At 71.0% G+C, this 55,041-nt stretch carries 58 protein-coding genes (2 of these 58 only partly in view); 33 read left to right on the top strand and 25 right to left on the bottom strand.

Features of this window, described 5'->3' with window-relative positions:
- From F1734_RS00555 to F1734_RS00520, 8 genes are all read right to left on the bottom strand, one after another.
- Nucleotides 1-915: the 5' portion of an MBL fold metallo-hydrolase gene (locus F1734_RS00555; RefSeq protein WP_010594105.1), read on the bottom strand. 144 nt of this gene lie to the left of the window's left edge; the window shows 915 of its 1,059 coding nt (coding positions 1-915); it begins with the start codon at nucleotides 913-915; its stop codon lies beyond the left edge, outside the window.
- The gene (locus F1734_RS00550) at nucleotides 912-2,474 is read right to left on the bottom strand and encodes a long-chain-fatty-acid--CoA ligase (protein WP_203011224.1); all 1,563 of its coding nucleotides are present in this window, start codon (nucleotides 2,472-2,474) and stop codon (nucleotides 912-914) included. Before F1734_RS00550 ends, F1734_RS00555 begins: the two co-directional genes overlap by 4 nt.
- A gap of 273 nt (nucleotides 2,475-2,747) precedes the next feature.
- A complete protein-coding gene (locus F1734_RS00545) occupies nucleotides 2,748-4,031 on the bottom strand; it encodes a TerD family protein (protein WP_040269938.1) in 1,284 nt (427 codons plus the stop codon).
- A 17-nt stretch (nucleotides 4,032-4,048) separates the two neighbouring features.
- The gene (locus F1734_RS00540) at nucleotides 4,049-4,906 is read right to left on the bottom strand and encodes an HAD family hydrolase (RefSeq protein WP_225222737.1); all 858 of its coding nucleotides are present in this window, start codon (nucleotides 4,904-4,906) and stop codon (nucleotides 4,049-4,051) included.
- Between the two features lie 35 nt (nucleotides 4,907-4,941).
- Entirely contained in the window at nucleotides 4,942-6,048 is a 1,107-nt protein-coding gene (locus F1734_RS00535) for a cysteine protease StiP family protein (RefSeq protein ID WP_064066797.1), read from the bottom strand.
- Nucleotides 6,045-7,316 carry a phosphoribosyltransferase family protein gene (locus tag F1734_RS00530; protein ID WP_203011223.1) on the bottom strand — a complete coding sequence of 424 codons (1,272 nt, stop codon included), beginning with the start codon at nucleotides 7,314-7,316 and terminating at the stop codon, nucleotides 6,045-6,047. The genes F1734_RS00535 and F1734_RS00530 overlap by 4 nt, the downstream gene beginning before the upstream one ends.
- Nucleotides 7,313-8,503, bottom strand: a complete 1,191-nt coding sequence (locus F1734_RS00525; protein WP_238424069.1) for an HpcH/HpaI aldolase/citrate lyase family protein — start codon at nucleotides 8,501-8,503, stop codon at nucleotides 7,313-7,315. Before F1734_RS00525 ends, F1734_RS00530 begins: the two co-directional genes overlap by 4 nt.
- Entirely contained in the window at nucleotides 8,500-9,621 is a 1,122-nt protein-coding gene (locus F1734_RS00520) for a hypothetical protein (RefSeq protein WP_026137611.1), read from the bottom strand. Before F1734_RS00520 ends, F1734_RS00525 begins: the two co-directional genes overlap by 4 nt.
- A gap of 233 nt (nucleotides 9,622-9,854) precedes the next feature.
- Between F1734_RS00520 and F1734_RS00515 the strand changes: the two genes are divergently transcribed.
- From F1734_RS00515 to F1734_RS00505, 3 genes are all read left to right on the top strand, one after another.
- A complete protein-coding gene (locus tag F1734_RS00515; RefSeq protein ID WP_017680109.1) occupies nucleotides 9,855-10,430 on the top strand; it encodes a TerD family protein in 576 nt (191 codons plus the stop codon).
- Nucleotides 10,431-10,554: 124 nt separating this feature from the next.
- Nucleotides 10,555-11,643: a DUF475 domain-containing protein gene (locus tag F1734_RS00510; protein WP_203011222.1), complete on the top strand. Its 1,089-nt coding sequence runs from the start codon at nucleotides 10,555-10,557 to the stop codon at nucleotides 11,641-11,643.
- Nucleotides 11,644-11,724: 81 nt separating this feature from the next.
- Nucleotides 11,725-12,405, top strand: a complete 681-nt coding sequence (locus F1734_RS00505) for a TerD family protein (protein ID WP_010594096.1) — start codon at nucleotides 11,725-11,727, stop codon at nucleotides 12,403-12,405.
- 45 nt (nucleotides 12,406-12,450) lie between these two features.
- Here F1734_RS00505 and F1734_RS00500 read toward each other — a convergent pair whose 3' ends face one another.
- A complete protein-coding gene (locus tag F1734_RS00500; protein WP_203011760.1) occupies nucleotides 12,451-13,452 on the bottom strand; it encodes an MBL fold metallo-hydrolase in 1,002 nt (333 codons plus the stop codon).
- A 125-nt stretch (nucleotides 13,453-13,577) separates the two neighbouring features.
- Here F1734_RS00500 and F1734_RS00495 point away from each other — a divergent pair, with 125 nt between their 5' ends.
- The gene (locus tag F1734_RS00495; RefSeq protein ID WP_064065633.1) at nucleotides 13,578-14,582 is read left to right on the top strand and encodes an NAD-dependent epimerase/dehydratase family protein; all 1,005 of its coding nucleotides are present in this window, start codon (nucleotides 13,578-13,580) and stop codon (nucleotides 14,580-14,582) included.
- Between the two features lie 6 nt (nucleotides 14,583-14,588).
- Here F1734_RS00495 and F1734_RS00490 read toward each other — a convergent pair whose 3' ends face one another.
- From F1734_RS00490 to F1734_RS00470, 5 genes are all read right to left on the bottom strand, one after another.
- Nucleotides 14,589-16,418 (bottom strand): sugar phosphate isomerase/epimerase and 4-hydroxyphenylpyruvate domain-containing protein, encoded by a 1,830-nt coding sequence (locus F1734_RS00490; RefSeq protein WP_048771380.1) that lies wholly within the window; start codon nucleotides 16,416-16,418, stop codon nucleotides 14,589-14,591.
- A gap of 141 nt (nucleotides 16,419-16,559) precedes the next feature.
- Nucleotides 16,560-17,018 carry a type II 3-dehydroquinate dehydratase gene (gene aroQ, locus F1734_RS00485; protein WP_003938779.1) on the bottom strand — a complete coding sequence of 153 codons (459 nt, stop codon included), beginning with the start codon at nucleotides 17,016-17,018 and terminating at the stop codon, nucleotides 16,560-16,562.
- 55 nt (nucleotides 17,019-17,073) lie between these two features.
- The gene (locus F1734_RS00480) at nucleotides 17,074-18,069 is read right to left on the bottom strand and encodes a LacI family DNA-binding transcriptional regulator (RefSeq protein WP_010594091.1); all 996 of its coding nucleotides are present in this window, start codon (nucleotides 18,067-18,069) and stop codon (nucleotides 17,074-17,076) included.
- A gap of 127 nt (nucleotides 18,070-18,196) precedes the next feature.
- Nucleotides 18,197-19,138, bottom strand: a complete 942-nt coding sequence (locus F1734_RS00475; RefSeq protein ID WP_230831592.1) for an aldo/keto reductase — start codon at nucleotides 19,136-19,138, stop codon at nucleotides 18,197-18,199.
- A gap of 112 nt (nucleotides 19,139-19,250) precedes the next feature.
- Nucleotides 19,251-19,673 (bottom strand): MerR family transcriptional regulator, encoded by a 423-nt coding sequence (locus F1734_RS00470; protein ID WP_010594089.1) that lies wholly within the window; start codon nucleotides 19,671-19,673, stop codon nucleotides 19,251-19,253.
- A 144-nt stretch (nucleotides 19,674-19,817) separates the two neighbouring features.
- Here F1734_RS00470 and F1734_RS00465 point away from each other — a divergent pair, with 144 nt between their 5' ends.
- The 4 genes from F1734_RS00465 to F1734_RS00450 all read left to right on the top strand — a co-directional run bounded on the left by F1734_RS00465 (nucleotide 19,818) and on the right by F1734_RS00450 (nucleotide 21,186).
- On the top strand, nucleotides 19,818-19,958 hold the full coding sequence (locus F1734_RS00465; RefSeq protein WP_156525143.1) for a hypothetical protein: 141 nt from the start codon (nucleotides 19,818-19,820) through the stop codon (nucleotides 19,956-19,958).
- 81 nt (nucleotides 19,959-20,039) lie between these two features.
- Nucleotides 20,040-20,222 (top strand): hypothetical protein, encoded by a 183-nt coding sequence (locus tag F1734_RS00460; protein ID WP_003938777.1) that lies wholly within the window; start codon nucleotides 20,040-20,042, stop codon nucleotides 20,220-20,222.
- Nucleotides 20,223-20,307: 85 nt separating this feature from the next.
- The gene (locus F1734_RS00455) at nucleotides 20,308-20,838 is read left to right on the top strand and encodes a DinB family protein (protein ID WP_010594088.1); all 531 of its coding nucleotides are present in this window, start codon (nucleotides 20,308-20,310) and stop codon (nucleotides 20,836-20,838) included.
- A 159-nt stretch (nucleotides 20,839-20,997) separates the two neighbouring features.
- Nucleotides 20,998-21,186: a hypothetical protein gene (locus tag F1734_RS00450; RefSeq protein WP_003938775.1), complete on the top strand. Its 189-nt coding sequence runs from the start codon at nucleotides 20,998-21,000 to the stop codon at nucleotides 21,184-21,186.
- 50 nt (nucleotides 21,187-21,236) lie between these two features.
- Here F1734_RS00450 and F1734_RS00445 read toward each other — a convergent pair whose 3' ends face one another.
- The 3 genes from F1734_RS00445 to F1734_RS00435 are packed head-to-tail and all read right to left on the bottom strand — an operon-like array spanning nucleotide 21,237 to nucleotide 23,676.
- Complete coding sequence (locus tag F1734_RS00445; protein WP_017680100.1) at nucleotides 21,237-22,853, bottom strand: solute symporter family protein; 1,617 nt, start codon at nucleotides 22,851-22,853, stop codon at nucleotides 21,237-21,239.
- Entirely contained in the window at nucleotides 22,850-23,185 is a 336-nt protein-coding gene (locus tag F1734_RS00440; protein ID WP_017680099.1) for a DUF485 domain-containing protein, read from the bottom strand. Before F1734_RS00440 ends, F1734_RS00445 begins: the two co-directional genes overlap by 4 nt.
- The gene (locus F1734_RS00435; protein WP_017680098.1) at nucleotides 23,182-23,676 is read right to left on the bottom strand and encodes a nuclear transport factor 2 family protein; all 495 of its coding nucleotides are present in this window, start codon (nucleotides 23,674-23,676) and stop codon (nucleotides 23,182-23,184) included. Before F1734_RS00435 ends, F1734_RS00440 begins: the two co-directional genes overlap by 4 nt.
- 122 nt (nucleotides 23,677-23,798) lie before the next feature.
- Between F1734_RS00435 and F1734_RS00430 the strand changes: the two genes are divergently transcribed.
- The 7 genes from F1734_RS00430 (at nucleotide 23,799) to F1734_RS00400 (ending at nucleotide 31,400) form a co-directional block, all read left to right on the top strand.
- Entirely contained in the window at nucleotides 23,799-24,401 is a 603-nt protein-coding gene (locus F1734_RS00430) for a TetR/AcrR family transcriptional regulator (RefSeq protein WP_026137610.1), read from the top strand.
- A gap of 87 nt (nucleotides 24,402-24,488) precedes the next feature.
- Complete coding sequence (locus F1734_RS00425; RefSeq protein WP_010594083.1) at nucleotides 24,489-25,685, top strand: acyl-CoA dehydrogenase family protein; 1,197 nt, start codon at nucleotides 24,489-24,491, stop codon at nucleotides 25,683-25,685.
- Nucleotides 25,682-26,425 carry a hypothetical protein gene (locus F1734_RS00420; RefSeq protein WP_140189020.1) on the top strand — a complete coding sequence of 248 codons (744 nt, stop codon included), beginning with the start codon at nucleotides 25,682-25,684 and terminating at the stop codon, nucleotides 26,423-26,425. Before F1734_RS00425 ends, F1734_RS00420 begins: the two co-directional genes overlap by 4 nt.
- A complete protein-coding gene (locus tag F1734_RS00415) occupies nucleotides 26,422-27,279 on the top strand; it encodes an alpha/beta fold hydrolase (protein WP_040269896.1) in 858 nt (285 codons plus the stop codon). The genes F1734_RS00420 and F1734_RS00415 overlap by 4 nt, the downstream gene beginning before the upstream one ends.
- Complete coding sequence (locus tag F1734_RS00410) at nucleotides 27,276-28,976, top strand: AMP-binding protein (protein ID WP_064065637.1); 1,701 nt, start codon at nucleotides 27,276-27,278, stop codon at nucleotides 28,974-28,976. The genes F1734_RS00415 and F1734_RS00410 overlap by 4 nt, the downstream gene beginning before the upstream one ends.
- Nucleotides 28,963-30,198, top strand: coding sequence for an acetyl-CoA C-acetyltransferase (locus F1734_RS00405; protein ID WP_064065638.1), 1,236 nt, complete (start codon nucleotides 28,963-28,965; stop codon nucleotides 30,196-30,198). The genes F1734_RS00410 and F1734_RS00405 overlap by 14 nt, the downstream gene beginning before the upstream one ends.
- A complete protein-coding gene (locus tag F1734_RS00400; protein WP_203011221.1) occupies nucleotides 30,195-31,400 on the top strand; it encodes a CoA transferase in 1,206 nt (401 codons plus the stop codon). Before F1734_RS00405 ends, F1734_RS00400 begins: the two co-directional genes overlap by 4 nt.
- A gap of 22 nt (nucleotides 31,401-31,422) precedes the next feature.
- On the opposite strand, the gene F1734_RS00395 is transcribed toward F1734_RS00400, so the two are convergent.
- Nucleotides 31,423-32,001 carry a TetR/AcrR family transcriptional regulator gene (locus F1734_RS00395; protein WP_010594076.1) on the bottom strand — a complete coding sequence of 193 codons (579 nt, stop codon included), beginning with the start codon at nucleotides 31,999-32,001 and terminating at the stop codon, nucleotides 31,423-31,425.
- A 140-nt stretch (nucleotides 32,002-32,141) separates the two neighbouring features.
- On the opposite strand from F1734_RS00395, the gene F1734_RS00390 reads away from it, so the two are divergent.
- The 10 genes from F1734_RS00390 to F1734_RS00345 all read left to right on the top strand — a co-directional run bounded on the left by F1734_RS00390 (nucleotide 32,142) and on the right by F1734_RS00345 (nucleotide 42,477).
- Nucleotides 32,142-32,705 (top strand): FAS1-like dehydratase domain-containing protein, encoded by a 564-nt coding sequence (locus tag F1734_RS00390; protein ID WP_010594075.1) that lies wholly within the window; start codon nucleotides 32,142-32,144, stop codon nucleotides 32,703-32,705.
- Nucleotides 32,705-33,115, top strand: a complete 411-nt coding sequence (locus F1734_RS00385) for a Zn-ribbon domain-containing OB-fold protein (protein ID WP_017680089.1) — start codon at nucleotides 32,705-32,707, stop codon at nucleotides 33,113-33,115. Before F1734_RS00390 ends, F1734_RS00385 begins: the two co-directional genes overlap by 1 nt.
- Nucleotides 33,112-33,522 (top strand): MaoC/PaaZ C-terminal domain-containing protein, encoded by a 411-nt coding sequence (locus tag F1734_RS00380; RefSeq protein WP_040269882.1) that lies wholly within the window; start codon nucleotides 33,112-33,114, stop codon nucleotides 33,520-33,522. Before F1734_RS00385 ends, F1734_RS00380 begins: the two co-directional genes overlap by 4 nt.
- The gene (locus tag F1734_RS00375) at nucleotides 33,519-34,718 is read left to right on the top strand and encodes a lipid-transfer protein (RefSeq protein WP_010594072.1); all 1,200 of its coding nucleotides are present in this window, start codon (nucleotides 33,519-33,521) and stop codon (nucleotides 34,716-34,718) included. Before F1734_RS00380 ends, F1734_RS00375 begins: the two co-directional genes overlap by 4 nt.
- Before the next feature lie 29 nt (nucleotides 34,719-34,747).
- Nucleotides 34,748-35,953 carry a DegT/DnrJ/EryC1/StrS family aminotransferase gene (locus tag F1734_RS00370; RefSeq protein WP_203011220.1) on the top strand — a complete coding sequence of 402 codons (1,206 nt, stop codon included), beginning with the start codon at nucleotides 34,748-34,750 and terminating at the stop codon, nucleotides 35,951-35,953.
- Nucleotides 35,954-36,071: 118 nt separating this feature from the next.
- Nucleotides 36,072-37,208, top strand: coding sequence for a steroid 3-ketoacyl-CoA thiolase (locus tag F1734_RS00365; protein ID WP_203011219.1), 1,137 nt, complete (start codon nucleotides 36,072-36,074; stop codon nucleotides 37,206-37,208).
- Between the two features lie 3 nt (nucleotides 37,209-37,211).
- The gene (locus F1734_RS00360; RefSeq protein ID WP_203011218.1) at nucleotides 37,212-39,413 is read left to right on the top strand and encodes an acyl-CoA dehydrogenase family protein; all 2,202 of its coding nucleotides are present in this window, start codon (nucleotides 37,212-37,214) and stop codon (nucleotides 39,411-39,413) included.
- 32 nt (nucleotides 39,414-39,445) lie between these two features.
- Nucleotides 39,446-40,654 carry an acyl-CoA dehydrogenase family protein gene (locus F1734_RS00355; RefSeq protein ID WP_003938756.1) on the top strand — a complete coding sequence of 403 codons (1,209 nt, stop codon included), beginning with the start codon at nucleotides 39,446-39,448 and terminating at the stop codon, nucleotides 40,652-40,654.
- A 1-nt stretch (nucleotide 40,655) separates the two neighbouring features.
- Nucleotides 40,656-41,783 (top strand): acyl-CoA dehydrogenase family protein, encoded by a 1,128-nt coding sequence (locus F1734_RS00350; RefSeq protein ID WP_203011217.1) that lies wholly within the window; start codon nucleotides 40,656-40,658, stop codon nucleotides 41,781-41,783.
- An 88-nt stretch (nucleotides 41,784-41,871) separates the two neighbouring features.
- Nucleotides 41,872-42,477: a PaaI family thioesterase gene (locus F1734_RS00345; RefSeq protein WP_040269870.1), complete on the top strand. Its 606-nt coding sequence runs from the start codon at nucleotides 41,872-41,874 to the stop codon at nucleotides 42,475-42,477.
- Nucleotides 42,478-42,557: 80 nt separating this feature from the next.
- Here the strand turns inward: F1734_RS00345 and F1734_RS00340 are convergent, their stop codons facing one another.
- Together F1734_RS00340 and F1734_RS00335 are read right to left on the bottom strand one after the other, a co-directional pair.
- Nucleotides 42,558-43,382, bottom strand: a complete 825-nt coding sequence (locus F1734_RS00340; RefSeq protein WP_203011758.1) for an IclR family transcriptional regulator — start codon at nucleotides 43,380-43,382, stop codon at nucleotides 42,558-42,560.
- Nucleotides 43,383-43,480: 98 nt separating this feature from the next.
- Nucleotides 43,481-44,404, bottom strand: a complete 924-nt coding sequence (locus F1734_RS00335; RefSeq protein WP_017680079.1) for an SDR family NAD(P)-dependent oxidoreductase — start codon at nucleotides 44,402-44,404, stop codon at nucleotides 43,481-43,483.
- A 547-nt stretch (nucleotides 44,405-44,951) separates the two neighbouring features.
- Here F1734_RS00335 and F1734_RS00330 point away from each other — a divergent pair.
- Nucleotides 44,952-45,545, top strand: a complete 594-nt coding sequence (locus F1734_RS00330; protein ID WP_082061191.1) for a TetR family transcriptional regulator — start codon at nucleotides 44,952-44,954, stop codon at nucleotides 45,543-45,545.
- A gap of 60 nt (nucleotides 45,546-45,605) precedes the next feature.
- On the opposite strand, the gene F1734_RS00325 is transcribed toward F1734_RS00330, so the two are convergent.
- Nucleotides 45,606-46,850 (bottom strand): MFS transporter, encoded by a 1,245-nt coding sequence (locus F1734_RS00325; RefSeq protein WP_203011216.1) that lies wholly within the window; start codon nucleotides 46,848-46,850, stop codon nucleotides 45,606-45,608.
- Nucleotides 46,851-46,926: 76 nt separating this feature from the next.
- On the opposite strand from F1734_RS00325, the gene F1734_RS00320 reads away from it, so the two are divergent.
- Entirely contained in the window at nucleotides 46,927-47,790 is an 864-nt protein-coding gene (locus tag F1734_RS00320) for a LysR family transcriptional regulator (RefSeq protein WP_203011215.1), read from the top strand.
- 147 nt (nucleotides 47,791-47,937) lie between these two features.
- Here the strand turns inward: F1734_RS00320 and F1734_RS00315 are convergent, their stop codons facing one another.
- Complete coding sequence (locus F1734_RS00315; RefSeq protein WP_010594059.1) at nucleotides 47,938-48,258, bottom strand: GYD domain-containing protein; 321 nt, start codon at nucleotides 48,256-48,258, stop codon at nucleotides 47,938-47,940.
- A gap of 155 nt (nucleotides 48,259-48,413) precedes the next feature.
- Between F1734_RS00315 and F1734_RS00310 the strand changes: the two genes are divergently transcribed.
- Nucleotides 48,414-48,824, top strand: coding sequence for a TIGR03618 family F420-dependent PPOX class oxidoreductase (locus tag F1734_RS00310; protein ID WP_203011214.1), 411 nt, complete (start codon nucleotides 48,414-48,416; stop codon nucleotides 48,822-48,824).
- 30 nt (nucleotides 48,825-48,854) lie between these two features.
- On the opposite strand, the gene F1734_RS00305 is transcribed toward F1734_RS00310, so the two are convergent.
- Complete coding sequence (locus F1734_RS00305; protein WP_010594057.1) at nucleotides 48,855-49,448, bottom strand: HdeD family acid-resistance protein; 594 nt, start codon at nucleotides 49,446-49,448, stop codon at nucleotides 48,855-48,857.
- A gap of 108 nt (nucleotides 49,449-49,556) precedes the next feature.
- Between F1734_RS00305 and F1734_RS00300 the strand changes: the two genes are divergently transcribed.
- Together F1734_RS00300 and F1734_RS00295 are read left to right on the top strand one after the other, a co-directional pair.
- Nucleotides 49,557-50,372, top strand: a complete 816-nt coding sequence (locus tag F1734_RS00300) for a DUF72 domain-containing protein (RefSeq protein WP_203011213.1) — start codon at nucleotides 49,557-49,559, stop codon at nucleotides 50,370-50,372.
- A 75-nt stretch (nucleotides 50,373-50,447) separates the two neighbouring features.
- On the top strand, nucleotides 50,448-50,924 hold the full coding sequence (locus F1734_RS00295) for a hypothetical protein (protein WP_119700150.1): 477 nt from the start codon (nucleotides 50,448-50,450) through the stop codon (nucleotides 50,922-50,924).
- Between the two features lie 93 nt (nucleotides 50,925-51,017).
- Here the strand turns inward: F1734_RS00295 and F1734_RS00290 are convergent, their stop codons facing one another.
- Entirely contained in the window at nucleotides 51,018-51,530 is a 513-nt protein-coding gene (locus F1734_RS00290) for a MarR family winged helix-turn-helix transcriptional regulator (RefSeq protein WP_140189013.1), read from the bottom strand.
- A gap of 72 nt (nucleotides 51,531-51,602) precedes the next feature.
- Between F1734_RS00290 and F1734_RS00285 the strand changes: the two genes are divergently transcribed.
- On the top strand, nucleotides 51,603-53,018 hold the full coding sequence (locus F1734_RS00285) for an FUSC family protein (RefSeq protein ID WP_010594052.1): 1,416 nt from the start codon (nucleotides 51,603-51,605) through the stop codon (nucleotides 53,016-53,018).
- Nucleotides 53,019-53,117: 99 nt separating this feature from the next.
- The gene (locus F1734_RS00280) at nucleotides 53,118-53,768 is read left to right on the top strand and encodes a cyclase family protein (RefSeq protein ID WP_010594051.1); all 651 of its coding nucleotides are present in this window, start codon (nucleotides 53,118-53,120) and stop codon (nucleotides 53,766-53,768) included.
- Here the strand turns inward: F1734_RS00280 and F1734_RS00275 are convergent, their stop codons facing one another.
- The gene (locus tag F1734_RS00275; RefSeq protein ID WP_010594050.1) at nucleotides 53,769-54,527 is read right to left on the bottom strand and encodes a M50 family metallopeptidase; all 759 of its coding nucleotides are present in this window, start codon (nucleotides 54,525-54,527) and stop codon (nucleotides 53,769-53,771) included.
- Between the two features lie 113 nt (nucleotides 54,528-54,640).
- On the opposite strand from F1734_RS00275, the gene F1734_RS00270 reads away from it, so the two are divergent.
- Nucleotides 54,641-55,041 carry the beginning of an MFS transporter gene (locus F1734_RS00270; protein WP_230831579.1) on the top strand. It continues 808 nt past the right edge of the window, so only the first 401 of its 1,209 coding nucleotides appear in the window; it begins with the start codon at nucleotides 54,641-54,643; its stop codon lies off the right edge, out of view.

The following is a 55,041-nucleotide window of genomic DNA, read 5'->3' as shown; positions in this document are numbered from 1 at the left end:
GAACGGCCGGGACCACGAGATCCGGGTGGAGACCTCCCATGCCGTGGATCCGGGATGCCGGGAGACGACGTCGGCGATCTCGTCCAGCCGTTCCTCGTGGTGGCCGAGCAGCGCCTGCGCCCGGGAAGCGACACCGCGGAAACGGTATTCGTGCGCGGGGAAGACCTCACCGTCGGGCAGGCCGACGGTGGCGTGCAGCGACAGCAGGTAGCGGTGCAACGGATTCGGCAGCTCACCCGGGATGGTGGAGATGTTGGGGCTGATGCGGGGGAGCATGTGGTCGCCGCTGAACACCAGTTCGTGGGTGTCGTCGACGAAGCACAGGTGACCGGGGGTGTGGCCGGGCGTCCACACGGCGCGCAGATCCCAGCCGGGCAGGTCGAGGGGGGTGCCGTCGTCGAGTACGACGTCGAGCGATTCGCACGGCCCGAAGCGGACCAGTTCCATGACCTCGCCCGATCGGACCTCCTCGGGCGCTCCGAGCCGGGCCAGCTGCCGGGCCCACGACGCGGCGTACCCTTCCCGGTCCGTCGCGGTGTGGTGGCCGAGCAGCGACGCGTCGGCGGCGTGCATCGCCAGCGCGGCACCGCTGACCTCGCGCAGCCGCGGCGCCAGACCGAAATGGTCGGGGTGCAGATGGGTGATCGCCGCGAACCGGACCTCGGTGACGTCGTGCCCGGTCTGCCGGATCCCGTCGACCAGGGCCTGCCAGGACTGTTCCGAGTCCCAGCCGACGTCGATCAGGGCCAGGCCGTCGGGCAGGGCCAGGGCGTAGACCAGCACGTAGCGCAGCGGATTGTTCGGCATGGGCACGGGAATCGACCACAGCCCGGGCCGGACCTGCTCGACCGGCGGCAGCTCACCGCGCCGCCACGCCTCCTGCTGCACGACGCCGACGACCTCGACCGCCGTCATGACACGTCCTCCGCGAGGCTGTCGCGCAGCGTGCGTTTGAGGATCTTGCCGCCGGCGTTGCGCGGCAGCTCGCTCACGAAGTGGATGCGCTGCGGCTTCTTGTAGGAGGCGAGCCGGCCGATGGTGAACGCGACCAGTTCGCTCGCGTCCGGCGCGGCGGTACCGTCGGCCACCCGCACGACGGCGGTGACGGCCTCGCCCCACTTGCGGTCGGGCACCCCGATCACGGCGACCTCGGCGACGGCGGGATGCTCGGCGAGCACCGACTCCACCTCGATCGGGTAGATGTTCTCGCCGCCGGTGATGATCATGTCCTTCACCCGGTCGGTGACGAACAGGAAGCCGTCCTCGTCGAGGTGGCCGGCGTCGCCGGTGCGCAGGAACCCGTCGTCGGTGAACAGCGCCGCGGTCTCCTCCGGGCGCCGCCAGTAGCCGGACGTGTTGTGCCGGGAGCGGCACACGATCTCGCCGGACTGTCCGACCGGCAGGTCCTCCCCGGTCACGACGTCGCGGATGGCGATCTCCACCCCGGGCATCGGGCGGCCCGCCGAGCGCAGCAGGTAGGAGCGCGGACCGGTCGGGTCGTGGTCCTCGACGCGCAGTGCGGTGACGGACCCGCTCGTCTCCGTCATCCCGTAACGCTGGACGAAGCCGCAGCCGAGGGTGCGCACGGCGCGCCGCAGCATCGTCGGGGTGACCGGGGAGGCGCCGTAGAAGATCAGCTGCAGGCTCGACAGGTCGAACGAGTCCAGGTCGGTCAGGTCGAGCAGCATCTGCACGGTCGCGGGCACCAGGAACGCGTGGGTGATGCCATGCTGCTCGACGAGCGAGGCGACGGTGCGCGGATGGAACTCGCCGAGCAGGACGGCGTGCACCCCGGCGGACAGGCAGGTGCTCAGCCAGCCGGCGCCGGCGATGTGGAACAGCGGCATCGCGTTCAGCGCCACCGACTCGGGCTGCCAGTGGTAGATGCGCTGCCCCTCCTCGTCGTTGTGGAGGTTGCGGTGCGTGATGAGCACGCCCTTCGGCGTGCCGGTGGTGCCGGAGGTGTAGAGCTGCAACAGGACCGCGTCGGGATCGTCGCCGCGGCCGGGATCGTCGTCCGTGCCGCTACCGGCGAGTCGTTGCCACGTCCACGCCCCCGGCAGCAGCTCGTCGCCGGGTTCGGCGTCGACGAGGACGACGGGCAGGCCGGGCAGCGCGGCACGGATCGCCTCCGCTGCCGCGGCGAACCCGGATTCGACGACGAGCACGTCGAGTTCCGCGTCCTCGGCGATGCGGGCGGCCTCCGCCGGGGTGAGCCGCCAGTTCAGGGGGACGAACACCAGCCCCGCCTTCCCGCAGGCGACGAACGTCTCGGCGGCCTCGAGGCGCATGCGCAGCAGGGCCCCGATCCGCCCGCCGCGCCGGGCCAGCCCGTTCAGGGCGGTCGCGACCCGGTTGGTGCGCCCGTCGAGCTCGGCGAAGGTGACGGTGGTGTCGCCGCAGGTCAGTGCGAGTGCGTCCGGCCGTTCCGCCGCGTGCTGCCGGACCCGCTGCGGAAGGTGCAGACCGCTCACATCACACTCCTCGTTCCGTTCGGCGAGCGCCTCGATGCCGGGCCCGCCGTGCCCGATCAGTCGACCACCGCCGCGTCGAGGGGACAAAGTCCAAGATCCACAGCGACCGATAGCGAGTGCCTATGTCGGGGGTCGGGCAGTGGGCGACTGTCCCTGCGCGTAGAAGTGCTTCTTGCGCGGGTACGGACGCGCGCAAGGAGCACAACCCCGCGCGGATGTCCGGTTCGACCCCGGGCTCAGCGCCCCAGCGCCGTGAATCTCCCCGTCACGGCGTCAGGACACCAGGAACCGGCCGAGTTGCGGCGCGGCCTCACCGGGATGCTTGGCCTGGATCCCCTCGCCGATGGCCTGGAGCTTCCAGTCCTGCCCCTGCCGGTACACCTTGGCCATCACCATGCCGGTGAACGGCATGCCGCCCTGCAGGGTGTAGCGGGCCAGCTCGGCGTTGTTGGTGCCGTCCACCAGCCGGCAGAACGCGTTCGCGACCTGCTCGAAGGTGTGGCCCTTGTACGAGGTGACGATGAACATGACGGTCGTGATGTGGGCGGGTACGCGGGTGAGGTCGACGAGCACGACCTCGTCGTCGCCGGCGCCCTCGCCGGTGAGGTTGTCGCCCTGGTGCTGGATCGAGCCGTCCTTGGAGCGCAGCTGCCCGTAGTACGCGACGTCGACGAGATTCTGGTCGGCGAACAGCACAGCCGACGCGTCGAGGTCGATGTCGGCGGCACGATTGCCGAACAGGCCCCGCTTCGCGACCGGGTCCCAGCCCAGCCCCATGCGCAGGTAGGTCAGGGCCACGCCGCCCTCCTTGCGGAGGGTGACCTTCTGGCCCTTGACGAGGCTGACGGGCCGGCTCTTGGTGAGGCTGACCTCGGGCTGGGCGTCCGGCGCCGGTTGCGGCGCGGAGGCCTGCACGTACGGCTGCGGCGGGGCCGGCTGCGGGTAGGGCTGCGGGGCGGTCGCCGGCGGGGTGGCGTAGGCCGGCGGGACGGGCGGCGCTGCCGGGGGTGCAGGCGGGACGGGCTGCGCCGGTTGCGGGGCGGCGGCCGGCGCGTCGTCGACGCTCACGCCGTGGTCGGTCACGAGGGCGGCGAATCCGCCCGCGTAGCCCTGGCCGACGGCTCGGACCTTCCAGGTGCCCTGCCGCCGGTACAGCTCGAGGGCGATCACGATCGACTCGCTGCTCAGGCCGTCGATCCGGTACTCGTAGAGGACGGTGCCCGCGGTGTCGGCGACCCGCGCGGTCGGCGGGGCGAAGCGGCCGAAGCTGCTCGACGCGTCGTCGAGGGTGATGACCGCGCGCACCTGGTCGATGTCCGCCGGCACCTGGTTCAGCGACACGGCCAGCGAGGCGGCCTGTCCGGGAGCGCCCGGCACGAGCCGCACCCCCGGCCCGGTGGGCTGGTTGAAGAAGACGAAGTCGGCGTCGGAGCGCACCTTGCCGTCGGGCTTGACCAACAGGGCAGACAGGTCGGCCGGGGTGGTCAGCTCGAGCGAGACGACGACGTCGGTGGCGGTGAGGGGGCCGTTCTGACCCTTGGCGAGAGATACGGGCACGGGTGGGGTCCTCACTGTTACTGGAAACTCGGTCTCGGGAAACTCGGTCTCGGGAAATGCGGGGCGTCATTGTCACTGTACGAAGCCGCGCCGATCCGGGCGGATCGGGCGAACCAGGCGAGGATCTCCTCGCCGGCCCGGATCCCCGCCTGCCGGGTCACCGTCAGTGTCGGGTGCCGCCAGTCCAGCGCCTCGAGTTCGCCGTGGCGCGGCCGGATCGCGGCGTCGGCGGCGGTCAGCATCTCGGCGTCGAGCGCGCCGTCCCCGGCGGCGAGTACGACGGCGTCCGGGACGAGCGTGCCGTCGTCGACCAGACGTCGGCGGACCTCGGCGACCGCGCGGCTCTTGCACACCGCCGACGGCATCGTGTACAGCTTGCGGCCCTGCTGAGACGCGTTCCATCCGCGGCGCCGGCACCAGTGGTCCCATTCGTCGAGGAAGCCGACGGGCTGCGCGGCGACGTCGATCACGAGATAGCAGAACAGTTCGTCGGCGACCCGGAACTTGTGCACCCAGTCGTCGGAGATGCGGCGGCGCAGTTCGGCGGTGACCTCGTCGAGTCCGGCGCCCTCGGTGCGCACGGCCGTGTCCACTGCCTGCCGCCAACCGGCGTCCGGTACCCCGTCGGCGAGGATCATGCCGCCGTTGCTGGTGATCGCGTACCGCCACGGCGCACCGGGCAGGTCGATGCGCCGGAACTGTTCCGGGGTGCGCGTGGTGGTCGGCACCACCACCGCCGCGGCGGCCAGGTCGCGCAGGCCCTGCGCGGACGTGACGGTCAAGTACGACAGGGGCGCGCCGTCGTAGTGCTCGACGCACACCAGATCGCCGTCCGGGACGGGCGATTCGCCCATCGCGGCGCGCGAGTAGATCATCGTGCGGTCGAGGTCGGTGGCGACGAGGGTGGTGGTCACGGCAGATCCTTGATCAGGCCCATGCACGAATACGCCAGGTCGGGAACGACATCCACCGGCACGTCGCGGGCTGCGGCGAGCATCCGGATGTGCGCGTGCTCCTCGGCGTCGGCCTCGCGGACCAGCACCCGCCACGGCACGCGCCGCAGCAGCACCCGGGTGGTCTCGCCGACACCGGGTTTGACGTGGTTGACGGTGGAGATGCCGTACTCGGCCCGCACTTTCTCCACCGACTCCCAGCCCGCCCACGTGGGGGTGCGATCGGAGCGCAGGATGTTCCCGGCGGCGGTGACCGCGGCGTCCCGGTCGCCGAACTCGGCCGCGACGGTGTCGAGGAGGACGGCCGAGACGTCCTCGCCGGCGAGTTCGGCGTAGAACTTCGCGCCGTGGAACTCGCCCGGACCGATCAGGGTGTCGTTGAGGACGGTGCGTGAAACCAGTCCGGACACGGTGGAATTCAGGCATGCCGAGGCGATGAGGAAGTCGTCGCGGGTGCCGTAGGTCCGCACGCAGTACCCGGGGTCGGCGAGCACGGCGAGGTCGTCGGAAAGCTCCGGGCCGCCCGCGGCCCGGTACTCGGCCAGTGCCGCCGTGAGTTCCCGGGCGATGGCGCCCTTGCCGGTCCAGCCGTCGACGAACACCACCGAGGCCGGATCGTGTCGTGCCGTCACATGGTCGAGGGCGGCGAAGTCGATACCACGGCCCCGCACGATCGACACCGCGTAGTGCGGCAGGTTCAGCCCGTGGTGCCGCTGCGCCCAGCGACGGATCAGGATCCCGACGGGAGTGCCTGCGCGGGCCAGCGATACGAGCGTCAGGTCCCGGCCCCGTTCGGCGAGCAGCAGTTCGGTCACGGTACCGACGGCGTGCGCGAGGCGCCCCGCCGTCGCGGCGAGCACCTTGTCGAACAGCTCGCGGTAGGCGGCATCGGGTTGGTATTCGATCGGCAGCGACTCGGCGTAGTGGGCGAGGCCCGCCTGGATGCGGCGCTCGCGTTCGGCGACGTCGGCCTCGAGTGCGACGTGTGAGAGGTCCTTGAGGAGCCAGCTCACCTCGTCCGGGGCGTAGGAGCCGAAGCCGGGCCCGGTCAACGGGGTCGTCATCGTTCCTCCCGGTCGGCGCGCAGCACGGCGGGATCGGTGGCGGGCACGACGGCCACGACGACGTCCTCCCCGGCGGCTGTCAGCACGTCGAGCAGCCCCCCGTCGGCGCGCAGACGGTCGGTGTCGGCGGGAGCGTCCACCACGAGCAGCAGCTGTGCGCGTTCCCCCTCCGGCCACCGCGCGTTGTAGAGGTAGCGCGGGACGTCGTCCGGTTCGGGTGCGGTGAAGGTGAATCCGCGGCGCAGGGGGTAGCCGGGTACGTCCCGTACGTATGCGGGGGAGCGGGTGGTGGTCTGGAATCGTGTGGCGACGCCCCTGCGGGCGAGCGCGTCGGCGAGGCGCAGCGGCAGGTACATCAGCTCCTCGTGGCCCACGACGACGACCGGCCTCCCCGGCGACAAGGCGGCGGTCACGGCGTCGGTGGCGCGGTCGATCGCGGTGTCGAAGGCCGCGGTGTCGGTGCGCAGGAACCCGTGCCGACCGCCGTCGGGCACGACCGCCGGCCACGGCAGCGTGACGAAGGTGTACGTTCCACGTTCCGGTGCAACCGGATTCAGGTCCGGGTCCGGTAGCGCGCCCACCCGCTCGGTGAGTCCGTCGGGAAGAACGGTGTGCCCCGTCGCAAGGCTCACGTGGTCGATGCGGACACCGAGCCCGGTGGCCGCTTCGGCGACGGCGCGACGGTGTTCGGCGGTGCGCATGTCCACCAGCGACGCGACGACGTACCGGGCGCGGGGACTGTGCCGGTGCAGGGCCCGGATGGCATCGACCGCAGTTGCCCCGGTGGAGATCTCGTCGTCCACCAGGACCAGCGGCGCGTCGTTGGCGAACAGCCCCGGCGACGTCGGCTGGAGCAGGTGCGACGTGGCGTGCGAGTGGCCCTCCTCGAATCCGGCGAAGGTGCCGGCACCGGGCACGTCGCGGCGGGTGGAGTGCAGGTAGCAGCGTGCCCGCAGCCGGCTCGCCACGCAATGGCCCAGTCCCGTTGCGGTTTCCGCGAAGCCGAGGACCACCGCATCGGACGCGGCGGAGCCGAGCAGGTCCGCGACGAGATCGCCGAGCCGGTCGCCCGCGCCGATCACCGCGGCCGGTTCGGTGGGGATGTGCTTGCCGAGGACGGTGGAGACCAGCAGGTGCGCGCGACGAGGATTGCGGCGCAGTCCCGGCACGACGAGGTCCGGCACGGTGTCGCCGGTGGCCGACGCGAGGTGTTGCAGCTCGAGCCCGAACTGTTCCGTCGCCCAAGGCGACCGCACTCCGGTGATCACCGGTCCACCAGTGCCGTCAGCAGGTCCACGAAAGTCACTCCCTTGTTGGTGACGCCGAACACCGACGCGCGCAGCAACGTCTGCTCCGCCCAGGTGCGGTGCGGGCGCCGCTCGTTCATCTTGTTGCGGTATCCGGAGGCCTGTACGCCGCCCGCGTCACCGCCGAGGATGTCGATCGCGTCGTGGTACTCCTCGTGCGTCACGGCGGACAGCGCGTGCACGGCCGCCACGTGCGAGGGGTGGATCACGGTCTTGCCCTGGATGCCGTTCGCCCGGTCCAGGGCGATCTCCCGCAGCAGGCCGTCGAGATCCCGGCTGACGAGCTGCTGCCGGAACAGCACCGCGTCGTGCTCGGCGAACGGCGTGGCCCGCAGCATCGGGCGGAACATGCGCTCGTGATCGGCGAAGTACTCCCAGACCGGACCGGTGATGACGAATCCGGTGCCGTCGGTGCGGCCCAGGTAGTTGACGACGTCGGCGATGACGTCGACCACGACCCGCACGTCGTAGATGGTCAGGTCGCGGTCGCGGCGGATGCCGAAGGTGCCGCACATGTCGGTGGCGCCGATCCGCACGGCCAGCACGCGGTCGCGGTGCCCGGCGAGGAGCGCGGCGATCTGCTGGAGTTCGCCGTCGCGGGTCTGCCGGTGCACCAGCTCGGCGGATTCGAGCACCGGCATCGCGTACAGCGGCTTGCCCAGCCGTTCCGAGGCCGCAGCCACGGCGTCGAGGAACGCCGGACCCGACGCCGCGGTGAACTTGGGCAGGACGAATCCGGTCAGCGCGGCGACGCCCGGTCCCAGGGTGTCGGCGATGCGGTCGACACCGTCGGGGGTGCGCACCCGGACGAACAGCAGCATCGTCGCGGCGGCGGTGCCGGCGAGTGCGTCGAGGGTGGCGACCGCGTTGCGCAGGCCGTCCTCGACCTCGTGATCGGCGACGGCGTCCTCGAGGTCGATCACCATCGAGGCGACGCCCTCCCCGCCGCGGCGCGCGACCGTGGCGGCGAGATCCGAGCGGGTGGCGGGCACGTACAGGGTCGCCCCGAGCGCGACGGCGAGCCGCTCACGCTCGTCGGCATCGGAGAACGGTTGCGGCGGATGCAGGAACAAGGTGTCCCGGGTCGCGCCGTCGAGGTGGTGGAAATGATGCATCGTGCGCATGTCGGTGAAGGTTCCCCCACTCATACCTCGTCCGTTCGTCCTCTCATTCGTTGCACCACACCGGCGATGAAGCGCGAAACGGCGTCGAGCTCCCGGACGTACGCCCAGTAGTCGGGGTGTACTCCGGTGAGCGAACCGACTGCCCTGTCGATCCGATCGAGCTGCGCGTCGAGCACCGAGCCCCATTCTGCGGTCAACCCCCTTTGGACCGCGAGTTGTTGCGCGTCGCGCAGACGGAACCGTACCTGCTCCACCTTCGCGGCCGGATCACGGCGGACCTCGCGGAGGACGGACAGCCGGTCGGTGACGGCGTCGACGTACCGTTCGGCCTGGGTGAGCGATGCCCGGGCCGCCGCGGTCAGCTCCAGCGCCTGTTCGGGCCGGTTCGCGGCCGCTGCCGTTCGCGCCGCGGACACGTCGGCGTCGGCCCGGTCGAGGAACTCGCGGGCGGCGCGTTCGTTGCCGGCCAGGTCAGCCGAGCTGGCGGCGTTGAACTCGCGCAGCAGCGCCGAGAACGCCGGCGCCAGGCTCTCGGCACGGGTGCGGACCGCCGACAGCCGGGTGGTGACCGATGCCACAGCCTTCCGGGCGGACTCGGCTCGGTCCGGTGCCTGCGCGAGGGCGCGGCGCAGGGCGGTCGCCGCCTCCTCGGCTCGTCGTGCCGCGGTTCGGACCGCCCCGGTTCCCACGGCCGAATCGAGCGCCCGGATCTCCGCGTCGAGCGTGTCCGCCGCGGCCCGCACGGACGGGTAGTCGGCGTATGCCGCATGCTCGGGTGCGGTCACCAGTGCCGCCGCGGCCTGCGCCTCGGTACGGACCTGCCGGGCGAGCTGCGGCACGGTCCGGGCCACCGCGACCGAGTGCTCGAGGTGCGCGCGGTGGCGGTCGTAGAACTCGTCGAGGGTGCGGGTGGCGAGACCGATCTGCTGCAGGGCCTGTTCGTAGGCCGGAGCGGGGGCGAGCGGATCGGACGGTTCGGTGCGGGAGAGGTGCAGGTACGTCTCGGCCGCGCGGTAGCACGCTTCGCGGACGGGTTCCCATTCCCGCCGCAGGCCGCGCTGCGGGGCGAGTTCGTGCGAGGCCGTGACTCCGGCCTCGGCGACGGATTGGCGCCGGTCCATGTCGAGGAACGCGGCGACCATCGCGTCGTAGGCGCGCAGCGCCAGCGGATCGTCGGTGCTCCCACCGCCGAAGAGGCGGCGCGTCCATCGGCTCGCCACGCCCCGAATGGTACTGGTCCGCGCCCTTCGGTCCCGTGTGCATGCGGAGCGCGGGGGCGTGGGCGCGCATCAGCTATTAGGGTGGTGGGACACGCGCAAATCGGGCGTGCCCGCCCGGGCACCTCGTCCGGACCGACAGATCGAAAGGACCCCGCATGGGCGTCAGCTTGACCAAGGGCGGCAACGTTTCCCTCACCAAGGAAGCGCCGAACCTCACCGCCGTGGCCGTCGGCCTCGGCTGGGACATCCGCAGCACCACCGGTGCCGACTTCGACCTCGACGCCAGCGCGATCGCGACCGGCGCCGACAAGAAGGTGGTCTCGGACCAGCACTTCGTCTTCTTCAACAACCTCAAGTCCCCGGACGGCTCGATCGAGCACATCGGCGACAACCGCACGGGCGAGGGCGAGGGCGACGACGAGGTCGTCAACGTCGACCTGACCGCCGTGCCGGCGAACATCGAGAGCATCTTCTTCCCGGTCTCGATCTACGACGCCGACTCCCGTAGCCAGTCGTTCGGTCAGGTCCGCAACGCCTACATCCGCGTCGTCGACCGCGCCAACGGCAACGAACTGGCCCGCTACGACCTGTCGGAGGACGCGTCCACCGAGACCGCCATGGTCTTCGGTGAGCTGTACCGGCACGGTGCGGAGTGGAAGTTCCGCGCCATCGGCCAGGGCTACGCGTCCGGCCTGGCGGGCATCGCCCGTGACTACGGCGTCAACGTCTGACGTTCCTCCGGACCCCGGATCCGGCCCCCGGCTTCGTCGCCGGGGGCCGCTTTCCTTGGGTCACCGATAGTTTGCTGCAGTAACCACCCTGCACCGCCCGATCCAGACAGAAAGGCCACGCTTCGTGGTTCTGCGCATTTTCGGCATATCGTTCGCCGTCACCGTCGTGTCCCTGGTGGTCGCCTTCCTCTACGGCGGACCCCAGGCACTGTTCCTCGCCGCGATCCTCGGCGTCCTCGAGGTCTCGCTCTCGTTCGACAACGCGGTCATCAACGCCACCGTGCTGCAGCGGATGAGCGAGTTCTGGCAGAAGATCTTCCTCACCATCGGCATCCTCATCGCCGTGTTCGGTATGCGGCTGATCTTCCCGCTGCTCATCGTGTGGATCGCCTCCGGCCTCGGTCCGGTCGAGGCACTCGACCTCGCCCTGAACCCACCGCCGAACGACGCCGCGTACTTCCCTGACGGAAGCCCCAGCTACGAGACGATCATCACCGAGGCACACCCGCAGATCGCCGGCTTCGGTGGCATGTTCCTGCTGATGCTGTTCCTGAACTTCATCTTCGAGGAACGTGAGATCAAGTGGCTCGCGTGGCTCGAGCGTCCGCTCGCGCGGGCCGGCAAGCTCGACCAGCTCGAGGTCGTCGTCGCGTCGGTGCTGCTCGTGCTGACCGCCACGATCCTCGCCCCCGAGGACAAGGTCTCCACGGTGATGATCGCCGGCGTACTCGGCATGATCACCTACATCGCCGTCAACGGCCTCGGCGAGATGTTCCACATCCCCGAGGAGGGTGAGGAAGAAACCGCCGGCGGGCCCAGCCAGCTGGCCAAGGCCACCGGCAAGGCGGGCTTCTTCCTGTTCCTCTACCTCGAGGTGCTCGACGCGTCGTTCTCCTTCGACGGCGTGATCGGCGCATTCGCGATCACCTCCGATCCGATCATCATCGCGCTGGGCCTCGGTTTCATCGGCGCGATGTTCGTCCGCTCGATCACGGTGTTCCTCGTCCGCAAGGGCACCCTGTCGGAGTACCGCTACCTCGAGCACGGCGCGCACTGGGCGATCGGTGCGCTCGCGTTCATCCTGCTGTACTCGATCGGCCATCACGTGAACGAGATCATCACGGGTCTGGTGGGGGTCGCGCTCATCGGCGCCGCATTCGCCAGCAGCATCCGGCGCAATCGTCAGGAGATGAAGGCGCCGGTCGCCGCCTGACCGCACGACATCGATGGGAACCTGCGATCGGTTCGAGCGATCGCGGGTTCCCATCTTCGTATCCAGGGAAAGGTTCCATCCATGGCAATCGACTACACCCGGCCCCCGAAGAACCCCGGCGACAGCACGGGCGGAGTCGACCCGAGCAAGATCAGCCTCACCAAGGCAGCCCCGACGGTCGATCTCGCCAAGTCCGGAAGCGGGATCACCCTGGTGAACCTGAACTGGTCACAGACCGGATCCCCGACCCCACCGAAGAAGGGATTCCTCGCCAAGCTCACCGGCGGCGCGGCGGGCCGCGGCGTCGACCTCGACCTCGGCTGCCTCTACGAGCTCGCCGACGGCTCGAAGGGTGTCGTCCAGGCCCTCGGCAACAGCTTCGGTGCGCTGCAGAAACCTCCGTTCATCGCGCTGGACGGCGACGACCGCACCGGCGCCGTCTCCGCCGGTGAGACCATGCGCATCGACCTGGGACAACCCGAACGATTCCGCCGGATCCTGATCTTCGCGATGATCTACGAGGGCGCCCCGAACTGGGCGGCAGTGGACGGCGTCGTCACCCTCACGCCGCCCTCCGGGCCGCAGATCGAGGTGCGCCTCGACTCGCCGAACAACGGTGCACGGATCTGTGCCATCGCGATGCTGCAGAACACCGGCCGCGAGATCAGCGTCTCGCGGCTCGTCGAATACGTCGACGGCAGCCAGTCCGACCTCGATCGTGCCTACGGCTGGGGCATGAACTGGGCGCCGGGCCGCAAGTAGCCACGTCTGCACACAACTCCGGCGTCCGTGCCGATCACGCGATCCTCACCGCGTGACGGACAACTCGCGTAGCAGCGTCTCGGCGTCGGCGAATGCCCCGGCCCGTCGCGCGACGGTGGGCGGCGCCGGGGGATGCCCGCCCCACCCGTGGAACAGCGTGCTCAGACTCAGGACGATCCGCTCCGGATGGATCCAGTCGTCCCACCGGACGAATTCGGGATCGCGCACCAACTGCCGGGCCGCCTCGAGCGGCCCGGCGCCGCGCGCGTACTGTTCCCGGCCGGCCTGCTCGAGCCACACCCAGTAGGCGCGCAACTCGCGGATCTCGTCCGGTCCGCACAGCGGCCCGTGGCCCGGCACGTAGACGTCGGCGTCCAGGGCCAGCAGCCGATCGATCGCGGCGATCCAGTTCTCCAGCGGTCCGTGCCACAGAATCGGCGTCGAGCCGATGAACAGCAGGTCACCGGCGAAGACCACGCCGGCGTCCGGCACGTGCACGATCGCGTCTCCGGCGGTGTGGCACGGCCCGAGACGCTCCAGCATCACCGGACGTTGTCCCACCTCGAGCCGCAGATCGGTGTCGAAGGTGTGGTCGGGCAGCCGGGGCGACCGCCACGGCAGGTGGGCGCCGCCCGGCACCCGGCGCATGTAGGCGGCCGCGGCGCCGATCCGGCCGGGCACCGCGCCCAGCCACCGGCCCGCCGTCGCCAGCGCCGCCACCGCGGCCGGCGGCAGATCCTCGCGCATGCCGCGCAGCGCGGCCGCACTGGTCGTGATGCGGGTCGCCGCCGGCAGCGTGTCGTTGCCCCACCAGTGGTCGCCGTCCGAGTGGGTATTGACGGCCTCGGTGATCGGTGCCCGCGCCACCAGCGGCTGCTGCGCCTCCGCGATCCGGCCCGCCAGACGGGTGTCCCACGCGGTGTCCACCACCAGTGACGCCGTGCCCGCATCGACGACGAGCCCGGTGTTCGCCTCGCCCCAGCCGCCCGGCGCCCGCACGAACGCCCACACCCCGTCGCCGATCTGCGTCGATCCACCGTCGTCCACGATTCGCCCCCTGTCCACGGTCGCGGAGAGTCTAATGGCAGGCGCCGGACCGGAGGTTTGCTCCTCGACCGGCCCGGGAACGCGGTACGGGTCGCACGGACGACGGCACGAGCGAGGGGATTCTCATGGGCACGACAGTTGCGGTCACCGGACCTACCGGCGAGATCGGCAGAGCCGCCGTCGCGGCCCTCGAACAGGATCCGCGCATCGACCGGATCCTCGGCATGGCACGAAGCCCGTTCGACCCGGCCGCACACGGGTGGACCAAGACCGAGTACCGGCAGGGTGACATCCTCGACCGCAGCGCCGTCGACGCCCTCGTCGCGGAGGCCGACGTCGTCGTGCATTTGGCGTTCGTCATCATGGGTTCGCGCACCGAGAGTCACCGGATCAACATCGCGGGCACCCGCAACGTCTTCGAAGCCACGGTCGCCGCGGCCCGGCCGCGACGCCTCGTGTACACCTCGTCCGTCGCCGCGTACGGCTATCACCCCGACAATCCGACCCCGCTCTCGGAGGACGTGCCCACCCGCGGCTCGCACGAGCACTACTACTCCGAACAGAAGGCCGAACTCGAGCGCGTCCTCGGCGAGGTCACCCGCGGATCGGATCTCGAGGTGTTCGTGCTGCGGCCGTGCATCGTCGCGGGACCGAACGCGACCGCCCTGGCCGACGCCATGCCGTGGCGGCAGCTCGCCGAGCACGTGCCCGAGACCGTCCGCCACGCCGTCGGTGCCCTGCCCCTCCCGCGCCCGGTGTTCCCCGACCCCGGCCATCCGCTCCAGCTCGTGCACCACGACGACGTGGCGAGCGCCGTGGTCGCGGCGGTGACGTCCGACGGGCCGCCCGGCGCGTACAACATCGCCGGGGAGGGGGTGGTGTCGCTGTCGGAGGTGGCGACCGCGCTCGGCGCCCAGCCGATCCGCGTCCCCGCCGCGGTCGCGACGGCGGCGTCGGCCGTGGTGGCGCGGCTGCCGTTCATGCCCTCGATGATCGAGTGGATCCACACCGGCCGCACGTCCGTCGTGATGGACACGACGAAGGCCCGGACGCAGCTCGGCTGGCAGCCGCGCTACACGGGTGCCCAGACCCTCGCGGCACTCGCGCAGGCGGTGGGTGAGGCCCGGTAGCGGCGGTCAGCGTCGCGCGGCCGCATGCGCGGCCATGCGGATCGGGGCGTTGACGGTGCCGTGACCCCGGTAGCCGCCGCGCCGCTGCACCAGTTCGAAGAACACCCGGGCGCTGACGACCTTGGTGAACACCTGGAACAGCTCGCCGCCGTCCTCGTCCCGGTCGTAGAGCACGTTGTATTCCCGAAGGGCGGCAAGTAGTTCCGGATCCGGGGCCAGGCGCGCATCCAGATCGTCGTAGTAGTTGCGGGGGATCTCGAGCACCGGCGCTCCCGAATCGCGCAGGGCGCGGGCAGATTCCACTGCATCGTCGACGCCGAACGCGATGTGCTGGGGGTGCCGCACGCCCGGCGCCCATTCCCCGCGCCGGAGGACGGGGGCGACCAGGCCGACCTCGAAGCCGTCCGCGGCGAGGACGCGGCTGCGCACCAGGCCGAACGGCCCCGCGTATTCGGCGGACTCGGCGTCGGTCAGGCCCAGCACCGAGCGGTAGAACAGCGTGGCCTCGTCGAAGCGGTCGTAGGCCTGGGTCAGCTCGACGTACTCGGTGCACCGCACGCCCACCGCCGTCGACGGCGTCGTACCGGTGGGACGGAAGTCGTTGCGCCAATCGGCGGTACCGTGGTCTCCGGACGACAGGAACAGGGCGGTGCCGTCCGGGGAGACCACCGCGGACAGCGGTGCCTCTCCGGGGCCGACGACCCGTGCCAGCTGCGGTGCCAGCAGCTCGTGGGCGTGCCGGGTGACGGCGCCGACGTCCGCGACCTCGATCCCCAGAGCCGTGACGGCCGCGCCCTCGGCCGCGCTGTGGGCGGGGTTCGAGGTGTTCACCAGCACCCGCGCGTCCCCCTGCTCCCACAGCTCCACCGGCTTGCTGTGATGCCGGCCCGAGTGGGTGAAGCCGAGCGAGGCGAGAGCCGCACGGACCGGCTCCGCGGCGGTGGGCGGGGTGCCGATCTCCGTGAACGCGTGCCCACGCACCTGCACCGGGTCGGGGTCACCGTCGAGACGCAGTTCCAGATCGAGCAGCGAGCGCATCGCGTCGGTCGCCGTCGGCACCGGCGCCGACTGGCGGAACACGTCGTTGAACACCTCGAGCGAGAGCGGACCGGTGTAACCGGCCGCGAGGACGTGCCCGACGAGCCCGGCGAGATCGAACTCGCCCTCGCCCGGGAACACCCGGTAGTGGCGACTCCACTGCAGGACGTTCATGTCCATCTCCGGTGCGTCGGAGAGTTGCAGGAAGAAGATCTTCTCGCCCGGGATGTCCGCGATGCCGGCGACGTCCTTGGTGCGGGAGAAGATGTGGAAGCTGTCGAGACACAGGCCGAGGGCCGGATGGTCGGCCCGGCGCACGATCTCCCACGAGCGCTGCCAGGTGTTCACGTGGCGGCCCCACGCCAGGGCCTCGAAGGCGATCCGCAAACCGCGCTGCGCCGCCGCATCCGCCAGTTCCCGCAGCTGCGCGGCGGCGAGGTCGACGTCGTCGACGGTGTGCGGCGAGACCGACGAGCACACCAGCACGAGGTCGGTGCCGAGTTGTTCCATCACGTCGAACTTGTGCCGCGCGCGGCGCATGTTGCGGGCGTGGATCTCGGCCGGGACGGCCTCGAAGTCGCGGAAGGGCTGATACAGCGGGATGCTCAACCCGAGCTCGGCGCAGCGCTCGCGCACTCCCGCGGGCGTGAGCGGGGAGCCGAGCAGGTCGGGTTCGAACAGTTCGATGCCGTCGAAGCCGGCGTGGGCGGCGGCGACGAGCTTGTCCTCGAGGGTGCCGGACAGGCACACCGTGGCAATTGCCTTGGCGCGCTTGGTTCCAGGACGGGGATGGGTCATGGTCGGGCTCCTCCACGACGGCCGCCTGGGCGGGCGACCGCGGAATCGGGGACCGGTACGCCGGGGCGGGTTCGCCGCGGCGGTATCGGTTCGGACGGCTCGCTGCGGGTCACGCGCGCGAGGGGTCGGTGACGGCGCCGGTTACGCCTGCGTCGTGCGCTGGGCGACGAGTGCGCGCAGCGCCCATTCGTAGCCGGCGACGCCGAGGCCGACGATGATCCCGGAGGCGACCGGGGAGATGTAGGAGTGGTGGCGGAACTCCTCGCGGGCATGGACGTTGGAGATGTGCACTTCGATGAGCGGCACGTGCGCGCCCTTGATCGCATCGTGCAGGGCCACCGAGGTGTGCGTGTAGGCACCCGCGTTGAACACCACGCCCAGGGATTCCCCGCGGGCGACCGCGGCGCCCGCGTCGTGGAGCGCATCGATCAGGACGCCTTCGTGGTTGGACTGCCGGAAGTCGATGTCGACGCCGAGTTCCTTGCCGACGTTGCGGCACAGGGTCTCCACGTCCTCGAGGGTCTGCGCGCCGTACACACCGGGCTCGCGGGTGCCGAGCAGATTGAGGTTGGGGCCGTTGAGTACGAGCACCGAGGTCATGAACGAATCTCCTTCGCTTTCTTCGAATTCCGAGGCAGTGCCCCGAAACGGTCTGTCAGCCGACGGGCAGGCCGGCGGTCACGGTGCTCGAACGCACGACGAGGTGGGTGCCGAGTTCCACGGGTCCGGCGTCCGGTGTGGTCTTTCCGTCGAGTACGTCGCACAGCAGATCGATGGCCGCCACACCGGCCTCGTCGAATGCCAGATGCACGGTGGTCAGCGGCGGCGAGGTCATCTCGCAGAGCCACGAGTCGTCGAATCCGACGACCGAGTAGTCGCGGCCCGCGCGCAGTCCGTGCTCGGCGAAGCCCTGCATGAGGCCGACGGCGGCCTGGTCGTTGTACGCGACGACGGCCGTCGTGCCGGCGTCGACCAGTTCGTCGGCCGCGTTCCGGCCCGCGGCGACGAAGTCGGGCTCGAGGGGGCCGAGCACCGTGCCGGTGATGCCCCGGGCGGCGCAGGCCGTGGTGAAGGCGGTCAGGCGCCGCCGCTGGGCGAGCCAGTAGTCGGGACCGCCGAGGTATGTGACGGCGGTGTGCCCGGCGTCGGCGAGGTGGTCCACCGCCTGGGACATGCCGTCGTCGGAGGTCAGCAACACGGCGGGCAGCTGCCCGCAGGTGTGGTTGACCAGCACGACGGGGGTGACCCGTGCGAGATCCTCGAGGTCGGCGTCGGACATGCGGGGGGCGATGAGCACCAGTCCGTCGACCTGCCGGGCGATCGCCCGGACGAGGTCGAGTTCGTCGGCGGACCGGCCTTCGCCCGCCGCGACGAAGAGGGAGTAGCCGCGCTTGCGCGCCCGGTCCTGCGCGGTTTCGACGGCGGGACCGAACACGGGATTGCGGATGTCGGGGACGAGGAAGCCCAGGTTGTGGGTGCGGCCGAGGGCGAGCGAGCGGGCGGTGGGATTCGGGGTGAAGGACAGTGCCTCTGCCGCGGCGAACACCTTCGCGCGGGTGTCGGGACTGACCGCTTCCGGCCGGGAGAACACACGGGAGACCGTGGCGGTCGAGACGCCGGCGCGCGCCGCGACCTCGCGAAGCGTCGCCATGGGTCCTCCTCCGGGGTGGGGTCCCCCCACTGTGCAAGCGGTTACATCGCTTTGTCAAGGGTGGATGTAATCGCTTGCACGGAGGATCGGCGTGGGCGTCGCCCGTCCCCGGCGGGCGACGCGTCGCTCACGCGTCGATGCTGGACATGTCCCCGTAGCGCGCCCCGGCGACCGCCTCCCGGGGCACCGCCGACTCGATCGCGCCCAGCACCTCCGCGGTGAGCGACACGTCCACGGCCGCGATGTTCTCCTCGAGGAAACGCACCCGCTTCGTCCCGGGGATGGGGACCACGTCGTCACCCTGAGCGAGGACCCATGCCAGTGCCAGCTGACCAGGGGTGCAGTTCTCGGACCGGGCCAGGCGGCGGACGGCGGCCACGAGCGCCAGGTTCGCCTCCAGCGCCGCACCCTGGAATCGCGGGAAATAGGCGGTGCGGCGAGAATCCGAGCTCTCGAGATCGGACGGTGCCGTGATCGCGCCCGTCAGGATGCCGCGCCCGAGCGGCGAATACGGCACGAGCCCGATGCCGAGGTCACGCAGAGTCGGCAGGATCTCGTCCTCGATGTCGCGGGTGAACAGCGAATACTCGGTCTGCAACGCGGTGATCGGGTGGACGGCGTGGGCCCGGCGGATCGTCTCCGCGGATGCCTCCGACAGACCCAGATGGCGGACCTTCCCGGCCTGCACCAGTTCGGCCATCGCGCCGACGGTGTCCTCGATCGGCACGGTCCTGTCCACACGGTGCTGGTAGTAGAGATCGATGTGGTCGACGCCGAGGCGGCGGAGCGACGCGTCGCAGGCCGTGCGGACGTACTCGGGCCGGCCGTTGACGCCGAGGCGGGTGCCGTCCTCGGCGCGCTCGTTGCCGAACTTGGTCGCGAGGACCACGCGGTCGCGGCGATCCGCGACGGCGCGGCCGACGAGCTTCTCGTTGGTGAACGGGCCGTACATGTCGGCGGTGTCGAGCAACGTCACGCCGAGTTCGAGGGCCCGGTGAATCGTGGCGACGGCATCGGCCTCGTCCCCGGCGCCGTAGAACTCGGACATGCCCATGCATCCGAGCCCCATCGCCGAGACCGTCAGCGGCGACGCGGTGCCGAGCGTGCGGGTGCCGAGTGGGGGCCGAGAGGTGTTGTTCGTGGTCATGGCGTCGAGTCAAGACCTTCGAGCGCGCTCGAAGTCAAGCGCGAGCGCTCTCGCACGGTCCGTCGTCGAGGCCGCTCGTCCGGGAGCGATAGATGTCGATCTTGCCGTCGATCGCGGCGAGGTGCTCGGTCACCTGATCGAGCTGGGTGAGCACCCGTGCCCGGTGCGCGCGGAGCAGCGCGAGGCGGTCCTGTTCGTTGCCGCTGCCGGCCCGGCAGAGGGCCGCGTACTCGCGGATCTCGCGGATCGGCATGCCCGTCGCCCGCAGCCGGGTCAGCAACACCACCCAGGCGAGGTCGTCCTCGGTGTAGAGCCGGTGGCCGGAGGAGGAACGGCCGATCTCGCGGAGCATGAGGCCGTCGCGCTCGTAATAGCGGAGGGTGTGGGTGGTCAGACCGGTGCGCTCGGCGGCCTCGGCGATGGTCGCAACGGTCGTCGCGGAAGGGGCGGTCGTCATGGCTTCATGATCCGCCTCGGGGTGGTCCTGCGCTCCGCAGGCGATCCGGGGTGGCCGCATCGGCACCACAGGGTGCCTGTCGCGGCTCCGGACGGCGGCCGACGATGGGCGAACCCCGTCCCGCACCATCGTCAGGAGACTGCCATGAAGACCCGGATCCGCACCACCGTCGCGGTCGTCGCGACCTTGTTCGCCGTCGTCGTCGGTACCGCAGGCGCCGCGAACGCCGCCACTGCGAGCCCGTCCGTCAGATGCGGCCACGTGACCATCCACTGCCCGGGCTGAGCGCGGCCGGCGTCGGGGACGTCGCCGTCCCCGGCGCCGCCCCCGTCGGCGCCGGGGACGGCCCTCCGCGATGATGAGCAGATGATCGAGACACCTGTGATCGTGGGCATCGTGTCCATCTGCATCGGATTCGTGCTCTTCGTGCTCGCCGCGAGCGGAACCCGCGGCGGATGGAACCGGAAGCTGACGATCACGCTGTTCGTCCTGTCGGTCCTGTTCCTGACCCTCGTCCCGGTGACCGGCGCGGTCTTCTTCGCCACCTGACTTCCGATCGAGGACCGAACTCGTCCGCATTCCCGCCTACCGTCGTCGTAGCAGGAGAATCGACCTCACGAAGGGCGGAAACGAGATGACCGAGCCGACCGGAGAACGCGCCGACATCCTCGACATCCTGGCCGAACAGCGGAAGACGTTCCTGATCACCCTCCGCGACCTCGACGACGAGCAGGCCCGCACCCGCAGCACCGTCAGCGAGCTGACCCTCGGTGGGCTGCTCAGGCACGTCGCGACCACCGAGCAGCACTGGATCGACACCATCCGCACACTCGACGACACCGCCGAGTTCGACATGGAGTCCGCGATGGAGCAGTACTTCATGCGCGACGACGACACGGTCGCCGGACTGCTCGAACGGTACGAGGCGATCGCGAAGGAGACGGAGGCGTTCGTCGCCGGCCTCGAGGACCTCGACCTGCCGGTGCCGCTGCCGACCGCGCCGTGGGCCCCGGAGCGGCAGTGGTGGAGCGCCCGGAAGGTGCTGCTGCACATCATCCGGGAGACCGCCCACCACAGCGGCCACGCCGACATCATCCGCGAATCCCTCGACGGCGCGAACACCACCAGGCAGCAGGGCGCCGACGCGGGGATGACCTTCGAGTAGCCGAGTCGTCGCTGCGCCGCGCGCCGCGGTGCTCGATGCGCGCGTGAGGACGCGCGCAGGAAGCACTTTCGGGCGCGAGGTCGCCGCCGAATCGCGGCGATCGGCGACACGCGGTCGGATGTCCTTGGTGCTCGCGGTTTCCGGGAGCAGTATCGGCCCATGTCGGCACTCTGGGACGAAGACGGCCGCGTCGCCTGGGAACTGCACGCGTCCGGGTGGGACTGGGAGCAGATCGGTCGCGAACTCGCGTGCCCCGAGCACATCGCCCGCGAGATGTGCGAGAGACACGGCGCGGTGCTCGCGGAGCAGGCGCAGCAGGACCATCCGACGCTGTTCGACCTGCCCTGACATGACGGGCACCCGCACTCGCATCGCCCGGGTGCGGGTGCCCGTCGTCGTCAGTGGGCGGTCGCGACCTCCGCCCCGATGCCGGTCTCGGCGCGCACGAGCATCTCCGCGAACTTCTCGTCCTCGTGTGCGGAGCGTCCGCGCCGATTCTCGGCCACGAGTGAGCCGACGACGCACGCGGCCAGGCCGAGCGGCATGGTGACGATCACCGGCAGCTGGATCGTCAGGGGGGCCGGTCCGCTGCCGAGCCACAGCGCCTCGGTGAACATGAGACTGACGACGGTCGAGATCAGGCCGGTGAGGATTCCCCACACGGCGCCGGTGCTGTTGAAGCGCCGCCAGTTCAGGCTGAGCACCAGCGACGGCAGGTGGGCGCTGCCGGCCACCATGAACGCCATGCCCATGAAGTAGGTGATGTTGGTGTCGTCACCGATCAGCATGGTCAGCACTATTGCGACGACGCTGAATGCGACGGCACCGAACCGGGCGACGCGGGCCTGCGCGTTCTCCTCGCGTGTGCGCGCCGCGACGTCGAGTTCGTCCACCGGCGGCGTGCGGGTCAGCGCCGGCCAGATGTCGCGGGCGAAGGTGCCCGCGGCGGAGATCACCACGCCGGCGACGACGGCGACGATGCTCGCGAAGGCGACCGCCGCGACCATCGCGAGGGCGATCGAGCCGCCGATCGTGCCCACGCCGCCACCGAGTTCGGTGACGAGCACGGGCGCCGCGAGGTTGCCCCCGGCGCCGACCCGATCGGCGCCCTCGTCGCCCAGCAGGGCGGCGGCGCCGAAGCCCATGACGATGACGATGAGGTAGAACATGCTGCACAGCGCGACGGTCCAGCCCAGCGAGCGCCGGGCGGTGCTCGCCTCGGGGACGGTGAAGAAGCGGATCAGGATGTGCGCCATGCCCGCGGTGCCGAGCGCGAACGCCAGCGAGTACGACACGAGGTTCAGCGCGCTGGTCTGCCCGAAGATCAGGCCGGGGGACAGGACGGCTTCGCCCGCGACCGCGTGGTCGGTCGCGGTGTCGAGGACCTTCGGGAAGCTGAACCCGAACTGCGCGAGGATGCCCAGGCCGACCGCGACGGCGAGGACCGACAGGATCGTGGACTTGATGACCTGCACCCACGTGGTGGCGAGCATGCCGCCGACGAAGACGTAGATGCCCATGAGGGTGCCGGCGACGATGACGGACAGCCAGAACGGGATGCCGGAGACCGACTCGAGCAGCACCCCGGCCGCGACGAGTTGCGCGAGCAACACGAAGGTGCCGGTGGCGATGGTGCTCAGTGCCACGACGATTCGCACACTGCGTGCCTCGGTGCGGAACACGAGCACATCGGCGAGGGTGTACTTGCCCACGTTGCGCATCTTCTCCGCGAGCAGGAACAGCACGGGCAGGAACGAGACCACCGAGGTGCAGAGGATGACCGCACCGTCGACGCCCTTGTAGAAGATCAGGCCGGTGGTGCCGAGAAAGCTTCCGGCCGAGATGAATTCACCGGCGATCGCGAAACCGTTCTGCCAGCTCGAGATCGAGCGGCCGGCGGCGAAGAACCCGTCGGCGCTGCGGGCCCGCCGGGACACGGCGAACGTGACCCACAGGGTCAGCGAGATCACCGCCGCGCAGATCGCGATGGCGAGGTAGTCGGCGTCGCCGGTCATGCCGCACGCTCCTGGTTCTCGAGGACGGCCGCGACGGCGGCGTCGGCGGCGGGCTGGATGTAGGTGCGGGTGAGCCGGAAGTAGGCGTAGACGAGCACCCACGTCCCGGCGAACTGGGAGAACACGACCCACAGCGAGAGGGGCACGCCGAGCAGTTCGGTCTCGCCGAGGAAGCCGGGGAAGTAGGCGAAGCCGACGAGGAAGGACGCGAAGAGGACGATCGCGAGGCCGCCGAGGGAGTTGGTCACGGTGCGCCGACGGCGGCGCAGTTCGACGACCTCGGGCAGGGCGAGCATCGCGCTCCAGGTCGGTTGCGTGCGCAGTTCGGTCACGGTCGCACCGCCGCGCGCCGCGCCGTCTCGAGCGCGAACAGGTTCTCGTCCCAGCCCTGTTCGAGCGGGCCGAAGAAGTGGAAGCGGACCTGTTTGACCCGGTAGCGCCAGCGGCCGTCGACCTTGACGACCTCGTCGGTGTAGCGGCCGGCGGCGATCGCGGGGGCGCCGTCGGTGACGCAGGGCTGCCACAGGAACGACCGCACGGTGGCGCGGTCGCGGTCGAGGTCGATCTCCATGTTCGTGATGAAGTGCCAGAACGTCGTCAGTCCGCCGGCGGCGAGGCCGGCGAAGAACTCGCGCATCTCGGCCTTGCCGCGGGGACGGGACAGGCCGTCGAACTCGCCGTCGTCGGTGAACAGGTCCATCAGGGCGTCCCAGTCGCCGTCGTCGAGATGGCGGCAGTAGCGGGCGTCGAGCGAACGGATCGCCTCGAGGTCCTCGAGGCGGGCGATCCGCTCGGCGAGCGTGAGATCGGGGAGGGTGGTCACAGTGCGTCCTTCGACGAAGTGGTTAACGCATGTTCATGTGAGGTGGACCATAAACGGAGCGCAATGGACACGTCAAGACGGCCTTCTTGCTGGTCGCGACCCGGACCTCTACCCTGCACCTCATGAACACTCGATCGGGCACGGCCCTGGTGGGCGTCCGCGAACGGATCCTCGACGCGGCGCTCGACGAGTTCTTCGCGGCCGGTTTCCACGGCGCCACGATGCGCACGATCGCCAACCGTGCTGGTTGCAGCGCCGCGAACGTCTACAACCACTTCGAGAACAAGTCGGAGCTGCTCGTCGAGATCCTCCGCGCGGCCAGCGACGAGCAGTTCACCGCCACGCGTACCGCCCTGCGCAAGGCCGGCCCCGATCCCGCCGAGCAGTGGCGGACCGCAGTGGTGGCGCATGCGCTGTTCACCGCCCGCAACCCGCGCGAGTGCCTGGTGGCGAACACCGAGCTGCGGTACTTGGGCGAGGTGGACCGCAAGCGGGTCGTGGGCTCGCGCGACGCCCAGGAGCAGCTGTTCGTCGACATCGCGGAAAAGGGTGTCGAGCTGGGCGTCTTCGAGGTTCCGCACGTGCATCAGGCGGTGACCGCCGTGCTGACGATGTGCGCCGGGATCCCGCTGTGGTTCCGGCCCGACGGGCCGCTGAGCGCCACCGAGGTGGCCGGCGACTACGGCCGGTACGCCCTCAACCTGCTCGGCTACCGCCCGTCCTGAACCGGCCGTTGACGCGTGGTCGGCGTCGTGCTCTACTGGGTGAACAAGCGTTAATGACCAGATTCTGGTTCATCGAGGGAGTCCCCAATGACCCACCGGCCGTCGCAGCCGCGCACCGACACCCCGCGGTACCTCACCGAAGAGCGCCTCGCCATCCGCGACCTCGCCCGCGACTTCGCCATGACGAAGGTGCTGCCCGTCGCCAACGAACTCGACCCCGTCCAGGGCACCATCCCCGACTCGCTGAAAAAGGAGATGGCCGAGATCGGGTTCTTCGGCATCATGATCCCCGAGGAGCACGGCGGCCTCGGCCTCGGCGTGTTCGAGTACTGCCTGGTCGCCGAGGAACTGTCCCGGGCCTGGATGAGCGTATCGGGGCTGCTCGCCCGCGGTAACGGCATGGGCGGCGGCTTCACCCCCGCGCAGGAGGCAGCCCTGCTCCCGAAGGTGGCCCGCGGCGAATACCTCGGCGCGTACGCGCTGTCCGAGGCGGAGGCCGGCTCCGACGTCGCCAACATCTCCTGCCGGGCCGTCCGCGACGGCGACGAATGGGTCGTCAACGGCACGAAGATGTGGTGCACCTACGCCGACGAGGCCGACTACCTGGTGCTGTTCGCCCGCACCGATCCGCACAGGGATCCGGCCAAACCGCACCGGGGAATCAGCGCGTTCCTCGTCGAGAAGCAGCGCGGCGTCTTCCCGGAGGGGATCTCGGGCACCAAGGTCCGCAAGATCGGTTACTTCGGCTGGAGTACCTGGGAACTGTCGTTCGACAACTTCCGCATCCCCGCCGACAAGATGCTCGGCGAGGAAGGAAAGGGCTTCTACCTCGCCGTCTCCGGGCTCGAGGTCGGCCGCGCCCACACCGCCGCCCGCGCGATCGGCCTCGCCCGCGCGGCCCTCGAGGACTCGATCGCCTACGTGCACACCCGGCGTCAGTTCGGCCGGCCCATCGGCGACTTCCAGCACCTGCGGTTCAAGATCGCGAAGATGGCGGCCGACATCGAGGCGGCCCGCCAGCTCATGTACTCCGTCGCCACCGACATCGACACCGGACGCCGCTGCTCGCTCGAGGCGTCGATGTGCAAGCTCGTCGCCACCGAGATGGCCGAGCAGGTCACCAGCGAGGCGGTGCAGATCCACGGCGGCGCCGGCTACACCACCGACTTCCAGGTCGAACGACATTGGCGCGACGCCCGCCTGACGAAGATCTTCGAAGGCACCAGCGAGATCCAGATGCGCATCATCTCCGACGAGCTGCTCGGAAGGCCGGAAACCGCATGAGCACCACCGTGACCACATCGCACACCGTCCGCGTCGGCGATCGCACCGCCGGCGCCGTCCGGATGACCGTCGATCTGCTTTCAGAGTCCGGAATCGTCCTCCCCACAGGCACACTCGCTCTCGGCACCGTGGCCGCCGAGCTACTCACCCCGCGCGTGCCGGCCGCACATCGCACGGGGCTGCGCTGGACCGCGATCGCGCCGGTCACGGCGGTGGACCGGATCCGGTCGGAGGCCGTCGTCACCCGCGTCGAGGGCACCACCGCCGAGCGGTTCGTCCGCGTGCTCGACGCCGCCGGGGCCGTCCGCGAGGAGGGGACCGAGACCTGGCAGCTCGACTCGCCGGCCGCGACCGCCACCGAGCTCGACTTCTGCACCCCTGCGTGGGGAGAGTTGTTGCGCGGCAGCCTCGCCGACGATCCGGCCTTCGCCTCGTCGCTGGCCACATGGGACGGCACCGTCGGCCTGCGCAGCGGCGACCGCGAGGTGCACCTGCGGATCTACCGTGGCCGCATCGTCGACGTCACCCGCCGCACCCCGCACGGTGCCACCTTCACGTTCGTCGCACCCGACCACCTGTGGGTCGACCTGGTCCTCGGTGCGCGCGACGACTTCATGCGCCGCGCGATCGGTGGCGAATTCTCCGCCACCGGAGACGGATACGAGTACCTCCGGCTCACCAAGCCGCTGAACCTGATCATCGGCCACGCCCGTGCCGTCGCGAGAAAGGCCCGCTCATGATCGAGGCCCGCTACCTGGACATCGACGGAGCCCTCGGGTTCGTCGAGATCGTCACGCCCGAAGGGACTCCCGCCGCCGACACGCTGCCCACCGTGCTGTGCCTGCACACCGCCGGCCAGAGCGGAGTGCAGTGGCGGCACGTCGCCCGCGACCTCGCCGTCCGCGGCTACCGCGTCCTCGTGCCCGACCTGCCCGGCCACGGCCGCTCCGAGCCGGCCCCGGCCGGACCGGTCACCAGCCTCACCACCTACGGCGACTGGCTCGGCGCGCTGCTCGACGCGCTCGACGTGCACCGGCCGTACGTGCTCGGCTGCTCCATCGGGGGCAAGCTGACCCTCGAGCTCGCCACCCGGCCCGAGCGGCCGCTCGCCGGCGCCGTCGCGATGGAGGCCGAGGCCGCTCCGGGCCGGGTCAACGTCGCCGGTCTGCGGCGCGAACTCGAGGACGTCGCCGGGCCGTCGCGCGCCGAACGGACCTACCTCGGCACCCTCGCCTCCGTCGGGCGTTCGGTACCCGTCGCGACGGCGCACCGGATCGCCCTCATGCACAAGCGGGAGGACCCGGAGATCTCCTCGTCCGACCTCATCGGCTGGGGCACCCACGACGTCCGCGACCGGCTGTCGCAGTTGACCTGCCCCCTGCACCTCGTCGTCGGCTCGGACGACCCGTGGCTCGAGCCGGACGCCGTCGCGGACCTCGCCGACCGGATCAACGAGATCTCGCCCGGCCGCGCACGGTTCACCCGGCTCGACGGCATCGGCCACTACCCGATGGAGGAGGTCGACGACTTCGCCGCGCTCGCCGACGCCTGGCTCACCGAGCTACGTGCCGCCACCACGGAGGTGCTGTCGTGACCGCCACGACCACCGCGGGGCTCGCCGCCTTCCTCGACGACCTCGTCGCCGCCGATCCGGACGCCGTGGTCACCTACGACGTCGCCGACGGCCGGCTGCTGGCCTGCACTCGGGCCGAGCTTCGCCGCCGCGCGCAGGCGCTGCGGACCGAACTCGAGGCCGTCGGCGTCGAGCGCGGCCGGTGCGTCGCCGTCCTGCTCCCCAACTGGTCCGACGCGCTCGTCTGGCAGTTCGCGGCCGCCGCGCTCGGCGCCCACGTCATCGGGGTCAACACCCGCTACAACACCGGGGAGGTGGCCCACATCCTCACGGCCGCGCGGCCCGCGGTCGTGGCCGTCGCGGCCGGTTTCCACGGGCTCGACCTGTTCGGCACCCTGCGCGACGCGGCGGGCACCGCGGCGGTGCCGCCCCCCGCGGTCGCCGTCGTGGGCGGCCCCGGCACCGACGCCGGCGATCCGACCGGATTCGATCTCGGCGCGGGCTCCTGGTGGGCGGGCAGCGGCGACACCCGCGGGGTGCGCGTCCCGGACACCCCGGACACCGCCGTGCCCACCCCGGCCGGGACGGAGGACGATCCGGCGGATCCGCTGGCCGTCGCGTTCACCACCTCCGGCTCCACCGGCACCCCGAAGCTCGCGGCGCACCGGGACTCCGCGGTGGTGCGGCACGCCCGCGCGGACGCCGCGATCATGCGGGTCGCCCCCGGCGACGTCGCGCTGTGCGTGCTGCCGGTGTCCGGCGTGTTCGGCTACAGCACCGCGATGGCCGCCCTCGCCGGGGGCGCCACGCTGCTCATGGAGCCGGTCTTCGACGCGGCGGCGACGCTGCGCCGCATGGAGCACCTGCACGTGACGCACGTGGTCGGCGGCGACGACCTGTTCGGACGCCTGTACGACACGTGGCACGGCGAAGTGCGCGCCGACCTGTCCGCACTGAAGTGGCTCGGCATCGCCGACTTCCTCGGCCGCTCCCACGAGATCGCCCGCTGGGCCCGCGACGAGTTCGCCGCCCACACCTCGGGGGTGTTCGGCTCGTCCGAGGTGTTCGCGCTGACCCTGCTCTGGTCGGACGACGACCCGGAGTCGGTGCGCTGGAACGGCGGCGGCCGGCCGGTCGATCCGGCGATCCGGGTGCGTATCGCCGACCCGCTCGACGACCGGGTGCTTCCGGACGGCGAGCAGGGCGAGCTGCAACTGCGCGGCCCCAACGTCGTCGACGCCTACCTCGGCAACCCCGACGCCGCCGCGCGCGCGTTCACCGCCGACGGCTGGTTCCGCAGCGGCGATCTCGCCGTCGCGACCGGCGACGGCGGCTGCACCTACGTGTGCCGGATGGGAGACGTGCTGCGGCTGCGGGGATTTCTCGTGGACCCGGCCGAGATCGAGCACCGGCTGGCCGAGCACCCCGGGGTGCGGACGGCCAAGGTCGTCGGCATCACCGGCGACGGCGGCTACACCCGGGCCGTGGGTTTCGTCGTCCCCGCCGACGACGCCCCGGCCGACTTCGATGCGACGTCGCTGAAGGCCTGGTGTGCCGAAACGCTCGCCGCGTTCAAGGTGCCCACGATGATTCACGTCATCGAGGCGATGCCCACGACGGTGGGCGGCAACGGCACCAAGATCCGTGCCGTGGAACTGCGCGAGTGGGCGCAGGACTGGACCGACCGGGAAAGGGACTTCCGACATGACGACAACTGATGCGACCGCCGACGACGTGGTGATCTGCGAGCCCCTGCGCACGCCCGTCGGCCGGTACGGTGGGGTGTTCGTCGACGTGCCCGCCACCGACCTCGCCGCCCAGGTGATCTCGGAGCTGATGTCCCGCACCGGGATCGACCCGGAATCGGTGGACGACGTGATCTTCGGCCAGTGCTACCCCAACGGGGAGGCCCCCGCGATCGGCCGCGTCGCCGCGCTCGACGCGGGCCTGCCGGTGACCGTGCCGGGCCTGCAACTCGACCGGCGGTGCGGGTCCGGGCTGCAGGCCGTGCTCGACGCCGCGATGCGCGTGCAGACGGGCGTGGCCGACGTCGTGATCGCCGGTGGCGTCGAATCCATGAGCCGCGCCGAGTACTACACCGAATCGATGCGGTGGGGCGCCAAGGGCGCGCCGGCCGCGCTGCACGACCGGCTCGCTCGTGGCCGTGTGACCGCCGGCGGGCGAAACCATCCCGTGCCCGGCGGGATGCTCGAGACCGCGGAGAACCTGCGCCGCAAGTACGGGATCGGTCGTCGCGAACAGGACGAACTGGCGGTCGAGTCGCATCGGCGTGCGGTGGCGGCGATCGACTCGGGGGTGTTCGCGGAGGAGATCGTGCCGGTGTCCGTGCCCCAGCGCAAGGGTGACGACCGGGTCGTGGACCGGGACGAGCACCCGCGGGCCGACACCACCGTCGACACCCTCGCCAGGCTCCGGCCGATCATGGCGGCGCAGGACCCGGAGGCGACGGTGACCGCAGGTAACGCCAGCGGTCAGAACGACGGTGCCGCAGCGTGTCTCGTCACGACCCGCGCCCATTCGGAGCGGCTCGGCCTGCGACCGCTGGGCCGGCTGGTCACGTGGGCGGTGGCCGGCGTCGCACCGGCCGAGATGGGCATCGGACCGGTGCCCTCGACCGAGAAGGCCCTGAAGCGGGCCGGTCTCACGCTCGCCGACATCGACCTGATCGAACTCAACGAGGCGTTCGCGGCGCAGGCGCTGGCGGTGACCCGCGAGTGGGGCTTCACGGCAGCCGATTTCGAGCGGACCAACGTCAACGGCTCGGGAATCTCGCTCGGTCACCCGGTCGGGGCGACCGGCGTGCGCATCCTCGCCACGCTGCTGCGCGAACTCGACCGCCGCGGAGCGCGGTACGGACTCGAGACGATGTGCATCGGCGGTGGGCAGGGGTTGACGGCGATCTTCGAGAGGGTGGCATGACGACGCGCCCGCTCGACGGGGTGCGCGTCGTCGACCTGTCCAGCTTCGTCGCCGGACCGACCGCCGGGCGCATCCTCGCCGAGCTCGGCGCGGACGTGATCCGTGTGGACCCGCTCGGTGGCGCGGTCGACGGTGGTCGCTGGCCCCTCGCGGGGTCGGGGGCGAGCCTGTACTGGACGGGCCTGAACCAGGCGAAGCGGTCCGTCGCGGTGGATCTGCGCAGCGAGGACGGCCGCGCCGTCGTCACCGACCTGATCGCCGAGGCGGGCATCGTGCTCGAGAACGCGGCCCGCGCGCCCTGGCTCGCGCACGACGTGCTCGCCGCACGGCGGCCCGACCTGATCCACCTGCACATCGCCGGCAACGCCGACGGCTCGCCGGCGGTGGACTACACCGTCAACGCCGCGGTCGGGCTGCCCCTGATGACCGGACCCGTCGACGGGACGGTCCCGGTGAACCACGTGCTCCCGGCCTGGGACCTGATCACCGGGGTGCAGGCGGCCCTGGGCATCGTCGCCGCGCTGCGGCGGCGGGATCGCACGGGTGAGGGCGCCTACCTCGAACTCGCCCTCGAGGACGTCGCGGTGTCCGCGGTCGCGAGCATGGGCTGGCTGGCCGAGGCGGAGGAACGCGGGTCCGGCCGGGAGCGGCAGGGCAACGCGCTGTACGGCAGCTACGGCTCGGATTTCGCCACCGCCGACGGCCGTGCCGTCATGGTCGTCGGCCTCACCGCCGCCCAGTGGCGGGGGCTCGTCGAGGTCACCGGCACCGCCGAGGTGTTCGCGGCACTCGAACGGCATCGCGGGCTGCGATTCGCCGACGAGGGCGACCGCTACGCTGCGCGGGACGAGATCACCGCGATCCTGCGTCCGTGGTTCTCGGCGCGCACGCTCGCCGAGATCGAGAAGGAACTGTCCGGCAGCCGGGTGCTGTGGGCGCCGTACCGGACCATGGACGAGGTGGCCGCCCGCGAGTATGCCGTGATCGAACGCGTCGAACAGCCCGGTGTCGGTGCGGTACCGACGGCGCGCTCCCCGTTGCGCTGGGACGGGACGTACACCGGGGCGCGCCCGGCGCCCCAGCATGGGCAGCACACCCGCGAGGTTCTGGCGGAACTCGGGCTGGGATCCGGCAGCATCGACGCGCTCCTGGATGCCCAGGCGGGGACGCCGGCGCCGTCGGCCCGGCCCGACGGGGCGTAGCACCACGCCCGCGAACACGGCGTCATTTCTCCTCCGCGAAGCCCCCGAAGAACAGCGCGACGAGCAGGTCGGTGAACTCGTCCGTCGTGTAGTCGTCGCGTCCCGGCCAGTGCATGCTCGCCCACAGTGTGTCCCGCACGGTGCGGTAGAAGACCTCGGCGGGAATGTCGGAGCGGAAGCTGCCGTCGGCGACACCGGCGGCGAGGGCGGTGAGCCAGTAGTCGCGCACCGTGCGTGACGGCGCGTCGACGACGTCGAGCAGGCCGTTGTCGCGCAGGTATTGCCGGTTCTGCTGGTAGATCGCCGTCGGATGGGGATGTTCCTCGATCACGGCGAGCGTTTGCCGAATCAGGCCGCGCACCGTCTCGCGCGCGCTCGTCGATGTCTCCACCACGCGCCGGAAGCGCTGGTCGATGTCGGCCATGAAGCCGCTGAGGATCTCGGCGACGATCGCATTCTTCGATCTGAAGAAGTGGTACAGGCTGCCGGAGAACACTCCGGCGCGTTCGCCGATGTCACGGACCGTCGTGGGGGCGATCCCCTTGGTTGCGAAGAGTTCGGCCGCGAGCCGCATGATCTCGTCGCGTCGGTCCGACGTCATGGTCAATTTCCCTTCCGTTTCGCCGGTTCGGCTCGAGTTTTCTGCCGTCCGTTCCAACTGAGTGGGAACGGGCCGTCCCGGCGGGGCATCCGCGCCTACCGTACTGCACCAAGCGCTTGCTCAAGAAAGGTGGTGCGGACGTGCCGACGCTGGAACAGGAGTTGGAACGGGAGTTCGAGCAGTACGTCGGGCGGGTGGCCGAGCCCGCCCGGGTGGCCCGGTACGCCGTGGACGAGGCGATGATCCGGAACTGGGTCGAGGCCCACGACGACTACAACCCCGTCTATGTCGACCGGGACGCGGCCCGCGCGACCGGACGACCGGACGTGGTGTGCCCGCCCGCGATGATCTCGACGTGGGTGATGGCCGGCTACCGGCGCTGGCGCGAGGTGCAGCGGCTGCGCGCCGAAGGACGGACCGAGGACTTCGCCTACTCCGAGCTGATGACTCTGCTGGACCGGCACGGCTTCACCTCCGTGGTCGCCACCAACGTCGAGCAGGACTACCACCGCGAACTCGTCCCGGGCGACCACGTCACCGCGCACTTCACCATCGAGTCGATCTCCCCGGTCAAACGCACCGGCCTCGGCCGCGGCTGCTTCGTCACCCTGCACAAGCGCTACGAGAACCAGCACGGCGACCTGCTCGTCGAGGAGCGATTCCGGTTGCTCCGCTTCGACCCGAACACCACCGAGGAGGCGTGATGACGGCCGTTCCCAGGTTGACGATCACCCAGGACAACGAGTTCTGGTTCGCAGCCGCCCGCGAGGGCAGGCTCGAGATCCAGCGCTGCAGCGACTGCGGCGCACTCCGGCATCCGCCGGGACCGGCGTGTCCGAAGTGCCGCTCCTTCAAGTGGGACACCGTCGAGTCGTCGCGCCGCGGCACCCTGCACAGCTGGACCGTGATCCACCACCCGAAGGACCCGTCCTTCGACTATCCCCTCGCGGTCGGGCTGATCGACCTCGAGGAGGGCATCCGGATCGTCGCCGACATCGCCGGGGTCGAGCACGACCGGCTGCGGATCGGCATGGAGCTCGAGGTCGGCTTCGCCGAGCACGCGCACGGCGAAATCCTGCCGCAGCTGCGCCTTCCGGGCGGAGGTGCCGCATGAGCCTGCCGACCGTGTCCGTCGGCACCGAACTGCCGGCACTGGACCTACCGCTCGACCGCAGCGCCATCGTCGCCACCGCGATCGCCTCCCAGGATTTCGAGGATGTGCACCACGATCCGGGTGCAGCCGAAAAGCGCGGCACGCCCGACATCTTCATGAGCATCAACTCGACGAACGGATTCGTCGACCGCTACATCACCGACTGGGCCGGGCCGGCCGCCCGCATCCGCCGCGTCGCACTGCGGCTGGGCGTCCCCAACTTTCCCGGCGACACCATGCGCCTGACCGGGACGGTGACCCGCGTCGACGCCGGCGCCGTCACCGTCGAGGTGCTCGGCCGCAACGCCCGAGGAACACATGTGACCGCCGAGGTCACCGTCGCACCGTACGAAGGACAGACACGATGAGCGGCAAGGCAATTCCCGGCGGGGGTTTCGCCCGCAAGGCGGCGATCGCGGGTATCGGCGCCACCGAGTTCTCCAAGAACTCCGGGCGCAGCGAATGGCAGCTGGCCTGCGAGAGCGTGCTCGCCGCGCTCGAGGACGCGCAGATCGGCGTCGAGGAGGTGGACGGCTTCGCGCTGTTCACGATGGAGACCAACCCCGAGATCGCGGTCGCCCGGGCACTCGGCATCCCCGAACTGACGTTCTTCAGCCGCATCCCGCACGGCGGCGGCGGCGCGTGCGCACCCGTGCAGCAGGCGGCGCTCGCCGTGGCCAGTGGGGTCGCCGACGTCGTGGTCGTCTACCGGGCCTTCAACGAACGCTCCGGCACCCGGTTCGGCGCCGGCCCGCCGCCGTTCGCCTACACGGCCAACACCGACCAGGAATACCGCAACTGGATCAACCCCTACGGGTTGCTCACCCCCGCCCAGCAGGAGGCGTTCCTCGCCCGGCGCTACATGCACAAGTACGGGGCGACCAGCGCCGACTTCGGCCGCATCTCCGTGCTCTCGCGCAAGCACGCCGCCGTCAACCCCAGGGCCTGGTTCTACGAGCGGCCCATCACCCTCGACGACCACCAGAACTCCCGGATGATCGCCGACCCGCTGCGGCTCCTCGACTGCTGCCAGGAGAGCGACGGCGGCCAGGCCCTGGTGATCGTCAGCACCGAGCGGGCCCGCGACCTGCCGCACCCGCCGGCCGTCGTCTCCGCCGCCGCGCAAGGCGTCGGACCCCAGCAGATCTCCATGAGCAGCTACTACCGCGAGGACATCGACGAGATGCCCGAGGTCGAGCTGGTGGCACGGCAGCTGTGGGATCAGGCCGGCATCGATCCGGACGACATCGACGCCGCGATCCTCTACGACGCGTTCACCCCGATGGTGCTGCTGCAACTCGAGGAGTACGGGTTCTGCGGCCGCGGCGAGGCCAAGGACTTCATCGCGGACGGCAACCTCGAACTCGACGGCCGCCTGCCCGTCAACACCCACGGCGGACAACTCGGCGAGGGATACATCCACGGCGTCAACGGAATCGCCGAGGGCGTGCGCCTGATCCGCGGTACGTCGGTGAACCAGCCCGGCAAGGACGTGTCGAACGTTCTGGTCACGGGCGGCTCCCCGGTGCCGCACAGCGCACTCGTGCTCTCCGCCGACAACTGACCGACCACCCATCCAGAGAAAGTCCGAACATGACCGAACGCATCACCTATGCCCGCGCCACCCACGGCGAGGACGAAATCCGAGCGGTGGTCGACGTCCTGCGCAGCGGCCATCAGGGGCTGCGCATCGGCAAGAACGTCTTCGAGCTCGAACGCCGCATCCCCGAGCTGTCCGGGAAGCAGTACGGCGTGATGTGCAACTCCGGATCCTCCGGCCTGTACCTCGCGGTCGAGCTGCTCGACCTGCCGAAGGGCAGCGAGGTCATCACCTCGCCGTTGACCTTCTCCACCGACGTCGCGCCCCTCGTGCGCGCCGGCCTGGTACCGGTCTTCGTCGACGTCGAACCGGACACGTTCAACGTCGACGCCACCAAGATCGAGGCGATGGTCACCGACCGCACCAGCGCCGTGCTCGTCCCGAACCTCGCCGGCAACTGCCCCGACTGGGACGCGATCCGGGCCGTCGCCGACCGGCACGGCCTGAAGGTGATCGAGGACACCTGCGACACCCTCGGTGCCCGGCTGCACGGCACGCCCACCGGCGCGCGTGCCGACCTGAGCGTCACCAGCTTCTCCATGGCCCACATCATCACGTGTGCCGGCACCGGCGGCATGGTCATGATGGACGACGAACAGACCCGTGATCGTGCACTCCTGCTGCGCCGCTGGGGACGTCGCTCCGAGCCGAACCTGTTCGGCAACGGGGGTGGACGCGTCTTCCGGGAGGATCTGGACGGGGTCGACTACGACAACGACTTCATCTTCGATCTGCTGCCGTGGAACTTCGAACCGTCCGAACTCGGCGCCGCCTACGGCGTCGTGCAGCTGAACAAGCTCGCGCAGAACTACGAGCGGCGCCGCAAGACCTTCGCGGAGTTCACCGCCGCATACGGCGCCTACCCCGAGTTCTTCCGCACACCGGTCGAAACCGACGGCCTCGACACCGCCTGGCTGTGCTATCCCGTCACGGTCTCCGCCGACGCCCCGTTCTCCCGCAGTGACCTGCAGGAGTTCGTCGAAGCGCAGGGCATCGACACCCGAACCGTGTGGAGCGGCAACATCACCCGCCATCCCATGATGGCGGGCGTCGAGCACCGCGTGCCCGACGAGGGGCTGCCCGAGGCCGATGCGGTGTTCGAACGCGGCATGACGCTGGGCATGAGTCACGGGCTCTCCGACGAGGAGGTCACCCGCGTGACCGGCGCGATCCACGCCTTCGCCGCGAAGTGGCGGTGACCGTCGTGCCGTCCCGTTTCACCGGCCGGATCACCGCCGGCCCCGGCCTGGTCGACGAATCAGGGCTCGAAGTCCACGGGCTCGACAATCGGCAGTGGACCCGACCGGAGGTACCCGCATGAAACCCGTGATCGTCGATGCCGCACGCACCCCCTTCGGCAAGCGCGACGGCTGGATCTCCGGCCTGCATGCCGCCGAGCTGCTCGGACTCGCGCAACGCGGCGTGCTCGACCGGCTCGGCCTCGACGCCGCCCTCGTCGAGCAGGCCGTCGGCGGGTGTGTCACCCCGATCGGGGAGCAGTTCGGCAACATCACCCGCACCGCGTGGATGCACGTCGGCCTGCCCTCCCACACCGGGACCACCACCATCGACGCCCAGTGCGGCACCGCGCTGCAGGCGGTGCATCTCGTCGCCGGGCAGATCGCGCTCGGCACCCTCGAGGTCGGCCTGGCGTGCGGCGTCGAGCTGATGTCGCGGGTCCCGCTCACCTACAAGGTCGGCACCGGCGCCGGCACCCCGCGACCGGCGTCGTGGTCGGTGGACACCCCCGACCAGTACACCGCGGCCGACCGCATCGCCCGGCACCGCGGCTTCGCCCGCGAGGACCTCGACGCGTTCGGCCTGCGGTCGCAGCAACGGGCGCGCGACGCCTGGGACGCCGGGTGGTTCGACCGGCAGATCATCCCCGTCGCCGTCCCCGGCGACGACGGCAGCACCACCGTCACCCGGGACCAGGGACTGCGCGAGACCAGCACGGAGGCGCTCGCGCGGTTGCGTCCCACGATCGAGGGCGGCCTGCACACCGCCGGCACCTCGTCGCAGGTGTCCGACGGGGCGAGCGCCGCGGTCCTGATGTCCGAGGACAGGGCACGAGAACTCGGCGCGGCGCCGCGGGCCCGGCTGCTCGCGCAGTGCGTCATCGGCGGCGACACCGAGTTCATGCTCGACGGCCCGGTGGCCGCGGCGCAGATGCTGTTCGACCGCACCGGGATGACGGTCGCCGACGTGGACCTGTTCGAGGTCAACGAAGCCTTCGCCGCGGTGCCGATGTCGTTCGCCGAGGTGCTCGAGGTCGACCCGGACGTGCTCAACGTCGGCGGCGGTGCCATCGCCCTCGGCCACCCGGCCGGCGCGACGGGAATCCGGTTGCTGGCCACCGCGATCGACGAGCTCGAACGCCGGGACCGGCAGGTCGCGATGATCGCCATCTGCGCGTCCGCCGCCACGACGTGCATGATTCTGGAACGGATGTAGGCCATGACGATCGCACTCGACGCCGACCACCGCGACCTCGCCGACTCCGTCGCGGGCCTCGCCCGTCGCCACGCCCCGATCGAACGCACCCGCGCCGCATTCGCCGACCTGGCGGCGGGCAAGCGGCCGGAGATCTGGGATGCGTGCGTCGCGCAGGGCCTGCACGCCCTGCACCTGTCCGAGGAGCACGGCGGCGGTGGGGCGGGACTGCCGGAACTCGCGGTCGTGGCGGAGCAGTTCGGCCGCGCCCTCGTTCCCGGCCCGTGGGTGCCGACCGTACTGGCCGGGGCGTTGGTCGCAACCCTCCCGCCCGAGGGCCTCGTCGCGGACCTGCTGCGGCGGTTCGCCGAGGGCGCGACCGGCGCCGCCGTCACCACCCCCGGCCTCGTCGCGACCGCGTCGGGGCGGGGATGGACGGTCACCGGTGTCTCCGAGCCGGTGCTCGGGTTGCCGGGCGCCGACGAGGTGATCGTGCGCGCCACCGCCGACGGCGCGCCCGTGTGGTTCCGGCTGCCGTCCGCGGCCGGGGAGGTCGAGGTCGCCGACGGCGTGGACCTCACCCGGTCGGTGGGACGACTGCGGCTGTCCGCAGCGGCGATCACACCCGAGGACCTGCTCCCGGCAATCGCCGACGACGACGTGCAGCTGATCGGCAACACGGTGCTCGGCGCCGAGGCCGCCGGAATCGCGGCGTGGGCACTGGACACCGCCGTCGACCACGTCCGCAACCGTCACCAGTTCGGCCGCCCCGTGGGCAGTTTCCAGGCCGTGCAGCACAAGGCCGCGATGATGCTGGTGCGCAGCGAGATCGCCCGCGCGGCGGCGTGGGACGCCGCCCGCTCGGTGCGCCAGGACCGGGAGCAGCAGCGTCTCGCGGCAGCGCAGGCGGGGCTGACGGCGGTGCCGGCGGCCGTCGACGTGGCGCTCGAATGCGTCACGTTGCTCGGCGGTATCGGCTTCACCTGGGAACACGACGCGCACCTGTACTGGCGACGGGCACTGTCGATCGCCTCCGTCGCCGGCCCGGAGGACGTCTGGGCACGCCGGCTCGGTGAGCTCGCGCTGTCGGGCGAGCGCGACTTCTCCTTCGTCGAAGCCGATGCGCTACCGGAGCTGCGTGCGCAGGCCGGCGCCGTCCTCGACGAGGTACGGGCACTGCCGGACGACGCGGTGCGCAGCGACGGCTGGGCGCCGGCACGCGGCGGGGCACGTCGCGCCCGGCTCGCCGAGGCCGGACTCGTCGCGCCGCACTATCCCCGGCCCTACGGCCTCGCGGCCGGACCGCACGAACAGGCCGTGATCGCGGACGAATTCGCGTGCCGCGGCCTCGAACTACCGACCACCGTCATCGGCGAGTGGGCCCTGCCCACCCTGCTGCGGCACGGCACCGAGGACCAGCAGCGGCGTTTCGTCACTCCCACCCTGCGCGGCGAGATCGTCTGGTGCCAGCTGTTCAGCGAGCCGGGCGCCGGCTCGGACCTCGCCGGGTTGTCCACCCGCGCCCGCAAGGTGGACGGCGGTTGGGTCCTCACCGGACAGAAGGTGTGGAATTCGATGGCCCACGAGGCGGATTGGGGAATCTGCCTGGCGCGCACCGATCCCGAGGCGCCCAAGCACGAGGGCATCTCGTACTTCCTCGTCGACATGCGCAGCGAGGGGCTCGACGTGCGGCCACTGCGACAGGCGACCGGGCGGGCGGAGTTCAACGAGGTGTTCTTCGACGACGTCTTCGTCCCCGACGACTGCCTGGTCGCGGAACCGGGGCAGGGCTGGCGCCTCGCGGTGACCACCCTCGCCAACGAACGGCTCAGCATGGGCGCACAGCTCGCGCACGGTGCGGCCGCGCGGGTGCGCGACGTCGTCGAGTCGGGGCGCTACGCCGCCGCCCGCGACGACGCACTGCGCGTCCTCGGCCGCAACACCGGCCGTGAGATGGCCCTGTCGGCGATGAACCTGCGCAGCGTGCTGCGCCGGTTGTCCGGTCTCGACGCCGGGGCGGAGATCAGCGTGCAGAAGGTCTTCAGCGCCCTCGCCCAACGCGACGGCTCGCGCGGACTGGTCTCGCTGCTCGGTCCGCTCGGCGCCGCCGACGACGACGGCCACATGCTCGACCACCTCGGTCTGCCCGCGGTGCTCTTCGGCGGCGGCACCATCGAGATCCAGCTGAACGTGATCGCCCGTCGCGTGCTGGGACTGCCGCGCTGACACCGACCACACCACATCCACCTGGAGGGGCTATGCACCCGGAACTGTCCGACGATTCCCGTCGGCTCCGCACCGAACTACGCAACTACTTCGCCGAGATCATCGACGACGACGACCGGCGCGCCCTCGTCGACCAGACCGAGGGCGGACCCGTGTTCGACCGCATCCTGCGACGGATGGGCCGCGACGGGTGGCTCGGTCTCGGCTGGCCCACCGAATACGGCGGGCGGGGAGAGGATCCCGAGGCCCTGTACGTGTTCTACGACGAGGTGATCCGCGCCGGCGCACCGCTATCGCTGGTCACCCTCAACACCGTCGCGCCGGCGCTGATGAAGCACGGGACCCAGGCGCAGAAGGACTTCTTCCTGCCGCCGATCCTGGCCGGTGAACTGATCTTCGCCATCGGCTACACCGAACCGAACGCGGGCACCGACCTCGCCTCGCTGCAGACCCGCGCCCGCATCGAGGGCGACGAACTGGTCATCAACGGCAACAAGATCTTCACCAGCGCCGGCGTCTACGCGGACTGGATCTGGCTGGCCGTCCGCACCGATCCGGACGCGCCGCGGCACCAGGGCATCTCGGTGGTGCTGGTACCGACGTCGGCGCCCGGGTTCTCGGTGACCGAGATCCACACCGTCGGTGGCATCAGCACCTCCGCCACCTACTACGACGACGTCCGCGTGCCGCTGACCAACGTCGTGGGCGAGCTGAACCAGGGCTGGGGCCTGATCACCAACCAGCTCAACCACGAGCGGGTCGCGCTCGCGGCCCGCGGTGGCATCGCGAACGAGCTGTACGACGCCGTGCTCGCCTGGGCGCAGTCCGAGCCCCTGGGCGCGGGGACCGTCTACGACCTGCCCTGGGTGCGCACCAATCTGGCGGAGACGTACGCACTGCTCAGTGCCGCCGACCTCGTCAACCTCCGGCTCGTCGCGGACGTCGCCGCGAACACCCTCGGCGGCGGTGACTCCGCGGCCGCCAAGATCTTCGGCACCGAGGCGGTCGTCACCGCCTACGGCAAGATGCAGGAGATCCTCGGTGTCCGTGGCCTGCTGCGGCCCGGCAGCCCCGGAGCCGTCGTCGAGGGACGCGTCGAAACCCTGGCGCGCAGAGCCCAGAACAACACGTTCGGCGGCGGCACCAACGAGGTGATGCGCGAGATCGTCGCCGCCAAGTGCCTCGGCATGACCCTCGCCGCCCGTCGCCGCACCGACGCCCCCACCAGCACGAGGAGCTGACATGGATTTCGAACTCGACGAGGACCTGACGAGTGTGCAGGATCTGGCGTCCCAGCTCTTCCGGCAGCTCGCGCCGGTCGAGCGGGTCGTCGAGGTGGAGCAGAAGGAGGGCGGTTTCGACGCGACGCTGTGGGGTGCCCTCGCCGACGCGGGCCTGCTCGGCATCGCGGTGCCGGAGGAGTCCGGGGGCGCCGGGATGGGTCTGCTCGGCCTGATCACCGTGCTCGAGCAGCAGGGCCGGCACGTGGCGCCGGTACCGCTGTGGTCGGTGACGGCGGCCGCCTCGGCGATCGTCCGGTTCGGCACGGCCGAGCAGGTCGAACGCCTGGTCCCCGGCATCGTGGACGGCTCCCGGCCGGTCGTCGCGGCATTCGAGGCCCCCTACGGTGAACTCACGTCGCTGTCGGCGGTGAGCAAGGGCGACGACCTGGTCGTCAGCGGAACCGTCGCCGGTGTGCCCGCCGCGGCCGTGGCCGCCGCGACGGCCGTGCCGGTCCGGTGCGACGACGGTTCGCTCGCCGTCGTGGTGATACCGACCGGGGCGGACGGCGTCACGGTGGAACCGGTCGCCGCGACCGACCGGGGCAGCTTCGCCAATGTCCGGTTCGACGACGTCGTCGTGCCCGCAGTCGATCGTCTGCCGGGCGACGGCGCGGAGACGGTCGCCTGGGTGCGCCGCCGGATCCAGCTCGCGCTCGCCGCGGTGCAGCTGGGCGTGTGCGAACAGGCGTTGCAGACGACGGCCGAATACACCTCGCAGCGAATTCAATTCGGCCGGCCACTGTCGACCAACCAGGCGGTGGCGGTGCGCGCGGCCGATGCCTACCTCGACACCGAGGCGATCCGGCTCACCACCCGGCGGGCGGCGTGGCTGCTCGACGCCGGACGGGAGCAGGAGGCCGAATCCGCGGTTCTCGTCGCCAAATGGTGGGCGTCACGAGGCGGTCTGCGGGTGGTCCACGCGACGCAGCACCTGCATGGCGGTATCGGTGCGGACGTGGACTACCCGATCCACCGCTACTTTCTGTGGGGACGGCAGTTGTGCTTCACCCTCGGCGGCGCGGACGCCACGGCGGCCGCGCTGGGCGACGTCCTCGGGTCCGCGCCCCGGATCGGGGCACCCGCGTGACGACCGCCGGGCGCCCGACGCTCGTCACCGGCGCCGGGCGCGGCATCGGCCGGGCGCTCGCGCGCCGGGTCGCCGGAGGAGGCTCCCGATGACCCGTACCGTCGACGTGCCCGCGGACCTGCGGGAGGCGACCGCGGAGCTCGTCGCCGCGACCCGCGCGCTGATGCTGGCCGCGGCGACCACGACGGCGGACGCCGACACCGTCCGCGCCGCCCGCGCAACGATCGCCGAACTGGCCGAGACCCTCGGCAGCCGGCCGCGTCCGCGGGTGCTGCGTCCCCCGTTCGACGGACCGTCGCGGTCCCGGGACACGGGCGGGCGCGAGCCGTGGGCGCTGTTCACCCACAACCCGATGGGCATTCCGCTCGAGATCCACTTCGGCGCGGACGAGGCGCGGGCCCGGCTGGTCGCGAACGCCCTGCACGAGGGCCCACCCGACAGCGTGCACGGCGGGTTCAGCGCCCACCTGCTGGACTGCATGCTCGGCACCCTCATGCAGGCCCGGGGCAGCCGTTCGCTGACGGCGTCGCTCGACCTGCGCTACCTGCGGCGCACGCCGCTCGACGAGCCGCTGGATCTGTACTCGCGGATCGTCGAGACCGAGGGCCGGAAGACCGTCGCCGAGGGCTGGATCGAGTGCCGCGGTGAGCGCACGGTCGAGGCGCGGGGAGTGTTCGTCCGCGTCGAGACGTGAGCAGTGCCCGCCGGCGGAACAGCCTGCGGAAAGAGTGAATTCGCGGCGCGCCGGACGACCTCCGGCGCGCCGCCCCCGTTCTAGTTCACGACACCCACGCGTGTTCGGTGCGACAGGCGGGTGCGCGCGGTGGAACCGGACCGGCCGGGAGTGAGCACCTGTGAGGTGCGGCGAGCGGCGGCCCAGACCATCGGCGCGATGTGGGCGAGTTCGACCGTTCCGCGGCACGCCACCGAGATCGCGCCCACGACGCCGTCGGGGCCGACGACCGGTGCGGCGACGGCGCTGATGGACATCGGGCACGAGTGGCCGGGCACGAACGCGAGACCCTGCCGCTGGCGCACGCGGTTCAGGCGCTCGTGCAGGGCCGACAGGTCGGCCCGGGACCGCACGTGCGGTCCCGCCGTCATGAGTGCGTCGACCCGCTCCGGCTCGAGGCCGGCGAGCAGCGCCCGTCCGCTGACGGTGCTCTCGGCCGGCAGCCGGGTCGCCACCTGGGAGGGGATGCCCGCGCTGGCCGCGCCCCCGATCCGGTCGAGGAAGTACACGGACGAGCCTTCGAGCACGGTCAGGTGCGCGACACCGCCCGTGCCGATCTGCAGGTCGTTGAGCATCCCCGCGGCCGCGGCGCGCAGCTGCGAGTAGTCCCGGGGCCGGGCCATCGTCTGCATCCGCAGACCGGGGCCGTATCCGCGGGAGTCGTGTTCGACCCAGTGCAGGTCGACGAGCTGGGTGAGGAGACGGAAGACGGTCGAGCGGGGCAACCCGGTGGCGGCCGTGATCTCCTCGAGGAACATCCGGTCGGGACCGGACGCGAAGACGTCGAGGATCTGGGTGAACCGCTCTGCGACACTGGGGCGCTGCTCGCGCGGCATGTCCGGCAACGGAATCGGGTCACTATGCATCACAGTCAATGTCTGGCCTCCTTCGCCTCACATTACCTAGCACTTGCTTGGTGCGCTATGCGGAACACCGGCGTTCTCCCCGCCCCGGCGGGATGCCGTCACGCCAGCTTGGTGCGCACGCCGGTGGTGTCCAGGGCTGCGACGCTGCGGGCGGAGAATGTACGGTCGGCGGGACGATCGGCGAAGTATCCGGAGACCTGCGCGTCGAGTTCGTCGACGGTGAAGACCCCGGATCCGGCGGTGAATTGGTTCTCCACCACCGGCGGCGCCATCAGCGCCACCATGTCGCCGTAGACGACGAAGACCTGCCCGTTCACGCGGCTCGACGCCGGGCACGCCAGGTAGGCGACGAAGGTTGCCACCCGCTCGGGAGCCAGGATGTCCACGGGCGAACCGGACGGGTCTTCGTCGAAGACGTGCGCGGTCATCTCCGTGCGGGCTCTCGGGGCGATGGCGTTGGCGGTGACCCCGTAGCGGGACAACCCCTGTGCCGCGGCCAGGGTGAGGGCGACGATCCCGGACTTGGCGGCGGCGTAGTTCGATTGCCCCGCCCCACCGAAGAGAAACGCCTCCGACGTGGTGTTGATCAGCCGTCCGTACACCGGGGAGTCCGACGACTTCGACTGCGCACGCCAGTATCTCGCCGCCGCGGTGGTCAGTGCCGCATGCCCCTTCAGGTGCACCCGGATCACGTCGTCCCACATCGCTTCGGTCATGGTGACCAGCATCGCGTCACGGATGATGCCGGCGTTGTTCACGACGACGTCGAGGCTGCCGAACTGGTCGACGGCCGCGTCGACGAGACGGTCGCCGATCGACCAGGTTCCGACGTCACCTTCGACGGCGATCGCCCTGCCGCCTCGCTCCTCGATCTCGGCGGCGACGGTGTGTGCAGCGGCTCCGATGTCGTTCACAACGACAGCCGCGCCCCGTTCGGCGAGTGCCAGTGCCTCGGCCCGGCCCAGGCCGGACCCGGCTCCCGTCACCACGGCGGTGCGGCCGGTCAGGTCGGTGTCACTCACGGCGTCTCCTTGCTTCGGTGGATGCCGGCCTCGTGGGCCGGGGACGAGTGGCCCGCACGGGCCCGGACTGTCCTGCAGGGCGGCTCGCACCTCCGGTGGTCGATCCCGTCGACGGGAAGCGCACGACTTCGGGTGCTCGGTGCCGGGAAGGCTGCCGGGTGTCCGCCTCGCAGCGTAGCCGCCCCGGGGGCGCATTCAATAGAATCATGTTCCTCCCTATCCGGGGCTCGCTGGTCATTCGACCCAGGACGGTGCTCGTTCAAGTACCCCACTTCTGGAATACAGGACCTCTAGAAGTAGAACACAATTCTATTTCACTGACCGGGACTGCCGGTCGCGACCGTGCCGGCCGGGGTGCGACGCGGCGGCGGCGGCGGTCTCGGCGTCACCAGGCTTCCGTATCCCGGAGGAGAGGCGCCGGCGAGGTCATGAAGACAATCGTCGCGACGAACCCTCGGGCTGTGACCCCGGCGTCGCTGCCGCGGGGGCACGCTAGTCTGCGCGGGTGAGTTCCGCAGCCGCCGGCGTGCCCATGAGCCCGGACGACATGACGCCCGCGCAGTTGCGGCGACGTGACCGGATCACCGAGGCCGTCGTCGCGATGCTCGAGGAGACGGGCCCGGACAGCATCCAGATGCGGGACGTGGCCGAGCGTTCCGGAGTGGCGCTCGGCACCCTGTACCGGTACTTCCCGGCCAAGCCGCAACTGCTCGCCGCCGCGATGGTGGCGTGGAACGACCGCCTGTCGCAGCGGCTCGCCACCGAGCGCCGGCGCCGATCCGACCGCGACGCCCGCGCGGAGGATGCGGTGGAGCGTGTCGTCCGGTTGTACGTGCGGCAGATGAAGGCGTTCCAGCGGGGCCCGCACTTCGCCCGTCTGGAGGTCGAGTTGCAGACCTCCCGGGATCCGTATGTGGTGGAGACTCTGGTCGAGCGGTCGGCGGTCAACCGTTCGGCCGTCTTCGAGGCGATGGAGGGGATTCCGGCGGAGCGGGCCCGGCTGGCGTCGTTGGCGATCGGCAGCACCATGCTCACTTCGCTGATGCTGTGGACGACGGATCGCATCAGGTTCGCCGAGGCGCTGCGCAACGTCGAGGACGTGTGCCGGCTGGTCCTGAGCGACCGTCCCGTCACGAGCTGACGAATGCCCACAAGGAAGACGAATCCCGTTTTGATGCAAAGACTCACGCGTCCAAGGCGGTCACCTCTGCACACCCGTCGAGTGTCCGTCGTCGCGTGACTCCGCTCCGGAAGCACACCGGTTCCGCCGCAGGAACTCCCGGACGAAGAGGACGAAACCCGCGGTGGGGAAGGCCGCTCCGAGGACGCAGACCGCACGCCATCCGCCGGTGAGGTAGGCAGCCGTGGACAGTGCGCTGCCGAGGGAGCCGGCGAGAAAGTAGGAGGTCATATAGGCGGTGTTCAGGCGGCTGCGGGCGTCGGGCCGCAACGGCTGGATCAGGCTCTGGTTGCTGATGTGCGTTCCCTGGATGCCCAGGTCCAGCAGGGCGACGCCCACCGCGAGTGCGAGCACGTGCTGTTCGCCGAAGGCGAGGAACACGAAGCTGACCGCGGTGGCGGCGACGAACAGACCCGTCTGCCGGCGCGCGTAGCCGCGGTCGGCGAAGATGCCGGCCGTCCGTGCTGCCAGCGCGCCGGCGACCCCGACGAGGGTGAAGATCCCGATGCGGGCCTCGGACCACCCGTACCCTGGTCCGGCGAGCAGGAAGCCGACACTGGTCCAGAACACCCCGAACGAGGCGTAGGTCAGGGCACCGTAGGCGATGCGGCTGCGCAGCACGGGTTCGTCGCGGATCAAGCACACCACCGAGGCGAGCACCGTGCGGTAGCCGGCGGTGGTCGCCGGCGGCAGGACCGGAAGGGACTGCACCAGCAGCACGGTGCAGAGCATCAGGACCGCCGCGAGCACGAATACCGCTCGCCACCCGGCGATCTCCGCCACCAGGCCCGCCACGACGCGGGAGAGGAGAATGCCGAGCAGCAGGCCGGTCATCACGTTTCCGATCACACGTCCGCGTTCGTCGTCCCGGGCCAGGCTCGCAGCGAACGGGACGAGGATCTGGCCCACGACCGATCCGGTACTGACGAGCACGGCCGTGGCGGCGAGGATCTGCCAGCTCGGTGCCCAGGCCATGACCAGCAGGCCGGCGGCCGTGAGCACGAGCATGCGTCGCAGCAGCCGTCGCCGCTCGACCATGTCGCCCAGCGGCACCAGCAGGGCCAGGCCGGCGGCGTACCCGATCTGCCCCGCGGTGACTACCCATCCGACCTGCGTGGTGGAGGCGTCGAGGCTGTCGGCGACGGCGCCGACGAGCGGTTGAGCGTAGTAGCTGTTGGCCACCACCAGACCGGAGGCCAGGGCCATCGCGCCGACGAGCCGGCGGGGCATCCGGGCTGTCGGGGCGCCGGTGGACGTGGACTGCATGGCACCGATCCTGCGGGCCCCGGTATTGATGTGTCCAACGGGATGAATCGATGAATCCGAGCGATAGGGTCGATGAATGGAACTACGGCAGCTGCGGCACTTCGTGGCGGTCGCCGACCTCGGGCACTTCACCCGGGCCGCCGAATCGGTGCACCTGTCGCAGTCGGCGCTCAGCGCGTCCGTGCGGGCGCTCGAGAACGAACTCGGGACGTCGCTGTTCGAGCGCACCACCCGGTCGGTGCTCCCGACCGCGGCGGGCCGAACGCTCTACCCCTACGCGCAGCGGTTGCTGCGCGAGGCTGCGGAGGCCCGCGCAGCCGTGGCGAGACTGGAAAGCGGCGAGGCCGGCACCCTCGCGGTGGGCACCGTGCAGACATTCCGGGCCGCGGATCTGCCGTCGCTGCTCGCACAGTTGCACCGCACTCACCCGGGCATCGAGGTGGCGCTGCGGGAGGCGACCACCACCGAACTGTTCGACGCCCTCGCCACCGCCGAACTGGACCTCGCATTCGTCGCTCTCGACGCGCGTCCGCTCCCGCCCGGCCTCGTCACACTCCGCACCTACACCGAGGAACTCACCGCCGTGGTCGCGCCCCGCCATCCGCTCGCCGCGGTCGGTGAGATCGATCCCGCGGAGCTGCAGCCGTACCCGTTCATCGAATTCGAGGCCGGCACCGGCCTGCAGACCACGGTCGAGGCGCTGTTCGTCCGCGCGGGCGTGCACCGCGACGTGACGTTCCGCGTCGGGGACATGGATCGCCTGCTCGAACTCGTCCGCCACGGTCTCGGGGTCGCCGTCATCCCCGAACCGATCGCGCGACGCAGCGGCCTGCACCGCATCGGGCTGCGGCCCGGGCCACCGCACCGCACCCTGGCGCTGGTGTGCCGTGCCCCGGCCCCGTCCTCGGCGGCCGCGCAGTTGTTCCTCGACCTGCTCTGACCCGGCGGTCCGGCCGCCGGGGAGCGGGACGCTCGGTAGTCGGGGAACGTCCCGCTCGGTGCCCGGGGAGCGGGACGCTCAGTAGTGGGGGAGCGTCCCGCTCAGTAGTGGGGGAGCGGCCCGCTCAGTAGTGGGGGAGCGGCCCGCTCAGTGCCCCGGCGTCCGGTAGGCGGCGTTGCGATGCACCGCGTCGTCCATCTCCTGGGGGGTGAGCAACCGGATCGGTACGGAACGCGCGATGCCCGACGCCCGGGTGCGGAACTCGAGCGTGGCCGCCGCGAGATCGTCGGGCACCTCCCCGATGACGTAGAGATCGTGCCCGCCGAGCGCGAAGTGCACGGACTCGACGCTGCCACCGACACTCTCGACCATCTCGGTGATGGCGGAACTACGGACGGAACCACCCTCGGAGAGCAGACCCTGCGCGCCCTCGGGGGTGTAGGTGACCTGCCACAGGTACTTCGGCATGTTCTCGACTCCTCGGCTGTCGGGCCATTCCACGGCCGGGCTCGGTGCCCCCTCCATCGTCGACCCGCTCGCTCCGTCGTGGGGCGGTTTCGCGCCGAACCGGCGTAGGTTCGTCACCGGACCGCCCGACCGTTTCCGACGAGAGGACCACTGCCGTGCCCAGACCTCCGCTGCCGCAGGCCGTCGCCGAGATGCTCGCCCAGCCGAACTACGCCACCATCAGTACGGTGCGAGCCGACGGGCATCCGGTGTCGGTGCCCACCTGGTATCTGTTCGAGAACGGCCGGATCCTGGTGAACATGGATGCCGGGCGCAAGCGGCTCGAGCACCTGCGCCGCGATCCCCGGGTCAGCCTGAGCGCGATGGACCCGGCGGACTGGGTGACCCACGTGAGCATCCAGGGGCGGGTCGTCGAGTTCGTCGACGACCCCGAGCTGACCGACATCGACCGCGTGGCGCGGCACTACACCGGCAAGCCCTACGGGGTGCGCAACCGGCCGCGGGTCAGTGCCTGGATCGAGATCGACCGCTGGCATGCCTGGGGCCGGCTGAAGGATGCGACCTGACACAGCTCCTCCGCCGGCCCGGGGCCGGGCTCACACGAGCCCGGCCTCCTTCGCCACCTTCCGAACCTGGAAGGCCACGACGATCAGCAGCACGCCGAAGAGGATGGCGTAGATTCCCAGCAGCCAGATCAGGCTGATGATGCCGCTGCCGGGGAAGATCAGCAGCACGACACCCAACAGCACCGCGAGGATGCCGGCGACGAGCGACCACCCCCACCCCGAGTTCGGGACCTTCCGGAAGCTCAGCGCACCGATGATGCCCGTGACGCCGAACAGGATCGCGTAGAACGCGATGATGTACAGCACCACGAGTGCGGTGGCCGCGGGCCAGACGAGGGCGACGATGCCCGCGGCGATGGAGACCAGGCCCATCGCGAGCCACCAGCCCCAGCCGTCGAGGCGGGCGCGGTCGCGAATCGCGTGGTAGACGAGTACGACGCCGTCGACGATGGCGTAGATGCCGAACACCACCACCAGGGCCCAGACGGTGATCCCCGGCCACACCAGGGCGACGACACCGAACAACACGGCGAGGATGCCCCGGATCAGCACCAACCACCACATCTGTTTGAACAGGGGACTGAACTGATCGTTTGCGGTGAAAGCTCTCTCGGACACGGCCACTCCTAGGATGCGGTCTCGTAGTTCGGGCACAGCGTAGGCCCGTGCCGCCCCTGCCGCCTGCCGAATGACGATCCGATTCCCAGTCGTGACGAGCGTTACTGTGGAGCGATGGCTAGGGTGCGGATCGGGATCTCCGGCTGGCGGTACGCCGAATGGCGCGGCGACTTCTACCCGGCGGGGCTGGTGCAGCGCCGCGAACTCGAGTACGCCGCGGAGCGATTCGGATCGATCGAGATCAACGGCACCTTCTATGCGCTGCAGCGGCCGTCGAGCTTTCTGCGGTGGCGGGACGAGACACCGGACGGGTTCGTCTTCGCCGTCAAGGGCGGCCGGTACGTCACCCACATGAAGCGCCTCGTCGACGTCGACGACGCTCTCGCCAACTTCTTCGCGTCCGGTGTGCTCGCCCTCGGCCCCAAGCTGGGGCCCGTGCTGTGGCAGCTGCCGCCCTCGTTGGCATTCGAGCCGGAGCTGATCGCCGGGTTCGTCGAGCGGCTACCCGCCTCGACGACCGAAGCCGCGGCACTCGCCGCGCGCCACACCGAGAAGGTTCCCGGCGAGCGGGCGTGGACGGAGACCGAGGCGGACCGGCCCCTCCGGTACGCGCTCGAGGTGCGTCACCCCGGCTTCACGGACCCGGCTGCGGCGGCTCTGCTGGCCCGGCTCGGCGTCGCCCTCGTCGTCGCGGACACAGCCGGGCGGTTCCCGTTCCTGACCGAGGCCACCGCCGATTTCGTCTACGTGCGACTGCACGGAGACACCGAGTTGTATGCGAGCGGGTACGCCCCCGAGACGCTGGACGAGTGGGCGGCGCGGATCCGTGGCTGGCGTTCCGAGGGGCGGGACGTGTACGTGTACTTCGACAACGACATCAAGGGCTACGCGCCCTGGGACGCGCTCGAACTGCAGCGCCGCGTCGGCTGACCGTGTCGGTGCCGCATGGCAGGCTCGTCGTGACGCGCCGGCGCTCGCCGGGAGCATCGGCGACCCGAGGAGGACATGGTGTGGCCCACGCACTTGCCGCAGCTCGCGCGGGAGATCGCGGAGCACACCAGCGCGGCGCTCGCCGCCGCCCGGTCGCGGTCGGCCGCGGCCTGGGAGGACGCGACGACCGAGCTGGTAGCGCTGCCGTACGAGCAGGTCGCGGGCGTGCACGCGACGATGATGCGCGAGCTACTCGAGGAGCTGCACCCCGACGGGCTGACCGGCGAGGACGTGCAGGCGGTGTTCGAGCGCAGCGCGCGCACGGGGGCCGCGTGGCTGCCGTCGCTGCACCCGGACACGGTGGTGGCCGTGCTCACCGGAACCCTCGGGGTGTCCGACCCCGACGCACCGAAGGCTCGCCCCGACGAATACCTGCGGGCCGGCCTGATCGTGCTGGCCGACCTGCTGGCGGCTCGCCGGGGGGACCCCGGCACGTACCTGCGTCGCGCGCTCGGGGAGATCGAACGCGCCGAGACCGTCGAGATGCCCTGACGGTCGGGTTGCACTGACGGTCGGGTGCACTGACGGCCGGGTTGCACTGACGGCCGGGTTGCACTGACGGCCGGGATGTCCCGACGTCCCGTCTCAGTGACGGGTGTGGTCCTCGACCGCGCGGGTGAGCCGTCGCAGCAGCGCGGTGAGGGTGTCGAGTTCGTCGTCGGTGAAGCCGTCGAGCATGCGGCGCTCACGCTCGACGCGGCGGGGGAACTCGGCGTCGACCACGGCGCGGCCCGCTTCGGTGAGGGAGAGCAGGACGACGCGGCCGTCGCGCTCGAAACGCCGGCGTTCGACCAGCCCGAGCCCGACGAGGCGGTCGGCGTGCTTGGTGGTGGAGGCGCCGCTCAACCCGGTGACCGACGTGACCTCGCTGGCGCGCAGTGGCGTGCTGCTGCGCGCCAGCGCGCACAGCACTTCGAACTCGGGGCGTGTGACGCCGCTCGGCACGAGTTCCCGGTCGAGCTGGGAGAGGGCGAGGGAACTGATCCGGGTGATACGGCCGATGACGTCGATCGGGCGGGTGTCGAAGCCGGGGTGCGTCTCGGCCCAGCCGAGCCGAACGTGATCCACGAAGTCCTCGGGCTGGGCGGTGTCCGACATGGGTCCATCCTAGCGAGGAGTCTCACACTCAATTCACATTTAATTTATCTCTGAAATATCTACACTGGAGCGGTGCACCCCTCCCTCCCGATCCCGGACCACGGCCGCCTCAGGCACTCGAGGACCGCGCTCGCGCATTCGCTGTCGCCCGCAGCGTGGCGCGAGGCGCTCGAATTCCGCAGTGCCGATGCCACCGTGGCCCCGGCACTGCGCGTGGGAACAGCGGTGCTCGTCGCCCTCGTCGGAGGCGGCCTGCTGCACCTGCCGCACCTGGCCGGCTTCGCCGCCCTCGGCGCACTCGCCTCGGCCTTCGGACGCTACGAGCCCTATCCGCGGCTGGCCGGCAAGATCGCGATGGTCGGTCTCGGCGTGGTCGGTTACGTCGCGCTCGGCGCTGGGGTCGGCGCGGGCGCGGTGCCGATGTGGGCCCAGATCGCGGTGCTCTCGGTGGCGGCCGGTTTCGCCTTCTGGGTTCTGGGTGCCTTCCGGCTGTCCGGGCCGGGTCCGGTCATCCTGGTCTTCGCGGCCGCCGGCGCGGCCGGGTTCGCGCGCACCGGCACGGACCTGCGGGACGCGGTTGTTGCAGCGACCGTGGGAGTCGTTGTGGGATGGGTTGTCTCGATGGCCCCCGCCCTGTATCACCCGCACGGGCCCGCACGGATCGCCGTCGCCCGCGCTCTCGCGGCGGTCGCGGCGATCGAGCGCGACGGTCACCGTGCGGTGCCGGGCGCCCGCGCGGCGATCGCCCGGGCTCACGACGTCGTCGCGCTCGGCTCCCGAACCGGCGTCCACACCCACGAACTCCTCGCGCTGCTCGCCGCGGCCGGTGCCGTCGTCGACGAGGCCGAGTCCGACGCCGTGCCCGATCGAGTGGCCGAGTTCGCCCGATTCGAGGCCGAACTTCGGAAAGTCCGCCGCGACATCGCCATTCCGCGTGTCGACGGGACCGGAGCACCCGTCCCCGCCCGGCCCGTCGGATTCGTGCGTGACGGAGCAGCGCGGCTGCGGGACCGCGCGATCCTCGTCGGGGCCGGCCGGGTGCTCCTCGCCGCGCTCCTGGCGGGCTGGTTCGCCGCCGCGGCGGGTCTGCACCACCCGCTGTGGGCGACGATGGGTGCGATGGCCGCGTTGCAGGGCGTCAACTACCGGCAGACCGTGCAGCGGGCGATCCAGCGTCTGCTCGGCAACGTCGCGGGCGCCGTGCTCGCGGCGGCGTTGATCGCGCTGTCCCTGGATTACTGGCCGTACGCGCTGGCGATCGTGGTGCTGCAGGTCGTCGCCGAGCTGTACGTGATGAAGAACTATGCCGCGACGTCCGTTGCGGTGACCGCGATGGCCCTGCTGCTGACCGGGCTCGGCGAGAGCCTGGGCCCGGAGATCGCGATGAGCCGGATCGCCGACACGCTCGTCGGGGTGGTGCTCGGTGTGCTCGTCGCGGCGTTCACCATCGACCGTGCCGACCGGCACCACCTGCGGCCCGCACGATAGCGCCCCTGGCGCGAGAGCCCCGGACCGACGCCCGGGCCTGCGACGCATCGACGGGGCACGATCGCACGGGGTCGATCGCACCGGGTCTAGCATCGGCGCATGCGCGTGCGCCGGATCGTCGACCTGAGCCGGACCGTCTCCGGCGACACCCAGGTCTATCCCGGAGATCCCGTCCCGGTGCTGAGCCCGCACGCGACGCTCGAGCGCGACGGGTACAACCTGCTGCGGATCGAGATGGGTTCGCAGACCGGAACCCACGTCGACGCGCCGCTGCACATGCGCGCCCGGGCCGCCCCGATCGACGAGGTTCCCCTCGACCGCTTCGTCGGCCGGGGAGTCGTCCTGGACGTGCGGGGCCTGCCGCCGCGTACCGCCGTGACCCCGCGGCACCTCGCCGGCGGGCCGGAGCCGGGGCCCGGCGACATCGTCCTCGTGCATACCGGCTGGGCCGAGCACTACGACACCGATACCTACTTCGAGCATCCCTACCTGGCGGCGGACGCGTGCCGGTGGGTGCTCGAACGCGGCGTGCACGCCATCGGCCTCGACGCCCCGAGCATCGACTCCGCTCTGGGCGCCGACTTTTCCGCGCATCGGCTCGTCGCCGCGGCCGGCGGCATCGTGTGCGAGAACCTGTGCAACCTCGAACTCGTCGACTTTCCCGATCCGCTGATCAGTCTCCTTCCGCTGCGGCTGCAGGGTGCGGACGGTGCGCCGGTGCGGGCCGTGGCGATCGAACTCGAACCGTGATCACGGCACCTGCGCCGCGACGATCCGTGCGGTGCCGTATGCCGCGGTGCCGAGCGTGACGACCGCGAACGCCACGATCCACACGGCCGTCGGTACGCGGGTGAGCCAGCGCAGCTGATCGGCGTCGGAACCCTGCCCGCGGCCGCGCCGATGGGTGCGCGCCAGTTCGAGGACCGGCCGGGTGGCGCCGAACAGCAGCACCCAGGTCGTCAGGTACGCGACGGTGTAGCGCACCAGCTCGTCGCCGTAGTACGCGGCGACTCCGATCACCGCACCGACCGCGAGCACCGAGACGAATCCGAAGAAGTTGCGGATCAACAGGATCAGCAGGGCGAGGGCCGCGAGTACCGACCACAGCACCGCCGCGGGCCGGCCGGTGGTGAGGAGCGTCGCGGCGACGAATCCGAGCACGGCCGGGCCGGTGTACCCGGCGAACGCGGTCGCGATCATGCCCGGACCGCGCGGATTGCCGGAGGACACGGTCACTCCCGAGGTGTCGCTGTGCAGGCGGATGCCCGCCAGCCGCCGGCCGACGAGCCGGGCGACGAGCGCATGCGAGCCTTCGTGGGCCTGGGTGATCACGTGCCGGGTCACCAGCCACAGCGGTCGCACCGATACCAGCACCAGCGCGACGGCCGCGGTGAGGACGACGAGTCCGGCCGGTGCGGGTTCGCTCACCGCGCTGACGGCGTGCCAGCCGGCGCGGACGGCGGAGGCGAAGGACTCGAGCGGTGTGGACGGGTCGGCCTCGGGGTCCACAGGCGGCACCTTTCTGTCGGGAGTCCGCCATCGTACGGTCCGGCAATTCGCTCCACGGGCGCCGGTAATGTGCCACTCTCTAGGCTAATCATTCATATCAATAGGGAGGCCGCGTGTCGGTCGGGATTCTGGAAAGGCGCCGGGTGGCCCGGCCGTCGTGGATCGCACTCTCGGTGTTCCTCGTGTTCGCCGCGAGCAACGCCCCGGCCCCGCTGTACGTGGTGTGGCAGCGCGAGATGGGGTTCCCACCCAGCACGGTCAGCCTCATCTTCGTCAGCTACATCGTCGGATCGGTGGTGGCGCTGGTGTTCGGTGGGCGCGCGTCGGACCGGTTCGGGCGGCGAGCCGTCCTGCTGCCGGCCCTGGGCCTCGCGATCGTGGCCTGCCTCGTGTTCGCGACGGCCCGCACGCCGCTGTGGCTCGAGACGGGGCGGTTCTTCATCGGCCTCGCCTCGGGGGCATTCGGCGCGGCGGGATCGGCGGCGATCGCCGACGCGTTCGGCCCCGGTCGCGG

The sequence above is a fragment of the Rhodococcus ruber genome, assembly GCF_016804345.1.
Lineage (GTDB): Bacteria > Actinomycetota > Actinomycetes > Mycobacteriales > Mycobacteriaceae > Rhodococcus > Rhodococcus ruber.
Note: the sequence above shows the minus strand (reverse complement) of the source record. Positions and strands in the feature narration are given on the sequence as shown.

Excerpts from the sequence above, each read along its gene's own strand:
- F1734_RS00540 (WP_225222737.1), bottom strand. The coding sequence starts at position 4,906 with ATGATCTACTCGCGCGCCGCGATGGGCGAATCGCCCGTCCCGGACGGC.
- F1734_RS00535 (WP_064066797.1), bottom strand. The coding sequence starts at position 6,048 with ATGACGACCCCGTTGACCGGGCCCGGCTTCGGCTCCTACGCCCCGGAC.
- F1734_RS00525 (WP_238424069.1), bottom strand. The coding sequence starts at position 8,503 with ATGAGTGGGGGAACCTTCACCGACATGCGCACGATGCATCATTTCCAC.
- F1734_RS00520 (WP_026137611.1), bottom strand. The coding sequence starts at position 9,621 with ATGGTCGCCGCGTTCCTCGACATGGACCGGCGCCAATCCGTCGCCGAG.
- F1734_RS00515 (WP_017680109.1), top strand. The coding sequence starts at position 9,855 with ATGGGCGTCAGCTTGACCAAGGGCGGCAACGTTTCCCTCACCAAGGAA.
- F1734_RS00505 (WP_010594096.1), top strand. The coding sequence starts at position 11,725 with ATGGCAATCGACTACACCCGGCCCCCGAAGAACCCCGGCGACAGCACG.
- F1734_RS00495 (WP_064065633.1), top strand. The coding sequence starts at position 13,578 with ATGGGCACGACAGTTGCGGTCACCGGACCTACCGGCGAGATCGGCAGA.
- F1734_RS00490 (WP_048771380.1), bottom strand. The coding sequence starts at position 16,418 with ATGACCCATCCCCGTCCTGGAACCAAGCGCGCCAAGGCAATTGCCACG.
- aroQ (WP_003938779.1), bottom strand. The coding sequence starts at position 17,018 with ATGACCTCGGTGCTCGTACTCAACGGCCCCAACCTCAATCTGCTCGGC.
- F1734_RS00480 (WP_010594091.1), bottom strand. The coding sequence starts at position 18,069 with ATGGCGACGCTTCGCGAGGTCGCGGCGCGCGCCGGCGTCTCGACCGCC.
- F1734_RS00475 (WP_230831592.1), bottom strand. The coding sequence starts at position 19,138 with ATGGGGCTCGGATGCATGGGCATGTCCGAGTTCTACGGCGCCGGGGAC.
- F1734_RS00470 (WP_010594089.1), bottom strand. The coding sequence starts at position 19,673 with ATGACGACCGCCCCTTCCGCGACGACCGTTGCGACCATCGCCGAGGCC.
- F1734_RS00465 (WP_156525143.1), top strand. The coding sequence starts at position 19,818 with ATGAAGACCCGGATCCGCACCACCGTCGCGGTCGTCGCGACCTTGTTC.
- F1734_RS00460 (WP_003938777.1), top strand. The coding sequence starts at position 20,040 with ATGATCGAGACACCTGTGATCGTGGGCATCGTGTCCATCTGCATCGGA.
- F1734_RS00455 (WP_010594088.1), top strand. The coding sequence starts at position 20,308 with ATGACCGAGCCGACCGGAGAACGCGCCGACATCCTCGACATCCTGGCC.
- F1734_RS00450 (WP_003938775.1), top strand. The coding sequence starts at position 20,998 with ATGTCGGCACTCTGGGACGAAGACGGCCGCGTCGCCTGGGAACTGCAC.
- F1734_RS00445 (WP_017680100.1), bottom strand. The coding sequence starts at position 22,853 with ATGACCGGCGACGCCGACTACCTCGCCATCGCGATCTGCGCGGCGGTG.
- F1734_RS00430 (WP_026137610.1), top strand. The coding sequence starts at position 23,799 with ATGAACACTCGATCGGGCACGGCCCTGGTGGGCGTCCGCGAACGGATC.
- F1734_RS00425 (WP_010594083.1), top strand. The coding sequence starts at position 24,489 with ATGACCCACCGGCCGTCGCAGCCGCGCACCGACACCCCGCGGTACCTC.
- F1734_RS00420 (WP_140189020.1), top strand. The coding sequence starts at position 25,682 with ATGAGCACCACCGTGACCACATCGCACACCGTCCGCGTCGGCGATCGC.
- F1734_RS00415 (WP_040269896.1), top strand. The coding sequence starts at position 26,422 with ATGATCGAGGCCCGCTACCTGGACATCGACGGAGCCCTCGGGTTCGTC.
- F1734_RS00405 (WP_064065638.1), top strand. The coding sequence starts at position 28,963 with ATGACGACAACTGATGCGACCGCCGACGACGTGGTGATCTGCGAGCCC.
- F1734_RS00400 (WP_203011221.1), top strand. The coding sequence starts at position 30,195 with ATGACGACGCGCCCGCTCGACGGGGTGCGCGTCGTCGACCTGTCCAGC.
- F1734_RS00395 (WP_010594076.1), bottom strand. The coding sequence starts at position 32,001 with ATGACGTCGGACCGACGCGACGAGATCATGCGGCTCGCGGCCGAACTC.
- F1734_RS00385 (WP_017680089.1), top strand. The coding sequence starts at position 32,705 with ATGACGGCCGTTCCCAGGTTGACGATCACCCAGGACAACGAGTTCTGG.
- F1734_RS00380 (WP_040269882.1), top strand. The coding sequence starts at position 33,112 with ATGAGCCTGCCGACCGTGTCCGTCGGCACCGAACTGCCGGCACTGGAC.
- F1734_RS00375 (WP_010594072.1), top strand. The coding sequence starts at position 33,519 with ATGAGCGGCAAGGCAATTCCCGGCGGGGGTTTCGCCCGCAAGGCGGCG.
- F1734_RS00370 (WP_203011220.1), top strand. The coding sequence starts at position 34,748 with ATGACCGAACGCATCACCTATGCCCGCGCCACCCACGGCGAGGACGAA.
- F1734_RS00365 (WP_203011219.1), top strand. The coding sequence starts at position 36,072 with ATGAAACCCGTGATCGTCGATGCCGCACGCACCCCCTTCGGCAAGCGC.
- F1734_RS00360 (WP_203011218.1), top strand. The coding sequence starts at position 37,212 with ATGACGATCGCACTCGACGCCGACCACCGCGACCTCGCCGACTCCGTC.
- F1734_RS00355 (WP_003938756.1), top strand. The coding sequence starts at position 39,446 with ATGCACCCGGAACTGTCCGACGATTCCCGTCGGCTCCGCACCGAACTA.
- F1734_RS00350 (WP_203011217.1), top strand. The coding sequence starts at position 40,656 with ATGGATTTCGAACTCGACGAGGACCTGACGAGTGTGCAGGATCTGGCG.
- F1734_RS00345 (WP_040269870.1), top strand. The coding sequence starts at position 41,872 with ATGACCCGTACCGTCGACGTGCCCGCGGACCTGCGGGAGGCGACCGCG.
- F1734_RS00340 (WP_203011758.1), bottom strand. The coding sequence starts at position 43,382 with ATGCATAGTGACCCGATTCCGTTGCCGGACATGCCGCGCGAGCAGCGC.
- F1734_RS00330 (WP_082061191.1), top strand. The coding sequence starts at position 44,952 with ATGACGCCCGCGCAGTTGCGGCGACGTGACCGGATCACCGAGGCCGTC.
- F1734_RS00325 (WP_203011216.1), bottom strand. The coding sequence starts at position 46,850 with ATGCAGTCCACGTCCACCGGCGCCCCGACAGCCCGGATGCCCCGCCGG.
- F1734_RS00320 (WP_203011215.1), top strand. The coding sequence starts at position 46,927 with ATGGAACTACGGCAGCTGCGGCACTTCGTGGCGGTCGCCGACCTCGGG.
- F1734_RS00315 (WP_010594059.1), bottom strand. The coding sequence starts at position 48,258 with ATGCCGAAGTACCTGTGGCAGGTCACCTACACCCCCGAGGGCGCGCAG.
- F1734_RS00300 (WP_203011213.1), top strand. The coding sequence starts at position 49,557 with ATGGCTAGGGTGCGGATCGGGATCTCCGGCTGGCGGTACGCCGAATGG.
- F1734_RS00295 (WP_119700150.1), top strand. The coding sequence starts at position 50,448 with ATGGTGTGGCCCACGCACTTGCCGCAGCTCGCGCGGGAGATCGCGGAG.
- F1734_RS00290 (WP_140189013.1), bottom strand. The coding sequence starts at position 51,530 with ATGTCGGACACCGCCCAGCCCGAGGACTTCGTGGATCACGTTCGGCTC.
- F1734_RS00280 (WP_010594051.1), top strand. The coding sequence starts at position 53,118 with ATGCGCGTGCGCCGGATCGTCGACCTGAGCCGGACCGTCTCCGGCGAC.